The sequence below is a fragment of the Klebsiella sp. CSG-1 genome, from assembly GCF_056521145.1.
The window spans coordinates 689,576-739,053 of record NZ_JBWNLD010000002.1 but is presented as its reverse complement, the minus strand read 5'-3'; the positions used below and the strand labels follow the sequence as shown (position 1 = coordinate 739,053).

At 55.4% G+C, this 49,478-nt stretch carries 52 protein-coding genes, 1 other RNA gene and 1 other annotated feature (1 of these 54 cut by a window edge); of the genes, 26 read left to right on the top strand and 27 right to left on the bottom strand.

Features of this window, described 5'->3' with window-relative positions; translation table 11 throughout:
• Nucleotides 1-241: 241 nt before the first annotated feature.
• The 3 genes from clpB to rluD form a co-directional block, all read right to left on the bottom strand.
• On the bottom strand, nucleotides 242-2,815 hold the full coding sequence (gene clpB, locus AC007G_RS08105; RefSeq protein WP_032699009.1) for an ATP-dependent chaperone ClpB: 2,574 nt from the start codon (nucleotides 2,813-2,815) through the stop codon (nucleotides 242-244).
• Nucleotides 2,816-2,943: 128 nt separating this feature from the next.
• Nucleotides 2,944-3,675, bottom strand: a complete 732-nt coding sequence (gene yfiH, locus AC007G_RS08100) for a purine nucleoside phosphorylase YfiH (protein WP_032696869.1) — start codon at nucleotides 3,673-3,675, stop codon at nucleotides 2,944-2,946.
• A complete protein-coding gene (gene rluD / locus AC007G_RS08095) occupies nucleotides 3,672-4,652 on the bottom strand; it encodes a 23S rRNA pseudouridine(1911/1915/1917) synthase RluD (protein WP_032686452.1) in 981 nt (326 codons plus the stop codon). Before rluD ends, yfiH begins: the two co-directional genes overlap by 4 nt.
• A gap of 131 nt (nucleotides 4,653-4,783) precedes the next feature.
• On the opposite strand from rluD, the gene bamD reads away from it, so the two are divergent.
• From bamD to pheA, 4 genes are all read left to right on the top strand, one after another.
• Entirely contained in the window at nucleotides 4,784-5,521 is a 738-nt protein-coding gene (gene bamD, locus AC007G_RS08090; protein ID WP_004866513.1) for an outer membrane protein assembly factor BamD, read from the top strand.
• A gap of 269 nt (nucleotides 5,522-5,790) precedes the next feature.
• Nucleotides 5,791-6,126, top strand: coding sequence for a ribosome-associated translation inhibitor RaiA (gene raiA, locus AC007G_RS08085; RefSeq protein ID WP_004866516.1), 336 nt, complete (start codon nucleotides 5,791-5,793; stop codon nucleotides 6,124-6,126).
• Between the two features lie 106 nt (nucleotides 6,127-6,232).
• Nucleotides 6,233-6,357: a sequence feature (Phe leader region), on the top strand.
• Entirely contained in the window at nucleotides 6,234-6,281 is a 48-nt protein-coding gene (gene pheL / locus AC007G_RS08080; RefSeq protein WP_193312497.1) for a pheA operon leader peptide PheL, read from the top strand. It overlaps the preceding feature by 48 nt.
• 31 nt (nucleotides 6,358-6,388) lie before the next feature.
• Nucleotides 6,389-7,549 carry a bifunctional chorismate mutase/prephenate dehydratase gene (gene pheA, locus AC007G_RS08075; protein ID WP_004866518.1) on the top strand — a complete coding sequence of 387 codons (1,161 nt, stop codon included), beginning with the start codon at nucleotides 6,389-6,391 and terminating at the stop codon, nucleotides 7,547-7,549.
• Here pheA and AC007G_RS08070 read toward each other — a convergent pair.
• From AC007G_RS08070 to aroF, 3 genes are all read right to left on the bottom strand, one after another.
• Nucleotides 7,546-8,418 (bottom strand): SMP-30/gluconolactonase/LRE family protein, encoded by an 873-nt coding sequence (locus AC007G_RS08070; protein WP_032696881.1) that lies wholly within the window; start codon nucleotides 8,416-8,418, stop codon nucleotides 7,546-7,548. The two genes, pheA and AC007G_RS08070, sit on opposite strands and share 4 nt — an antisense overlap.
• A 66-nt stretch (nucleotides 8,419-8,484) precedes the next feature.
• Nucleotides 8,485-9,606 carry a bifunctional chorismate mutase/prephenate dehydrogenase gene (gene tyrA / locus AC007G_RS08065; protein ID WP_032696867.1) on the bottom strand — a complete coding sequence of 374 codons (1,122 nt, stop codon included), beginning with the start codon at nucleotides 9,604-9,606 and terminating at the stop codon, nucleotides 8,485-8,487.
• A gap of 9 nt (nucleotides 9,607-9,615) precedes the next feature.
• Nucleotides 9,616-10,686 (bottom strand): 3-deoxy-7-phosphoheptulonate synthase AroF, encoded by a 1,071-nt coding sequence (gene aroF, locus AC007G_RS08060; RefSeq protein WP_004866527.1) that lies wholly within the window; start codon nucleotides 10,684-10,686, stop codon nucleotides 9,616-9,618.
• Nucleotides 10,687-11,034: 348 nt separating this feature from the next.
• Here aroF and yfiR point away from each other — a divergent pair, with 348 nt between their 5' ends.
• From yfiR to AC007G_RS08045, 3 genes are read left to right on the top strand one after another with little or no spacing between them, the layout of a single operon-like run.
• Nucleotides 11,035-11,544, top strand: a complete 510-nt coding sequence (yfiR, locus tag AC007G_RS08055) for a regulatory sequestration protein YfiR (RefSeq protein ID WP_032686450.1) — start codon at nucleotides 11,035-11,037, stop codon at nucleotides 11,542-11,544.
• On the top strand, nucleotides 11,537-12,760 hold the full coding sequence (dgcN, locus tag AC007G_RS08050; protein WP_032686449.1) for a diguanylate cyclase DgcN/YfiN: 1,224 nt from the start codon (nucleotides 11,537-11,539) through the stop codon (nucleotides 12,758-12,760). Before yfiR ends, dgcN begins: the two co-directional genes overlap by 8 nt.
• A gap of 11 nt (nucleotides 12,761-12,771) precedes the next feature.
• The gene (locus AC007G_RS08045) at nucleotides 12,772-13,254 is read left to right on the top strand and encodes an OmpA family protein (protein ID WP_032686448.1); all 483 of its coding nucleotides are present in this window, start codon (nucleotides 12,772-12,774) and stop codon (nucleotides 13,252-13,254) included.
• Between the two features lie 4 nt (nucleotides 13,255-13,258).
• On the opposite strand, the gene AC007G_RS08040 is transcribed toward AC007G_RS08045, so the two are convergent.
• From AC007G_RS08040 to ffh, 7 genes are all read right to left on the bottom strand, one after another.
• Nucleotides 13,259-14,623 carry a PepSY-associated TM helix domain-containing protein gene (locus AC007G_RS08040; protein WP_131063858.1) on the bottom strand — a complete coding sequence of 455 codons (1,365 nt, stop codon included), beginning with the start codon at nucleotides 14,621-14,623 and terminating at the stop codon, nucleotides 13,259-13,261.
• A gap of 53 nt (nucleotides 14,624-14,676) precedes the next feature.
• Nucleotides 14,677-15,117, bottom strand: a complete 441-nt coding sequence (locus tag AC007G_RS08035; protein ID WP_032686446.1) for a DUF2946 domain-containing protein — start codon at nucleotides 15,115-15,117, stop codon at nucleotides 14,677-14,679.
• A gap of 121 nt (nucleotides 15,118-15,238) precedes the next feature.
• Nucleotides 15,239-15,586, bottom strand: a complete 348-nt coding sequence (gene rplS / locus AC007G_RS08030) for a 50S ribosomal protein L19 (RefSeq protein ID WP_002914145.1) — start codon at nucleotides 15,584-15,586, stop codon at nucleotides 15,239-15,241.
• 39 nt (nucleotides 15,587-15,625) lie between these two features.
• Nucleotides 15,626-16,393, bottom strand: coding sequence for a tRNA (guanosine(37)-N1)-methyltransferase TrmD (gene trmD / locus AC007G_RS08025; protein WP_004866546.1), 768 nt, complete (start codon nucleotides 16,391-16,393; stop codon nucleotides 15,626-15,628).
• A gap of 31 nt (nucleotides 16,394-16,424) precedes the next feature.
• A complete protein-coding gene (gene rimM / locus AC007G_RS08020) occupies nucleotides 16,425-16,973 on the bottom strand; it encodes a ribosome maturation factor RimM (RefSeq protein ID WP_004866548.1) in 549 nt (182 codons plus the stop codon).
• An 18-nt stretch (nucleotides 16,974-16,991) separates the two neighbouring features.
• Entirely contained in the window at nucleotides 16,992-17,240 is a 249-nt protein-coding gene (rpsP, locus tag AC007G_RS08015) for a 30S ribosomal protein S16 (protein ID WP_004866550.1), read from the bottom strand.
• 163 nt (nucleotides 17,241-17,403) lie between these two features.
• Entirely contained in the window at nucleotides 17,404-18,771 is a 1,368-nt protein-coding gene (gene ffh / locus AC007G_RS08010; protein ID WP_032686445.1) for a signal recognition particle protein, read from the bottom strand.
• A gap of 166 nt (nucleotides 18,772-18,937) precedes the next feature.
• Here ffh and AC007G_RS08005 point away from each other — a divergent pair, with 166 nt between their 5' ends.
• Both AC007G_RS08005 and AC007G_RS08000 read left to right on the top strand, forming a co-directional pair.
• Nucleotides 18,938-19,729 carry a cytochrome C assembly family protein gene (locus AC007G_RS08005; RefSeq protein ID WP_004866556.1) on the top strand — a complete coding sequence of 264 codons (792 nt, stop codon included), beginning with the start codon at nucleotides 18,938-18,940 and terminating at the stop codon, nucleotides 19,727-19,729.
• A 118-nt stretch (nucleotides 19,730-19,847) separates the two neighbouring features.
• Nucleotides 19,848-21,134, top strand: a complete 1,287-nt coding sequence (locus AC007G_RS08000; RefSeq protein ID WP_032686444.1) for an HlyC/CorC family transporter — start codon at nucleotides 19,848-19,850, stop codon at nucleotides 21,132-21,134.
• A gap of 126 nt (nucleotides 21,135-21,260) precedes the next feature.
• On the opposite strand, the gene grpE is transcribed toward AC007G_RS08000, so the two are convergent.
• Nucleotides 21,261-21,851, bottom strand: a complete 591-nt coding sequence (grpE, locus tag AC007G_RS07995) for a nucleotide exchange factor GrpE (protein ID WP_004866563.1) — start codon at nucleotides 21,849-21,851, stop codon at nucleotides 21,261-21,263.
• 124 nt (nucleotides 21,852-21,975) lie between these two features.
• Here grpE and nadK point away from each other — a divergent pair, with 124 nt between their 5' ends.
• The 3 genes from nadK (at nucleotide 21,976) to bamE (ending at nucleotide 25,091) form a co-directional block, all read left to right on the top strand.
• A complete protein-coding gene (gene nadK, locus AC007G_RS07990; protein WP_004866566.1) occupies nucleotides 21,976-22,854 on the top strand; it encodes an NAD(+) kinase in 879 nt (292 codons plus the stop codon).
• An 86-nt stretch (nucleotides 22,855-22,940) separates the two neighbouring features.
• A complete protein-coding gene (recN, locus tag AC007G_RS07985) occupies nucleotides 22,941-24,602 on the top strand; it encodes a DNA repair protein RecN (protein WP_142631011.1) in 1,662 nt (553 codons plus the stop codon).
• Between the two features lie 147 nt (nucleotides 24,603-24,749).
• Nucleotides 24,750-25,091, top strand: coding sequence for an outer membrane protein assembly factor BamE (bamE, locus tag AC007G_RS07980; RefSeq protein ID WP_004866572.1), 342 nt, complete (start codon nucleotides 24,750-24,752; stop codon nucleotides 25,089-25,091).
• A 68-nt stretch (nucleotides 25,092-25,159) separates the two neighbouring features.
• Here bamE and AC007G_RS07975 read toward each other — a convergent pair whose 3' ends face one another.
• Together AC007G_RS07975 and AC007G_RS07970 are read right to left on the bottom strand one after the other, a co-directional pair.
• Nucleotides 25,160-25,450, bottom strand: a complete 291-nt coding sequence (locus AC007G_RS07975) for an RnfH family protein (RefSeq protein WP_032686440.1) — start codon at nucleotides 25,448-25,450, stop codon at nucleotides 25,160-25,162.
• On the bottom strand, nucleotides 25,440-25,877 hold the full coding sequence (locus AC007G_RS07970) for a type II toxin-antitoxin system RatA family toxin (protein WP_004866577.1): 438 nt from the start codon (nucleotides 25,875-25,877) through the stop codon (nucleotides 25,440-25,442). The genes AC007G_RS07975 and AC007G_RS07970 overlap by 11 nt, the downstream gene beginning before the upstream one ends.
• Before the next feature lie 152 nt (nucleotides 25,878-26,029).
• Between AC007G_RS07970 and smpB the strand changes: the two genes are divergently transcribed.
• Both smpB and ssrA read left to right on the top strand, forming a co-directional pair.
• Nucleotides 26,030-26,512 carry an SsrA-binding protein SmpB gene (gene smpB / locus AC007G_RS07965; RefSeq protein ID WP_004866580.1) on the top strand — a complete coding sequence of 161 codons (483 nt, stop codon included), beginning with the start codon at nucleotides 26,030-26,032 and terminating at the stop codon, nucleotides 26,510-26,512.
• Between the two features lie 146 nt (nucleotides 26,513-26,658).
• Nucleotides 26,659-27,022: a transfer-messenger RNA gene (ssrA, locus tag AC007G_RS07960) on the top strand.
• 135 nt (nucleotides 27,023-27,157) lie between these two features.
• Here ssrA and AC007G_RS07955 read toward each other — a convergent pair.
• Nucleotides 27,158-27,511 carry a helix-turn-helix domain-containing protein gene (locus AC007G_RS07955; protein WP_032686424.1) on the bottom strand — a complete coding sequence of 118 codons (354 nt, stop codon included), beginning with the start codon at nucleotides 27,509-27,511 and terminating at the stop codon, nucleotides 27,158-27,160.
• A 333-nt stretch (nucleotides 27,512-27,844) separates the two neighbouring features.
• Between AC007G_RS07955 and oqxA the strand changes: the two genes are divergently transcribed.
• The gene (gene oqxA / locus AC007G_RS07950) at nucleotides 27,845-29,020 is read left to right on the top strand and encodes a multidrug efflux RND transporter periplasmic adaptor subunit OqxA (protein ID WP_032686423.1); all 1,176 of its coding nucleotides are present in this window, start codon (nucleotides 27,845-27,847) and stop codon (nucleotides 29,018-29,020) included.
• 23 nt (nucleotides 29,021-29,043) lie between these two features.
• Nucleotides 29,044-32,196: a multidrug efflux RND transporter permease subunit OqxB gene (oqxB, locus tag AC007G_RS07945; protein ID WP_032686422.1), complete on the top strand. Its 3,153-nt coding sequence runs from the start codon at nucleotides 29,044-29,046 to the stop codon at nucleotides 32,194-32,196.
• A gap of 758 nt (nucleotides 32,197-32,954) precedes the next feature.
• On the opposite strand, the gene oqxR is transcribed toward oqxB, so the two are convergent.
• From oqxR to AC007G_RS07930, 3 genes are all read right to left on the bottom strand, one after another.
• Nucleotides 32,955-33,431 (bottom strand): efflux pump transcriptional repressor OqxR, encoded by a 477-nt coding sequence (gene oqxR, locus AC007G_RS07940; protein WP_032686421.1) that lies wholly within the window; start codon nucleotides 33,429-33,431, stop codon nucleotides 32,955-32,957.
• Nucleotides 33,432-33,616: 185 nt separating this feature from the next.
• Complete coding sequence (locus AC007G_RS07935; RefSeq protein WP_032698991.1) at nucleotides 33,617-33,964, bottom strand: DUF6404 family protein; 348 nt, start codon at nucleotides 33,962-33,964, stop codon at nucleotides 33,617-33,619.
• Between the two features lie 131 nt (nucleotides 33,965-34,095).
• The gene (locus AC007G_RS07930) at nucleotides 34,096-35,007 is read right to left on the bottom strand and encodes a LysR family transcriptional regulator (protein ID WP_032691068.1); all 912 of its coding nucleotides are present in this window, start codon (nucleotides 35,005-35,007) and stop codon (nucleotides 34,096-34,098) included.
• A gap of 112 nt (nucleotides 35,008-35,119) precedes the next feature.
• On the opposite strand from AC007G_RS07930, the gene speB (AC007G_RS07925) reads away from it, so the two are divergent.
• The 8 genes from speB (AC007G_RS07925) to AC007G_RS07890 all read left to right on the top strand — a co-directional run bounded on the left by speB (AC007G_RS07925) (nucleotide 35,120) and on the right by AC007G_RS07890 (nucleotide 42,933).
• The gene (gene speB / locus AC007G_RS07925; protein ID WP_032696815.1) at nucleotides 35,120-36,070 is read left to right on the top strand and encodes an agmatinase; all 951 of its coding nucleotides are present in this window, start codon (nucleotides 35,120-35,122) and stop codon (nucleotides 36,068-36,070) included.
• Nucleotides 36,071-36,082: 12 nt separating this feature from the next.
• The gene (locus AC007G_RS07920) at nucleotides 36,083-36,943 is read left to right on the top strand and encodes a sugar phosphate isomerase/epimerase family protein (RefSeq protein ID WP_032691066.1); all 861 of its coding nucleotides are present in this window, start codon (nucleotides 36,083-36,085) and stop codon (nucleotides 36,941-36,943) included.
• Nucleotides 36,943-38,019 (top strand): isopenicillin N synthase family dioxygenase, encoded by a 1,077-nt coding sequence (locus AC007G_RS07915; RefSeq protein ID WP_015585910.1) that lies wholly within the window; start codon nucleotides 36,943-36,945, stop codon nucleotides 38,017-38,019. Before AC007G_RS07920 ends, AC007G_RS07915 begins: the two co-directional genes overlap by 1 nt.
• A gap of 9 nt (nucleotides 38,020-38,028) precedes the next feature.
• Nucleotides 38,029-38,832 (top strand): ABC transporter substrate-binding protein, encoded by an 804-nt coding sequence (locus tag AC007G_RS07910; protein ID WP_032696814.1) that lies wholly within the window; start codon nucleotides 38,029-38,031, stop codon nucleotides 38,830-38,832.
• A 33-nt stretch (nucleotides 38,833-38,865) separates the two neighbouring features.
• A complete protein-coding gene (locus tag AC007G_RS07905; protein WP_142631012.1) occupies nucleotides 38,866-40,386 on the top strand; it encodes an amino acid ABC transporter permease/ATP-binding protein in 1,521 nt (506 codons plus the stop codon).
• A complete protein-coding gene (locus tag AC007G_RS07900) occupies nucleotides 40,387-41,115 on the top strand; it encodes a class II aldolase/adducin family protein (RefSeq protein WP_032691063.1) in 729 nt (242 codons plus the stop codon).
• Between the two features lie 5 nt (nucleotides 41,116-41,120).
• Complete coding sequence (locus tag AC007G_RS07895) at nucleotides 41,121-42,053, top strand: 2-hydroxyacid dehydrogenase (protein WP_142631013.1); 933 nt, start codon at nucleotides 41,121-41,123, stop codon at nucleotides 42,051-42,053.
• 85 nt (nucleotides 42,054-42,138) lie between these two features.
• Nucleotides 42,139-42,933 carry an SDR family NAD(P)-dependent oxidoreductase gene (locus AC007G_RS07890; protein ID WP_032691061.1) on the top strand — a complete coding sequence of 265 codons (795 nt, stop codon included), beginning with the start codon at nucleotides 42,139-42,141 and terminating at the stop codon, nucleotides 42,931-42,933.
• Between the two features lie 22 nt (nucleotides 42,934-42,955).
• Here the strand turns inward: AC007G_RS07890 and AC007G_RS07885 are convergent, their stop codons facing one another.
• The 6 genes from AC007G_RS07885 to speB (AC007G_RS07860) all read right to left on the bottom strand — a co-directional run bounded on the left by AC007G_RS07885 (nucleotide 42,956) and on the right by speB (AC007G_RS07860) (nucleotide 47,461).
• The gene (locus AC007G_RS07885) at nucleotides 42,956-43,282 is read right to left on the bottom strand and encodes a MerR family transcriptional regulator (RefSeq protein ID WP_142631014.1); all 327 of its coding nucleotides are present in this window, start codon (nucleotides 43,280-43,282) and stop codon (nucleotides 42,956-42,958) included.
• A 50-nt stretch (nucleotides 43,283-43,332) separates the two neighbouring features.
• Nucleotides 43,333-43,788, bottom strand: a complete 456-nt coding sequence (locus tag AC007G_RS07880) for a PTS sugar transporter subunit IIA (RefSeq protein WP_142631015.1) — start codon at nucleotides 43,786-43,788, stop codon at nucleotides 43,333-43,335.
• Nucleotides 43,785-45,149, bottom strand: a complete 1,365-nt coding sequence (locus AC007G_RS07875) for a PTS galactitol transporter subunit IIC (protein WP_032691058.1) — start codon at nucleotides 45,147-45,149, stop codon at nucleotides 43,785-43,787. Before AC007G_RS07875 ends, AC007G_RS07880 begins: the two co-directional genes overlap by 4 nt.
• Before the next feature lie 3 nt (nucleotides 45,150-45,152).
• Nucleotides 45,153-45,434, bottom strand: coding sequence for a PTS sugar transporter subunit IIB (locus AC007G_RS07870; protein ID WP_004866676.1), 282 nt, complete (start codon nucleotides 45,432-45,434; stop codon nucleotides 45,153-45,155).
• Between the two features lie 223 nt (nucleotides 45,435-45,657).
• Nucleotides 45,658-46,476, bottom strand: a complete 819-nt coding sequence (locus AC007G_RS07865) for an ABC transporter substrate-binding protein (RefSeq protein WP_032691057.1) — start codon at nucleotides 46,474-46,476, stop codon at nucleotides 45,658-45,660.
• A 13-nt stretch (nucleotides 46,477-46,489) separates the two neighbouring features.
• Nucleotides 46,490-47,461, bottom strand: coding sequence for an agmatinase (speB, locus tag AC007G_RS07860; RefSeq protein WP_142631016.1), 972 nt, complete (start codon nucleotides 47,459-47,461; stop codon nucleotides 46,490-46,492).
• A 135-nt stretch (nucleotides 47,462-47,596) separates the two neighbouring features.
• Here speB (AC007G_RS07860) and AC007G_RS07855 point away from each other — a divergent pair, with 135 nt between their 5' ends.
• Nucleotides 47,597-48,499, top strand: coding sequence for a LysR family transcriptional regulator (locus tag AC007G_RS07855; RefSeq protein ID WP_142631017.1), 903 nt, complete (start codon nucleotides 47,597-47,599; stop codon nucleotides 48,497-48,499).
• Between the two features lie 27 nt (nucleotides 48,500-48,526).
• Here AC007G_RS07855 and AC007G_RS07850 read toward each other — a convergent pair whose 3' ends face one another.
• On the bottom strand, nucleotides 48,527-49,279 hold the full coding sequence (locus AC007G_RS07850; RefSeq protein WP_004866685.1) for an AraC family transcriptional regulator: 753 nt from the start codon (nucleotides 49,277-49,279) through the stop codon (nucleotides 48,527-48,529).
• A gap of 178 nt (nucleotides 49,280-49,457) precedes the next feature.
• On the opposite strand from AC007G_RS07850, the gene AC007G_RS07845 reads away from it, so the two are divergent.
• A protein-coding gene (locus AC007G_RS07845) for a TonB-dependent siderophore receptor (protein WP_032691054.1) crosses the window boundary here: on the top strand, nucleotides 49,458-49,478 show its 5' end (the start). It continues 2,115 nt past the right edge of the window; only the first 21 of its 2,136 coding nucleotides appear in the window; the start codon lies at nucleotides 49,458-49,460; its stop codon lies beyond the right edge, outside the window.

Sequence of the window (49,478 nt, the reverse complement as noted above, 5' to 3'; positions counted from 1 at the left end):
CTTTATTTTCGCTTTTCTCCGTTGGCGTTCATCTCTGAACCCCGCTGACCCGGCGGCTTGCATGCCGTTGTTCCGTGTCAGTGGAGGCGCATTATAGGGGGTAATTCTGATGTGGCAAGTTTAAATTCAAATAAATGATTCGTTCGCTCACTTATTAAACAACCCTGCATCCAGACTTTAATTCTTGCCTGGTTTTTAAACAAAAACGAGCCCAGAGGGCCCGTTTTTGTCGTTTTGTGATTTACTGCACTGCCACTATATGGTCGTCTTTCACCACCAGCTGAACTTCTTTACCGGGGATCAGCTCGCCGGAAAGAATTTGCTGCGCCAGCGGGTTTTCGATCTGCTGCTGGATAGCGCGTTTTAACGGACGAGCGCCATACACCGGATCATAACCATTCGCACTCAGCAACTTCAGCGCTTCATCGGACATGTGGACTTCGTAGCCACGTTCTTCCAGACGTTTGTACAGACGCTGCAGCTGAATCTGAGCAATCGAAGCAATGTGTTTTTCACCCAGCGGGTGGAAGACCACGACTTCATCGATACGGTTGATGAATTCCGGGCGGAAGTTCTGACTGACCACACCCAGAATCAGATCTTTCATGTGACTGTAATCCAGTTCGCCGAAACGTTCCTGAATCAGATCCGAACCAAGGTTAGAGGTCATAATCACAACCGTATTACGGAAATCGACCGTTCTCCCCTGTCCATCGGTCAGACGACCGTCGTCCAGCACCTGCAACAGGATGTTAAACACATCCGGATGAGCCTTTTCTACTTCATCCAGCAGGATGACAGAGTAAGGACGACGACGTACCGCTTCCGTCAGATACCCGCCCTCTTCATAGCCGACATATCCCGGAGGCGCACCGACCAGACGCGATACGGAGTGTTTCTCCATAAACTCAGACATATCGATACGTACCATGGCATCATCGCTATCAAACATAAAGTTCGCCAGCGTTTTGCACAGCTCCGTTTTACCGACACCGGTTGGACCAAGGAACAGGAACGACCCGATTGGACGGTTAGGATCGGACAGCCCGGCCCGGCTACGGCGAATCGCGTTGGATACTGCTTCAACCGCTTCGTTCTGACCAATCACCCGACTGTGCAACTCCTGCTCCATACGCAGCAGTTTTTCACGCTCGCCTTCCATCATTCGCGCTACCGGAATACCGGTCCAGCGTGCCAGCACTTCGGCAATTTCCGCATCCGTCACTTTATTACGCAACAGACGCATCGTTTTACCTTCAGACTGTGTAGCCGCTGCCAGCTGTTTTTCCAGCTCCGGGATTTTGCCGTACTGCAGTTCAGACATCCTGGCCAGGTCGCCAACGCGTCGCGCCTGCTCGATGGCGATTTTTGCCTGTTCCAGCTCAGCTTTAATCGTCTGGGTTCCGGAGAGCGACGCTTTTTCCGCCTTCCACTCTTCTTCTAATACGGAATACTGACGTTCTTTATCCGCCAGCTCTTCATTCAGCATATCCAGACGTTTCAGACTGGCTTCATCGGCTTCTTTCTTCAGCGCCTGCTGTTCCAGCTTGAGCTGAATAATACGTCTGTCGAGTCGGTCGAGCTCCTCCGGCTTCGAGTCAATCTGCATACGGATGCTGGATGCCGCTTCATCGATCAGGTCGATAGCTTTATCCGGCAGCTGACGGTCAGCAATATAACGATGCGACAAGGTTGCCGCTGCGACGATCGCCGGGTCAGTGATCTGTACATGGTGGTGCAGCTCATAGCGCTCTTTCAGACCACGCAGGATCGCAATGGTATCTTCAACGCTTGGCTCAGCAACAAACACTTTCTGGAAACGACGCTCCAGCGCAGCATCTTTTTCAATATACTGACGATACTCATCGAGCGTGGTTGCGCCGACGCAGTGCAGCTCACCGCGCGCCAAAGCAGGTTTCAGCATGTTGCCGGCATCCATTGCGCCGTCCGCTTTCCCCGCCCCGACCATAGTGTGCAGTTCATCAATAAACAGAATGACGTTGCCTTCCTGTTTTGCCAGATCGTTCAGCACCCCTTTCAGGCGCTCTTCGAACTCACCGCGATACTTGGCCCCGGCCACCAGCGCCCCCATATCCAGCGCCAGAACCCGACGACCCTTCAGCCCTTCCGGTACTTCACCGTTGACAATACGCTGTGCCAGTCCTTCAACGATGGCGGTTTTACCAACGCCGGGCTCACCAATTAAAACCGGGTTATTTTTAGTTCGGCGCTGCAGAACCTGGATAGTACGGCGAATCTCTTCGTCACGGCCAATGACCGGATCCAGTTTGCCCTGTTCAGCACGTTCGGTCAGATCGACCGTAAATTTTTTCAATGCCTGACGTTGGTCTTCGGCACCCTGATCGTTCACGCTTTCACCTCCGCGCATTTGTTCAATCGCCTGAGTCACATTGGCGGTTGTTGCTCCGGCGGATTTTAAAAGGTCGGTCAGCGTACCGCGTGATTCAAGCGCCGCCAGAACGAACAGTTCTGACGAAATAAAATTGTCCTTCCTCTTTTGCGCCAGCTTGTCGCAAAGGTTCAGAATACGCACTAAATCCTGAGACGGCTGTACGTCACCGCCGGTGCCTTCCACCTGCGGTAAACGGCTCAGCGCCTGAGTGATATTGGTGCTTAACTCTCCGGCGTTAATGCCCGCAGAGGTTAATAAAGGACGTACCGATCCCCCTTCCTGATTCAGCAAGGCGCTCATTAAATGAAGAGGTTCGATGAATTGGTTGTCGTGCCCGAGTGCAAGCGACTGGGCATCGGCAAGAGCAAGCTGGAATTTATTGGTAAGACGATCCAGACGCATAACTCCTCCCATAACAGGTCAAATTTGCTACTGGAGATTAAATGAGGTCATCCCTCAATTATTCAAGGTTAAAGACCTGAACTATGCGAAAAATAAATTTGCCTTCTGGACCGTCTTGATTCGCCAGGTTATCTCAACCAGATAAAACTCGCCATACGGCCCGTAGTCTTATCGCGACGATAAGAGAAAAAATCATCCTTTTCGCTTAGCGTACAGCGATCGCCGCCGAAGATCTGCGTGACGCCAACATTGGCTAAACGCTGACGAGCCAGCCGATAGATATCAGCAAAATATTTCTCGCCGACGGGGCGGAAAGCCTCTTCCGCTTTCCCGTCCTTGACTATAAACGCATCCCGCACTTCCGGACCGACTTCAAAAGCCTCGGGACCGATCGCCGGGCCAAGCCAGGCCAGAATGTTTTCCGGCTTATCGGCGAAACATGCGACCGTCGCTTCCAGCACACCGTCGCATAATCCGCGCCAGCCGGCATGAGCAGCGGCAACTTCCGTCCCTGCGCGATTACAAAAAAGAACCGGCAGGCAGTCCGCCGTCATTACCGCGCACACCGTACCCGGTGTATTACAGTATGACGCATCCGCCCGTTTTGACTCATATGGCCCGCCGTCCAGGGTGAGCACCGCGGTGCCATGAACCTGCTCCAGCCATACCGGATATGACGGCAGCCCGCCAGCGGCAAACATGCGCCGACGGTTTTCTTCCACGTGCTGCAGATTGTCTCCGCAATGGGCGCCCAGATTGAGCGAATCGTACGGAGGCAGACTGACGCCGCCAATACGCGTGGAGCTACAGGCAGCCACGCCTTCCGGCACGGCCCATTGCGGTACAATCAGTTTAGTCATAGCCAGTCAATATCGTCCTTGTGATCTTCATAATCTGCACGCATTGCCTCAATCAGATCAACCATATCCTGAGGAATTGGCGCATGCCATTCCATCTCGATACCGCTGATCGGGTGGTACAAGCGTAACATCGTCGCGTGCAGTGCCTGACGGTCAAACTTGCGCAGGGCGGTGATAAACGCTTCCGATGCACCTTTCGGCGGACGCGGGCGGCCGCCATAGACCTGATCGCCCACCAGCGGATGGGTGATGTGAGCCATATGCACACGAATCTGGTGAGTACGGCCGGTTTCCAGGCGCAGGCGCAGGCGCGTGTGAATACGGAAGTGCTCCATAATACGGTAATGCGTTACCGCCGGTTTCCCCATCGGGTGCACCGCCATATGCGTACGTTTCGTCGGGTGACGGCTGATAGGTTCTTCTACCGTACCACCCGATGTCATGTGACCAATTGCTACCGCTTCATACTCACGGGTGATTTCACGCAGCTGCAGCGACTCCACCAGACGAGTTTGTGCCGGGATGGTTTTCGCTACGACCATCAGACCGGTCGTATCTTTATCCAGACGGTGAACAATACCCGCGCGCGGTACGTCGGCAATCGGCGGATAATAGTGCAGCAGCGCATTCAGCACAGTACCGTCGGGGTTGCCCGCGCCTGGGTGAACAACCAGATCGCGCGGTTTATTGATCACGAGGATGTCATCATCTTCGTAGACGATATTGAGCGGAATATCCTGCGGTTCGAAGCGCACGTCTTCTTCGATTTCAACATCGATGGAGACGCTCTCTCCCCCTAAAACTTTTTCTTTCGGCTTGTCGCTGACAGCGCCGTTTACCAGCACTCGCTGGTCGAGGATCCATTCTTTTATGCGCGAACGCGAATAATCCGGGAACATTTCGGCCAAAGCCTGATCTAAGCGTTGACCGAGTTGATTTTCGGACACCGTTGCGGTGAGTTGTACTCGTTGTGCCATATACAGCTTCTTCGTTTAACGTTGGGTTTTACGGCTTTGCCGTTTAATATAGTGTGCTATTGTAGCTGGTCTTAATCGGGAGCAGGAACAGAGATTCTCCCGCATAAACATTTTGAGGAAGTCAAAACGTCATGACGCGCATGAAATACCTGGTGGCAGCGGCCACACTGAGCCTGGCTTTGGTGGGTTGCTCCGGCTCAAAGGAAGAGGTGCCTGATAATCCGCCGAATGAAATCTACGCGACCGCCCAGCAAAAGCTGCAGGACGGTAACTGGAAACAGGCAATAACGCAACTGGAAGCGTTGGATAACCGCTACCCGTTCGGTCCTTATTCCCAACAGGTACAGCTTGACCTGATTTATGCGTATTACAAAAATGCCGATCTGCCGCTGGCTCAGGCAGCCATCGACCGCTTCGTTCGTCTGAACCCTACGCATCCTAACATTGATTACGTCATTTATATGCGTGGTCTGACAAATATGGCGTTGGATGACAGTGCGCTGCAAGGATTCTTCGGGGTCGATCGCTCCGATCGCGACCCGCAGCACGCTCGCGATGCCTTCAACGACTTCTCCAAACTGGTACGCGGTTACCCGAACAGCCAGTATGCGACCGACGCCTACAAACGTATGGTGTTCCTGAAGGATCGCCTGGCGAAGTACGAGCTGTCAGTGGTTGATTACTACACCGACCGCGGCGCATGGGTTGCCGTCGTGAACCGTGTCGATGGTATGCTGCGCAGCTACCCGGATACTCAGGCGACTCGCGATGCGCTACCGAAAATGGAAAACGCCTACCGCCAGATGCAAATGAACGCTCAGGCAGACAAGGTGGCGAAAATTATCGCCGCTAACGGTAAAAATACCTGATCGTTTTTCAGATAAGCAAAACGGCAGCCTGAGCTGCCGTTTTTTATTGTTCAGGCGCCTGAGCTGAAGCGTTTTAGCGCCGAGTCATCCTATCAAATATGACTCCCTTTCCCCTTTCCGACAAGTAAAATCTCACCTGTTCCTGCCCTGCCTCACAAAATGAATTCGTTGACAAAAAGTGACATTAAAATGTGATATAGATCACACATCTTGACATTGGGAGAGGTATGCTGAGTTCACCAAGACGGGAAAGACAAGAGGTAAAATTTATGACAATGAACATTACCAGTAAACAAATGGAAATTACTCCGGCAATTCGCCAGCATGTCGCAGACCGTCTCGCCAAATTGGATAAATGGCAAACCCACTTAATCAACCCGCACATCATTCTCTCTAAGGAGCCGCAGGGTTTTGTCGCTGATGCAACCATCAATACGCCAAACGGGCATCTGGTCGCCAGCGGAAGAAGCGAAGATATGTACGTCGCAATCAACGAATTGATCAACAAGCTGGAACGGCAGCTGAATAAAGTGCAACACAAAGGGGAAGCCCGCCGCGCCGCAACATCGGTGAAAGAGGCAGGCTTTGTGGAAGAAGAAGAGTAATCCTTAACTTAATATTGTGTAACGCCACGCGCCTTCGGGCGCGTTTTTTATTGACAGGATGAAAACAGTACGGGTACTGTAATCTCAACTCAGCAAAGGAATTCATCGTGAAACGACTAGCGTTCTTCTTCGCATTCTTTTTTACCTTCCCCTGAACGGGAGGCGATTCGTCGTGTGATAAAGAATGCGAAGACGAACAACAAGGCCTCCCAAACGGGAGGCCTTTTTTATTGATAAATCAATAACAAGAAAGGCAACACATATGACCGAGGAAAACCCGTTACTGGCTCTGCGCGATAAGATCAGCGCACTGGATGAAAAACTGCTCGCGCTGCTGGCAGAACGCCGCGGACTGGCTGTAGAGGTCGGTAAAGCAAAGCTGGCATCGCACCGTCCGGTTCGTGATATCGACCGCGAGCGCGACCTGCTGGAGCGTCTGATAACGCTGGGGAAAAGCCACCATCTGGATGCCCACTACATCACCCGCCTGTTTCAGCTGATCATCGAGGATTCCGTTCTCACCCAGCAAACCCTGCTGCAACAGCATCTGAATAAAATCAATCCGCATTCAGCGCGCGTGGCTTTCCTGGGACCAAAAGGGTCATATTCACATCTGGCCGCCCGCCAGTACGCGGCGCGCCATTTCGAACAGTTCATTGAGAGCGGTTGCGCGAAATTTGCCGATATTTTTAACCAGGTGGAAACCGGCCAGGCCGACTACGCGGTCGTTCCTATCGAAAATACCAGCTCCGGTGGCATCAATGATGTCTACGATCTGCTGCAGCATACCAGCCTGTCGATCGTCGGTGAGCTCACGATCCCAATCGATCACTGCGTTCTGGTCTCAGCTTCAACCGATCCGCAACACATTCAGACCGTATATAGCCACCCGCAGCCGTTCCAGCAGTGCAGCCAGTATCTGAGCCGTTACCCACACTGGAAAATTGAATACACCGAAAGCACCTCTGCGGCGATGGAAAAAGTGGCTCAGGCGAACTCACCGGGCGTAGCCGCGCTGGGTAGCGAAGCCGGTGGCGCACTGTACGGCCTGCAGGTTCTTGAACATTGCCAGGCAAATCAGACACAAAACATCACCCGTTTCCTGGTGTTGGCACGTAAAGCGGTGAATGTTTCCGAACAGGTACCGGCAAAGACCACGCTGCTCATGGCAACCGGCCAGCAGGCCGGTGCGCTGGTTGAAGCGCTGCTGGTGTTGCGCAATCACAACCTGATCATGACCAAGCTGGAATCTCGTCCGATTCACGGTAATCCGTGGGAAGAGATGTTTTATCTGGATATCCAGGCCAACCTGGAATCAATGCCGATGCGTAAGGCACTAAAAGAGCTGGCCGAGATTACTCGTTCCATGAAAGTTCTGGGTTGCTACCCAGGCGAAAACGTCGTGCCGGTCGATCCTATCTAACGCTCTGCAAATACGGGTTTCTTCATCCCTGCCACCGTCACCGGCAGGGTGAAGATAGCGCCGGAGAGCGGATATTTCTGGACTTCGTCGGCAGACATATTTTCGCGCGTGGTCGTAATGTACAACGTGCGCATATCCGCGCCGCCAAAACAGACCATCGTCGGGCAGCGCACCGGTAATCGATGTTCTTCCAGCTGTTCACCGGTCGGTGAAAAACGGGCGACACGCCAGCCATCGAACATTGCGCTCCAGTAGCAACCCTCTTCATCCACGGCCGCCCCGTCCGGGATACCTTCTCCCGGCTGAAAACGACGAAAGACTTCGCGTTTGCCGGGCTCGCCCTGCTCATCCAGCGGAGTGCGGTAGATAACGGCGTTTGGCGTATCCGAGGTGTACATCCAACGCTTGTCCGCGCTAAAGGCCAGACCGTTGGCGCCATGGATATCGCACTGAATCACCCGAGGAGTGAGATCGTGGTTGATGCGCATCAGCAGCGCGCCGTTATAATCTCCCGGCCCCCAGAATGTACCGGCATAAAAGCGCCCGTCGCGATCGGTGCCGCCATCGTTAAAGCGTGCCAGCTGCGGGTTGCTCGGATTATCACAAACTTTGCGCCGCAACAGGCCATGGGCATCGGTAAGCCAGATAGCGCTGCGTAGCGCCACAATGAAGCCCCCTTTCTCGCGCAGGGCAAAGCAGCCCACTTCTTCGGGAAACTGCAGAACCTGATGTTCGCCGCTGCGGATGTCGTAACGGTGAATTTCGCACTGCAGAATATCGGCCCAGTAGAGCGCCTGCTCGGCTTCACTCCAGGTCGGACATTCCGGCAGATGTCCTGTGTAATCAAACAGCGGTTGTGGTTCAGCCATCGTTTTCATCCCTATAAAAAAAGCCAGCGGGTTTCCCCTCTGGCTTTGATTATATACGGTTTTCCGTTACTGCCGGTTATCATTCGCCTGACGCAGCAGCGTCCGACTTTCGCTCTGGAAGCGCTGGGCATAATCGCCAAACCAGTGCTCTACTTTGCGGAAGCTGTCGATAAACGCCTGTTTATCCCCCTGCTCCAGCAGGCCAATCGCTTCACCAAAGCGCTGGTAGTAGCGTTTAATCAGCGCCAGATTGTTTTCCGACGACATAATAATGTCGGCATACAGCTGCGGATCCTGCGCAAACAGGCGGCCAACCATCGCCAGCTCAAGGCGGTAGATCGGCGATGACAACGCCAGTAGCTGTTCCAGGCGAACGTTTTCTTCCGCCAGATGCAGGCCATAGGCAAAGGTAGCAAAGTGACGTAGCGCCTGAATAAAAGCCATATTCTGGTCGTGTTCAACGGCGCTGATACGGTGCAGACGGGCGCCCCAGACCTGAATTTGCTCGAGGAACCACTGATAGGCTTCCGGCTGACGACCATCGCAGTAAACCACCACCTGCTTCGCCAGGCTGCCGCTGTCCGGCCCGAACATCGGGTGCAGACCCAGTACCGGACCACGGTGCGCGGCCAGCATCGCCTGTAAAGGTTCCGCTTTCACCGACGCCAGGTCGACCAGGATACAGTCCGCCGGTAACGGCGGCAGCTGACCAATCGTATCGACCGTGGCATGGATAGGCACGCTGACGATGACCATTCCGGCATCAGCAACAATGTCCGCTGCCCGCGCCCAGTCGTCTTTCTCCAGGATGCGTACCTGGTAGCCTGAAAGCGTCAGCATTTTCTCAAACAGGCGCCCCATCTGCCCACCACCGCCGACAATCACGACCGGGCGCAGATTCGGACACAGCGTTTTGAAGCCTTTATCATTCTCGCTGGAATATGACTCGCGCATGACGCGACGCAGCACGTCCTCGATAAGATCGGGTGGAACGCCCAGCGCCGACGCCTCTTCCCGTCGGGAAGCCAGCATCGCAGCTTCTCGTTCCGGGACGTAAATCGGCAGCCCATACTGGCTTTTGACCTCTCCGACTTCCGCTACCAGCTCCAGGCGCTTAGCCAGTAGCCCCAGCAGCGCCTTATCGACTTCATCAATTTGATCGCGTAACGCGGTCAGTTCAGCAACCATACAATCCTCTTACCCCAGACGAGCCGCCAGATGACCGCGCAGATCTTGATCCAGTTCGCGGAGCAGTGCATCAGTCGTTTCCCAGCTGATGCAGGCATCGGTGACGGATACGCCGTATTTCATATCACAACGCGGCTGCTCAGAAGACTGATTACCTTCGTGGATATTACTTTCGATCATCAGGCCAATGATGGAACGATTACCATCTTTAATCTGTGCGACGACGGATTCCGCAACCGCAGGCTGGCGGCGGTAGTCTTTATTAGAATTCCCATGGCTGCAATCTACCATCAGTGACGGTTTCAGTCCCGCCTGAGCCATCTCTTTTTCGCACTTCTCGACATCTTCCGGGCCGTAGTTTGGGGCTTTACCGCCGCGCAGAATAACGTGGCCGTTCGGATTGCCCTGGGTTTGCAGCAGACAAACCTGGCCGGCCTGGTTAATCCCGACGAAACGGTGCGGCATCGCTGCGGCACGCATCGCGTTAATTGCCGTCGACAGGCTACCGTCGGTACCGTTTTTAAAGCCAACCGGCATTGACAGACCTGACGCCATTTCACGGTGAGTCTGGGATTCGGTCGTACGTGCGCCGATAGCGGACCAGCTAAACAGATCGCCGAGGTACTGCGGACTGTTTGGATCCAGCGCTTCCGTTGCCAGCGGTAACCCCATATTCACCAGCTCTACCAGCAAGCGACGCGCAATCTTCAGACCGCCTTCAACATCAAATGAGCCATCCATATGCGGATCGTTAATCAACCCTTTCCAGCCCACGGTAGTACGAGGTTTTTCAAAATAGACGCGCATGACCAGGTAGAGGCTATCGCTGACCTCTTCGGCAAGTGCTTTAAAACGATGAGCGTATTCAATTGCCGCCTCTGGATCGTGGATCGAGCAAGGTCCACACACCACCAGCAAACGCGGATCGCGGCCGGCAATAATGTCAGATATCGTCTGACGGGACTGCGCAATTTGCGCTTCTTGTTCGAGGCTCAGCGGGAATTCAGCTTTCAGCTGATCCGGCGTGATCAGAACCTGTTCGTCGGTAATATGTACGTTATTCAGCGCGTCTTTTTGCATGATTGCGATCCTGTGTAGCTCGTTTGCGATAGTGGGTTCCTCGGTGAGGAGTGACGTAACGATACCACACAAAGTAAAGATTTCAATCCATAATCCGTAAATTTTACTTTACACAGGCAAATTAAATGGCTCTTTATTCCGCCATATGTGTAAAGTTATTGGTACAATATGATATTTCACCCTGCCGACGCTCACCTTTCCCCCACCTTCGTTTACGAAAAATCCTGGGCAGAATTATCTCAAAGGAAAGGGGGCGGTTAATGACGCTCCCCACCAACAATGGTATCCTGCGCCCGGGCATCAGCGATCTGCAATTCATGCACCCCGACGAACCTGACGGATCCGTTAATGAAAGAGTCTCACCGTCTTTTTTTTATTTTTTTGTTATTTATCGTGGGCCATCCCGCTTTTGCCGCTGACGCGCCTAAAAATGTTCGGGCTATTGTTTCGGGTATTGTCACCTATACCCGCTGGCCAGCATTATCTGGCCCGCCCAGGTTGTGTATCTTTTCTACCTCGCGTTATACCTACAGCCTGGCTCAGGAACAACCTGAGGCTTTACCGTACAAACCGGTCATTGTGCGTAATACCGAAGAAGCGTTGAATACGGTCTGTGATGGATTTTATTTTGGCAGCGAATCGCCCTCTCAACAGGCGAAGCTCACCGCAGAATACCCATCACGTCCCCTGTTACTCATTGCGGAACAAAATAGCGAGTGTGCAATTGGCAGTGCTTTTTGCCTGATCATAAATGACAAAAGGGTCAGATTCTCCGTGAATCTGGATGTCCTGACACACAGCGGTGTGCGGGTTAATCCAGACGTACTGATGCTTGCCCGGAACAATGCACATGAATAAGGATTTCTCTCAGGCTCCGCGCCCCACCTTTAAACGAGCACTACGCCGTATCAGCGTGATAAGCGTGGTGATCTCTATGACCCTGGTCTGGCTATTGCTGAGTACCGCATCAGTCTTTACGTTAAAACAGTATGCGCAGAAGAATCTGGCGCTGACGGCCGCCACAATGAGCCGTAGTCTTGAAGCCGCGCTGGTTTTCGATGACAGCGCTGCGGCAGAAGAGACGCTGGCCACGCTCGGCAGGCAGGGGCAGTTTTCAGAAGCGCTGGTGCTGGATAACCAGCAAAATCACTTCGCCGTCTGGCGTAATACGGACCTGGTTCGGCAGGAGAAATTCAGCGGGATCATCAGCAAATGGCTGTTTCCTGAACCAACAACCCAGCCAATCTGGCATCTGGGGAAGGTCGTCGGCGAACTTCGGCTGACGGCGCTGGACAGCCTGATAAGCCACTTCCTCGGCATATCTATCATCGTTTTGACTGGCAGTATTCTGCTGGCCTCATTTATCGCCTTATTGCTGACGCATTCTCTGCACCACGGTATCGTCACCGCCTTACAAAGCATTACCGAAGTGGTCCATGACATCCGGGAAAACCGCCACTTCTCCCGCCGGGTCCCTGAAGAGCGCATCGAGGAGTTCCATCTGTTTGCCCAGGACTTTAATAGCCTGTTAGGTGAAATGGAGGACTGGCAGCAGCAGCTGCAGGCTAAAAATGCCCAGCTGTTACGCACGTCGTTACATGATCCCCTCACCGGGCTGGCCAATCGCGCGGCGTTTCGCAACGTCATCAGTACATTAATGAAAGATGAGGCTGCCCGACGCAGTTCGGCATTACTCTTTCTTGATGGCGATAATTTTAAGCTGATTAATGATAACTGGGGTCATGCAACGGGAGACAAGGTCCTCATCGAAGTCGCCAGCCGGCTGATGAATTTTGTCAGCAAGCACCATCAGGCCTGGCGTTTAGGCGGGGATGAATTCGCGATCTTGTTGCGTGACGTTCACTCAGAGGCGGAAGTAAAGACGCTCTGCGCATCGTTATCCAGCCAGTTTCTTGAGCCGTTTAATCTGCATAACGGCCATACTGCGACCCTGTCGCTCAGCATCGGCTATGCGCTGGCCTGGGAACACGCGTCAGCGGAGAACCTGCAGGAGTTCGCCGATCAAAATATGTATCGGATGAAACACCGGCGTATTCCGCAAGTACAAAAATAAAAGGAACCACAATGCTCAGGAAATATTTTGCTCCCGCGCTGATGGCCGCGGTTTTACTCACCGGCTGTCAGGCCCCGCAAGGGAAATTCTCTCAGGAACAGGTTGCCGCCATGAAGTCTTACGGCTTTACGGAAAGTGATGGCGACTGGTCGCTGGGTTTGTCCGACAGCATCCTGTTTGATAAAAACGACTACCATCTGCGCAGCGACAGCCAGGCGCAAATCCAGAAAATGGCCTCTCGTCTGGCTGCTACCGGGATTACGCACGCTCGGTTAGACGGACACACCGATAACTACGGTGAAGACAGCTATAACGAAATGCTGTCGCTTAAACGCGCCGATATCGTCGCGGATGACTGGGCGAAGGGAGCCAATATCCCGCGCAGCAATTTAACGACCCGTGGATTAGGTAAAAAATATCCGATCGCCAGCAACGATACGGCGAAAGGACGTGCTGAAAACCGCCGCGTTACGGTGGTCATCAGCACGCCGTAGGCACTTAGTCGACCGACTTCGCGAGCAAGACGGCCGTTGCCGCCCGCCAGCGTAGATAGTCAATGACCAGTCCTGCCGCGAGGCTGGCGCCCATTAACGGTAGCGCCAGCCCCAACATCACTGCAATCGCCAGCGTGAGCGCGCGGGCGGGCCATCCCAGGTTGAACCACGCCTGAATCAGGGTATTCGCCGGGTTAAACGCCGCATGAGCCGGCCGCCGGATCCACCACAGACGATATCCCACCACAATCATCACGCACAGCGCGATCCCAAACGCGATCAGCAGCAGCTGATTGGCAAGACCAAACAGAATCCCCATATGGAAATCCACGCCCCAGCGGGTCAGCTTCGCCATTAACGGGAAATCGGCAAAGCGGGTGCGATCAACAACCTGCATACTCTCCCCGTCAACTGCCACCGCGTCCACCTGCGTTGGCCAGCTTCGGTCAATTTCATTGACCGTCCACGCACGCCCCGCCGCTGCCGGAGGTCGGATTTCCAGCTTGCTGGCATTGAGACCCGCCGCACGCGCGATTGTCAGCACCCGATCAAACTGTTCGCCTTTCGCCGCCGGCGCCGCATCGGCCATATGCCCCATATGATGTTCGGCATGCGGATCATGCGGCATCGGCATTGCGCTATGCAGCTGCGTATTCACCTGCGGGGTCAGCCAGCCGAATGCCGCGCGCATTTTATCCACATTGCCACCGGCCCACTGCGACCAGGTCAGCCCGGTGGCGGAGAAGAGCAGCATACCTGCCAGTAGCCCCCAGCCGAGAGAAACATGCAGACGACGGCTATTCTGCATACGATTATTGATCCGCTTGCGGGGACGAGTCATCGCCCAGAGGACAATGCCACCGAGTGCCGCAACCCACATCCATGATGCAGCCAGCTCGCTATAAAGCCGGCCGCTATCCCCGAGCAGCAATGATTTATGGGCGTAATCGATCCACTGGCGCAACGGTAAAATTCCGCTGGTGCCATAGACCGTCATATCGCCCTTCACTTTCAGCGTTACCGGGTCGATAAAGATCGCCCGGGACTCAGACTCTCCCAACTGCGGATCGGCAAACATCACCCGCGTGGTCTCCCCGGCCTTAATAGCCGGGCGCACCGCCTGTAAACGAAGATTCCCCTGAGTCGTCTCTTCCGCGACCGTCAGCTGGGCGCTAAGCGGCTGACGATCGCCGTTCAGCGAACCATGAAGGGCATCCTGATAGAGCCAGTTCTCCAGCTGTGGAGTGGCCACGTACAGCGTCCCGGTAAGGGCCGCCACGAAGATAAACGGCCCGATAAACAGACCAATATAAAAATGGAGACGTCGCAGCAGGTTCAGCCATGCCGCGCGTGAGGTGCAGGTAGTCATACTTTTCCTTTCTGAAAGCAAAAAGAGAACGTAGCGCTGTGCGCATTGTTATTTTAGAAAGCAGAAAAAGCAGACCGACGCGGCGGCGCGCGGGTTTCGGGGTACAGCCAGGGGAAGAAATGCCGGCGCTTGAGCACCAGACAGGGGAAAAGCACGCGCACGCGGCGCAGGATAACGGAGATAAGCAGCGCCAGCGCAAAGAGCAGCCCCGGTACGTGAGCCAGCAGCACGCAGTAGCCACAGGCCTCCGCATGGTCGAGCGGCATCGTGTGCGTCGACTGGGGCGCAGGAGAGACCGCCGGGTGGGACATCGCCTGCTCATGCGGCATATCCGCCATCATCATCGCATGATGCATGCCGGGCATAGCGCTCATCGGATCTTTTTGCAGTGACACCGAGATCAGCGGCGCAACCACAATCAGCAGGATCGAAAACAGCGCCAGCCATGCGGCTCGCCGTATAAACGCTGATTGTAGAGAAAGTTTGCTGACCACCGCCCCTCCGAAATGAGAGCGATATTGTAAATGATTTACATCAGAATGGTTAAATTGAAGATAAAAAAAGGGCCGGCCCAACGGGCCAGCCCTTTTCATCAGGATGTCGCGAAAGCGAATCTTAGTTAAGACGCTCTTTGATACGAGCAGACTTACCGGTACGCTCACGCAGGTAGTACAGTTTAGCTTTACGTACAGCACCACGACGTTTAACAGCAATGCTGTCAACTACCGGAGAGTGAGTCTGGAAGACACGCTCAACGCCTTCGCCGTTGGAAATTTTACGAACAGTGAATGCAGAGTGCAGACCGCGGTTACGAATAGCGATAACCACGCCCTCGAATGCCTGCAGACGTTTTTTGGAACCTTCAACAACCCATACTTTCACTTCCACGGTATCACCCGGACGGAAGGAAGGTACGTCCTGCTTCATCTGTTCTTGTTCAAGTTGCTTAATAATGTTGCTCATAATTTAATCTCTTATCCTGGGTAAACTGATATTGGGGGCTTACGCCATCCCATCATGTTTATGCTGCTGTTTTGCGTGTTCAGTTTTGAACTCCGCCAGCAACTTTGCTTGCTCTTCAGTCAGAGCCAGGTTTTCCAAAAGTTCAGGTCTTCTAAGCCAGGTACGGCCCAGCGACTGTTTCAAACGCCAGCGACGAATCTCAGCATGGTTTCCCGACAGCAAAACTGGCGGTACTTCCATCTCTTCTAACACTTCAGGACGGGTATAGTGTGGACAGTCCAGCAATCCATCGGCAAAGGAATCTTCCGTTGCCGATGCCTCATGACCCAGAACCCCCGGAATAAACCGGGAAACGGAGTCAATCAGCGTCATGGCTGGTAACTCACCACCGCTGAGGACGTAATCACCGATTGACCATTCTTCGTCAATTTCGGTCTGGATTACGCGCTCATCTATGCCTTCATAGCGACCGCACACCAGAATCAGTTTCTGATTCGTTGCCAGTTCGCTGACGCCCGCTTGATCAAGCTTGCGTCCCTGAGGTGACAGATAAATCACCTTTGCGCCTTCACCTGCCGCGGCTTTTGCTGTGTGAATGGCATCCCGTAAGGGTTGCACCATCATTAGCATCCCCGGTCCGCCGCCGTAAGGACGATCGTCCACGGTACGGTGCCGGTCATGAGCAAAGTCACGAGGACTCCAGCTCTGGATGCTCAGCAGGCCATTTTTTACTGCCCGGCCAGTTACCCCGTAATCGGTAATTGCGCGGAACATTTCAGGAAACAGGCTAATTATGCCAATCCACATAGCGCCGTCTTTTACCGTTTATCCGGAGAATTTAAAAACCAGGATCCCAGTCTACTTCGATGGTACGAGTAGCGAGATCGACTTTCTTGATAACCTGCCCATCGAGGAACGGAACCAGCCGCTCCTTGATACCAAATGCATCTTTCAGGTTTGCCTTAATGACGAGAACGTCATTTGACCCGGTTTCCATCATGTCGATGACTTTACCAAGGCCATAGCCTTCTGTGGTTACTACCTGGCAGCCCATCAGGTCTTTCCAGTAATAGTCACCCTCTTCGAGCTTCGGCAGCTGCGAGGAATCCACGACAATTTCGCAATTAGTCAGCAGATTCGCAGCATCACGATCGTCAATGCCTTTCAGCTTAATAACGATGTCCTGATTATGGTGGCGCCAGCTTTCCAGCTCAACGACCTGCCACTGACCCGCCTTCTGGATTAACCAGGGCTGATAGTCAAAAATGCTTTCGGCGTCTTCGGTGGAGGAAAACACTCTGAGCCAACCACGGATACCGTAGGAAGAACCCATCTTGCCCAATACGATCGGATCAACAGGTGCTTGTGCGGTGTGTTGCTTGCTCATCATGACCACCGTGACAGATTAAGCTGCTTTGTTTGCTGCTTTGATCAGCGCTGCAACGCGATCGGAAACGGTAGCGCCCTGGCCAACCCAGTGAGCGATACGATCCAGATCCAGACGCGTTTCTTCTTCGTTCGCAGAAGCGATCGGGTTGAAGAAACCAACGCGCTCGATGAAGCGACCGTTGCGTGCATTACGGCTGTCGGTGACAACAACCTGGTAGAACGGACGCTTTTTAGCGCCGTGACGAGCTAAACGAATAGTTACCATAACATCCTCTTGTGTGAATAGAACACCCGGGCCCCATCGAGGAACGGAGCCCGGGTGTCATATTAAAAGCCCGAAAATTTTACTGATTTCTGGGGAAATTGCAATCAGCATATGCTGCGTATAGGCTAAATAGGGCAAATAGGGCAAATAAGCTCGCCAGATATCATCGACCGCCCGGGAACCCTGGCGGCATCATCCCTTTCATCCCACGCATCATCTTCATCATGCCGCCTTTCGACTTCATCTTCTTCATCATGCGCTGCATATCGTCAAACTGCTTGAGCAGACGGTTCACGTCCTGCACCTGCATCCCGCAGCCGGCGGCGATACGACGCTTACGTGAACCTTTAATGATTTCCGGCTTAGCGCGCTCTTTCAGGGTCATCGAGTTGATGATCGCTTCCATCCGCACCAGCACTTTGTCGTCCATCTGCGATTTAACGTTATCCGGGATCTGCCCCATACCCGGCAGTTTGCCCATCAGGCTGGCCATGCCGCCCATGTTCTTCATCTGCCGCAGCTGCTCGAGGAAGTCGGTCAGGTCAAAGCCATCGCCCTTCTTCAGCTTGGAGGCCAGTTTCTCAGCCTGCGCGCGGTCAACCTTGCTCTCGATATCTTCGATCAGCGACAGCACGTCGCCCATGCCGAGAATACGGGAAGCGATACGATCCGGGTGGAATGGCTCCAGCGCTTCGGTCTTTTCGCCGACGCCGAGGAACTTAATCGGCTTACCGGTGATGTGACGAATCGACAGCGCGGCACCGCCGCGGGCGTCGCCGTCCACTTTGGTCAACACCACGCCGGTCAGCGGCAGCGCTTCGTTAAACGCCTTGGCGGTATTTGCGGCATCCTGACCGGTCATCGCATCAACGACGAACAGCGTTTCTACCGGATTAAGAGAAGCGTGGACCTGTTTGATTTCGTCCATCATCGCTTCATCAACGTGCAGACGACCGGCGGTATCCACCAGCAGCACGTCGTAGAACTTCAGCTTCGCTTCTTTCAGCGCGGCGTTAACGATATCGATCGGCTTCTGGCCCACATCGGACGGGAAGAAATCAACGTTAACCTGCTCAGCCAGCGTTTCCAGCTGTTTAATCGCCGCCGGGCGATAAACGTCCGCGGAGACCACCAGCACTTTCTTCTTGTGCTTCTCACGCAGGAATTTACCCAGCTTGGCGACGCTGGTAGTTTTACCCGCCCCCTGCAGACCCGCCATCAGCACGACGGCCGGCGGCTGAGCGGCTAAATCCAGCGCCTGGTTCTCTTCGCCCATCGCCGCAACCAGCTCGTTACGTACGATTTTGACAAACTCCTGACCCGGGGTCAGGCTTTTGTTCACTTCATGACCCACCGCGCTCTCTTTGACGCGGCTGATGAAGTCACGAACGACCGGCAGCGCGACGTCCGCCTCCAGCAGCGCCATGCGGACTTCACGCAGGGTGTCTTTAATATTGTCTTCGGTAAGGCGTCCGCGGCCGCTAATGTTGCGCAGCGAACGCGACAAACGATCGGTTAAATTATCAAACATTGTCTCTCGCCTGAGGTGGAAACTGTCGGTCGCAGCAGCGACACGAAAACACGGATTTGGCGCAGTATAACACGACATGAAGCGCGATGTGATGCAACGGTTGGAGCAGACGTCGCGTGACGCTATACTGCTTCTCTTTCTTATTTAGTCAACAGTCGACACCCATATGCCTGTTTTTGCTCTGCTCGCGCTTGTCGCCTATTCCATCAGCCTTGCGCTGATCATCCCTGGCCTGTTGCAAAAAAACAGCAGCTGGCGGCGGATGGCGATTCTTTCCGCAACTATTGCGTTGATTTGTCATGCTTTTGCGCTGGAGTCACGTATTTTCCCCGGCGGCGAGAGCGGACAGAATCTCAGTTTATTAAACGTCGGTTCGCTGGTCAGTCTGATGATCTGTACCGTGATGACTATCGTCGCGTCGCGTAACCGCGGCTGGCTGCTGCTGCCTATCGTCTACGCATTTGCGTTGATAAACCTGGCTTTCGCCACTTTCGTGCCGAACGAATACATCACCCACCTGGAAACCACCCCGGGAATGCTGGTGCACATCGGCCTGTCGCTCTTCTCTTACGCAACGCTGATTATTGCCGCGCTGTATGCGCTCCAGCTGGCATGGATCGATTATCAGCTGAAGAACAAAAAGCTGGCCTTCAGCCATGAAATGCCGCCGCTGATGAGTATCGAGCGTAAAATGTTTCATATTACGCAGGTCGGCGTGGTCCTGCTGACGCTGACGCTGTGCACCGGTTTGTTTTATATGCATAACCTGTTTAGCACGGAAAATATCGATAAGGCCGTGCTGTCGATCGTTGCGTGGTTCGTCTATATCGTTCTGTTATGGGGCCACTATCATGAAGGATGGCGCGGTCGTCGGGTCGTCTGGTTTAACGTCACCGGCGCCGGCCTGCTGACGCTGGCTTACTTTGGCAGCCGCGTGCTTCAACAGTTTATTAGTTAACCCCGAACACCCGCCTGTCCCGGTAGGTGCCATCATTGCAGAAAGCCTGAAGACTGGCGCGATCAGCGCCAGCAGGCTCATAAAATAGCCTACCGGGCCAGGCGTTAAGGAGTCCCCCCTGGAACACATATCTACCACCACGCTGATCGTGACGCTGATTATCATGGTGATTATCTCTGCCTATTTCTCCGGTTCTGAAACCGGGATGATGACCCTGAACCGCTATCGACTGCGGCATATGGCGAAACAAGGCAACCGCCAGGCAAAGCGCGTAGAGAAGCTGCTGCGCAAACCCGACCGCTTAATCAGCCTGGTGCTGATTGGCAATAACCTCGTCAACATTCTCGCCTCCGCGCTGGGGACGATTGTCGGTATGCGTCTGTATGGCGATGCCGGGGTGGCCATTGCCACCGGCGTGCTGACCTTCGTGGTCCTGGTTTTTGCCGAGGTCCTGCCTAAAACCATCGCGGCGCTGTATCCGGAAAAGGTCGCCTACCCAAGCAGCTTCTTACTGGCGCCACTGCAGGTGCTGATGATGCCGCTGGTCTGGCTGCTGAACACCATCACCCGCCTCCTGATGCGCATGATGGGCATCAAAACCGATATCATCGTCAGCGGCGCGCTGAGCAAAGATGAGCTGCGCACCATCGTGAACGAGTCACGCACCCAAATCTCCCGCCGTAACCAGGACATGCTGCTGTCGGTGTTGGATCTCGAAAAGGTCAGCGTCGATGACATCATGGTCCCGCGCAATGAAATTATCGGTATTGATATTAACGACGACTGGAAATCGATCGTTCGCCAGCTGACCCACTCTCCTCACGGACGCATCGTGCTGTATCGCGGCTCGCTGGACGACGCCATCAGCATGCTGCGCGTACGTGAAGCCTATCGCCTGATGACCGAGAAAAAAGAGTTCACTAAAGAGGTGATGCTGCGCGCCGCCGACGAAATTTACTTCGTGCCGGAAGGAACGCCGCTCAGCACGCAGCTGGTGAAGTTCCAGCGCAATAAGAAGAAAGTAGGCCTGGTGGTCGATGAGTACGGTGATATCCAGGGGCTGGTGACGGTAGAAGATATTCTCGAAGAGATTGTCGGTGACTTCACCACCTCAATGTCGCCGACGCTGGCTGAAGAGGTCACGCCGTTAACTGACGGAACCGTCATCATCGATGGCAGCGCCAACGTGCGTGAAATCAATAAAGCGTTTAACTGGCATCTGCCGGAAGATGAGGCCCGAACGGTTAACGGGATTATTCTGGAGGCACTGGAAGAGATCCCGGTTCCCGGCACGCGCGTGCGCATCGAGCAATATGATATCGATATTCTCGACGTCCAGGACAACATGATTAAGCAGGTGAAGGTCAAGCCGGTGAAGCCCCTTCGTGAAAGCGCCGCCGAGTAATCGGCAGGCCTGAGGCAGAGACGGTGGACCCTGGGTTCGCCGTTTTTTTTTGCCCACCACTCTCCAGGCAACAAAACCGCGGGGCGATAAAAAAACGGCCGCCCTCAGGCGGCCGTTGGAGGCGAATTATTTCGCTTTCGCCACGGTGACCATCGCTGCGCGAATGGTACGACCGTTCAGGGTATAACCCTTTTGCATCACGCCCAGCACGTTGCCAGCCGCCACATCGTCAGACTCAACCATGGCGATGGCCTGGTGCACGTTAGGATCCAGCGGCACATTGGTATCGGCAATCACTTCCACACCGAATTTGCGTACGACATCCAGCATCGACTTCAGCGTCAGCTCGATACCTTCAACCATGGAAGCCATGTCCGGATTGGCTTTATCGGCCACTTCCAGCGCGCGGTCCAGGCTGTCGATTACCGGCAGCAGTTCGTTAACGAACTTCTCCAGAGCAAATTTGTGCGCTTTTTCCACGTCCAGCTCGGTACGACGACGCAGGTTTTCCATTTCCGCTTTTATGCGCAGGACACCATCGCGTTCACGAGTCTGAGCTTCAGCCAGCTGCGCTTCCAGATTCGCAATTTTTTCATCGCGCGGATCCACCTGCTCAGCAGAAACTTCAGGCTCAACCGCCTCAACGTTCTCGTGCTGTTCCGTGATAATTTCTTCCGGGGCTTGCCCGTCAGGCGTTTTCTGTTCTTTACTACTCATGAATTTCTCCGCGTTTTTTTTCGCATTCATCTCGCTAACTTCGCTTATTATGGGGATCCGTTTCCGGGTTTCAAGGGAAGCTGTCAGATTGTCATCATTCATTTAACGCAAGGACATCCAGAACATGAAGAACCATTTCAAGTGTATAGGCATTGTGGGACACCCTCGTCACCCAACCGCGCTGACCACACATGAAATGCTCTGGCGCTGGCTCTCCGGCAAAGGCTACGAGGTTCTGGTCGAACAACAGATTGCCCATGAGCTCCAGCTTAGCAACGTCAAAACGGGCACACTGGCGGAAATTGGTCAGCAGGCGGATCTGGCGGTAGTGGTGGGCGGCGACGGCAACATGCTCGGCGCAGCGCGAACGCTGGCACGTTACGATATCAACGTTATCGGCATTAACCGCGGCAACCTCGGTTTTCTGACCGATCTTGACCCGGATAACGCCCTACAGCAGCTCGCCGACGTACTGGAAGGCCACTACATTTCGGAAAAACGTTTTTTGCTGGAAGCCCAGGTCTGCCAGCAAGATTGCCAAAAGCGCATCAGTACCGCGATTAATGAAGTGGTCCTGCATCCGGGCAAAGTTGCGCATATGATTGAGTTCGAAGTGTATATCGATGAGGTATTTGCCTTCTCCCAGCGTTCTGACGGCCTGATTATCTCCACGCCGACGGGTTCCACCGCCTATTCATTATCCGCCGGCGGCCCCATCCTGACCCCCTCCCTGGATGCCATTACCCTGGTTCCTATGTTCCCGCATACCCTCTCGGCGCGTCCGCTGGTGATTAACGGTGACAGCACCATTCGCCTGCGTTTTTCCCAGCGCTGCAGCGATCTGGAGATCAGCTGCGATAGCCAGATAGCGCTGCCGATTCAGGATGGCGAGGATGTCCTTATCCACCGCTGCGATTATCATCTGAACCTCATTCATCCAAAAGATTACAGCTATTTCAATACATTGAGCACCAAACTCGGCTGGTCGAAAAAATTGTTCTGATTTTAGCAGCTGCCTCTTTACTGGATAAAAAACCAGTCTATACTGTACGAAAACACAGTAATGGTTTTTCATACAGGAAGGCAGCTATGCTGGCGCAACTCACCATCAGTAACTTTGCTATCGTTCGTGAACTGGAAATCGATTTTCACAGCGGAATGACCGCGATCACCGGGGAAACCGGTGCAGGGAAATCTATTGCCATTGATGCGCTAGGGCTGTGCCTTGGCGGAAGAGCCGAAGCAGACATGGTGCGAAGAGGCGCCAGCCGCGCAGACCTGTGCGCCCGCTTCGCCTTAAAAGATACCCCGGCGGCGCAGCGCTGGCTGGAGGAGAACCAGCTGGAAAGCGGACGTGAGTGTTTACTTCGCCGCGTCATCAGTACCGACGGGCGCTCCCGCGGTTTTATTAACGGTACCGCCGTCCCGCTTTCTCAGCTTCGTGAGCTCGGCCAGCTGCTTATCCAGATTCACGGCCAGCATGCGCACCAGCTGCTGACCCGGCCTGAACATCAAAAAACCCTGCTCGATGGCTACACCGGTGAGTATGCGCTTACTCAGCGTATGGCTGAACACTATCGTCAGTGGCATCAAAGCTGCCGCGAGCTGGCTCAGCATCAGCAGCAGAGCCAGGAACGCGCTGCCCGCGCCGATCTGCTGCAATATCAGCTGAAAGAATTAAATGAGTTCAATCCACAGCCGGGCGAGTTCGAACAAATCGATGAAGAGTACAAACGCCTGGCCAACAGCGGCCAGCTGCTGACCACCTGTCAGCACGCGCTGACGGTGCTCGCAGACGGCGAAGAAGCCAACCTGCAAAGCCAGCTCTACACCGCCAGGCAACTGGTGACTGAGCTCGTCGGGATGGACAGCAAACTCTCGGGGGTGCTGGATATGCTTGAAGAGGCGGCGATTCAGCTCAGCGAAGCCAGCGACGAACTGCGTCACTATAGCGACCGTCTGGATCTCGACCCGAATCGTCTGTTCGAGCTGGAGCAGCGCATCTCTCGTCAGATAGCCCTGGCGCGTAAGCATCAGATCACCCCGGAAGAGCTCCCCGCATTTTATCAGTGCCTGCTGGAAGAGCAGCGGCTGCTCGACGACAGCGCGGGCTCGCTGGAATCCCTTAGCCAGACCGTGGTAGAACACCATCAGCTGGCGCTAGAGACTGCTCAGCAGCTGCACGCTCTGCGGCAAAGCAGCGCGGCAGAGCTGGCGCAGTTAATCACCGAGAGTATGCGCTCACTTTCCATGCCTCACGGGGTATTTGCCATCGAGGTTGCCTTTGATGAGCGTCATCTCACCGCCGAAGGGGCCGACCGTATCGAGTTTCGCGTCACGACCAACCCGGGGCAGCCGCTTCAGCCCATTGCTAAAGTCGCCTCCGGTGGCGAACTGTCGCGTATTGCGTTGGCCATTCAGGTCATTACTGCGCGGAAGATGGAAACGCCGGCCCTGATTTTCGATGAGGTAGATGTCGGTATCAGCGGCCCGACGGCGGCAGTCGTAGGCAAACTGCTGCGTCAGCTGGGCGAATCTACTCAGGTCATGTGCGTCACTCACCTGCCGCAGGTTGCCGGCTGTGGCCATCATCATTTCTTCGTCTGCAAAGAGACCGACGGCGAGATGACGGAAACCCATATGCACCCGCTCGACAAACGGGCGCGACTGCAGGAACTGGCCCGTCTGCTGGGCGGTAGCGAAGTCACCCGTAACACGCTGGCAAACGCGAAAGAGTTGCTCGCGGCGTAAACTTTTTGATTTTCGCAGAGTCATAGTGAACAGCAAATTGCCGTAAGACCTGCAGTCGAAGGTTTCCAACTGGGCAAAGGTCTATTATTATCGGCATATTACAGATGAGCCACGTACTGCTCGGGCCCGAAAAGGAATAAAATCACTATGCGCTGTAAAACGCTGACTGCTGCCGCAGCGGTTCTTCTCATGTTGACCGCAGGCTGTTCCACTCTGGAACGAGTGGTTTACCGTCCTGATATCAACCAGGGTAACTATCTGGCACCCAACGATGTAGCAAAAATTCGTGTCGGCATGACGCAACAGCAGGTTGCTTATGCGCTGGGTACCCCAATGATGTCGGATCCGTTTGGTACCAACACCTGGTTCTATGTTTTCCGTCAGCAGCCTGGGCATGAAAAAATCACCCAGCAGACGCTAACGCTGACCTTCAACAGTAGCGGCGTGTTAACCAACATTGATAACAAACCGGCTCTGACCAACGAGTAATGCGGTAAGCACCTTGCTGCAAAAAGACAAAAAGCGCTCACTGAGCGCTTTTTTTATCCCGTTCGCCGCTATTTCCCGGCGTTTTTCTCCGCGCGCTGACGACGCAGCTCTTTCGGATCGGCAATCAGCGGACGGTAGATTTCCACCCGATCGCCATCATGCACCACATCATGCAGCTTAACCGGGCGACTGTATATTCCGACCTTGTTCTTCGCCAGATCGATATCGCCGCGCAGCGCCAGCAGGCCACTGGCAATAATCGCCTGTTCGACCGTGGCGCCCTCTTCAAGCTTTACGCTTTGCAGGTATTGCTTCTCCGGCAGAGCATAGGCAACTTCCACCACGATGTTAGCCGACACGATAAACCTCTTTGGCCCTGGCCGTGAAAGCCTGCACCATATTTAACGCCAGCTCTTTGAAGATGCGACCAAACGCCATCTCAATCAGCATGTTGGTGAATTCAAAATCAAGATGAAACTCAATTTTGCAGGCATCCGAGCTCAGCGGGATAAACTTCCAGCCGCCAATCAGCTTTTTAAACGGGCCATCGACCAGACTCATTAAAATGCTCTGGTTACTGGTAAGGGTATTGCGTGTCGTAAAGGTCTTACTGATGCCTGCTTTGGACACATCAACCGCCGCCATCATCTGCGTCGGCCCAGACTCCAGCACACGGCTCCCGGTGCAGCCAGGCAAAAAATCAGGATAGGACTTCACGTCATTTACGAGTTGATACATCTGTTCCACACTGAAGGGCACCAGCGCAGTACGGCTAATCTGAGGCATAGCAAGTTCCACATTTATACACGTCGCAAATAATATCATTTATCTGCCGCTAAAAAAAACGCTGTGCCGCAACTCGTGCTAAGATAGCGCATTACACCTCGCAGGATGGATTGAGGTACTGTGTTCCCGTTTAGCAATGACTTCAGGACATTATGACCAAGAAAAAAGCCCACAAACCTGGATCAGCCACCATTGCGCTGAATAAACGCGCCCGCCATGAATACTTTATCGAAGATGAATACGAGGCTGGTCTTGCCCTGCAAGGGTGGGAAGTCAAATCTCTGCGCGCCGGCAAAGCCAACATCAGCGACAGCTATGTCATCCTGAAGGATGGCGAAGCCTATCTCTTCGGTGCCAACTTTACGCCGATGGCCGTGGCATCGACCCACTACGTCTGCGACCCGACTCGTACCCGTAAGCTGCTGCTTAATCAGCGCGAGCTGGATGCCCTGTACGGCCGCATCAACCGTGAAGGTTACACCGTCGTCGCCCTGTCGCTGTACTGGAAGAACGCCTGGTGCAAAGTGAAAATCGGCGTCGCCAAAGGTAAGAAGCAGCATGACAAGCGTACCGATCTCAAAGATCGCGAGTGGGCGCTGGATAAAGCCCGCATTATGAAACACGCTGGCCGCTAATACTCTCTTTTTAAGGGCCGGCTCAGCTGGCCCTTATGCGCTATATCGTTGTTGATGCTGATTTTTCACCCACCCCGCCCCCATAAACGTGCGAACGAGTGCTGGTAACTCCATTCACAAATCTGTTATACTCGCCTTAACACATTGGGGCTGATTCTGGATTCGACGGGATTCGCGAAACCCAAGGTGCATGCCGAGGGGCGGTTGGCCTCGTAAAAAGCCGCAAAAAATAGTCGCAAACGACGAAAACTACGCTTTAGCAGCTTAATAACCTGCTAAGAGCCCTCTCTCCCTAGCTTCCGCTCTTAAGACGGGGAATAAAGAGAGGTCAAACCCAAAAGAGATCGCGTGGAAGCCCTGCCTGGGGTTGAAGCGTTAAAACTAATCAGGCTAGTTTGTCAGTGGCGTGTCCGTCCGCAGCTGGCCAGCGAATGTAAAGACTGGACTAAGCATGTAGTGCCGAGGATGTAGGAATTTCGGACGCGGGTTCAACTCCCGCCAGCTCCACCAAAATTCTCCATCGGTGATTACCAGAGTCATCCGATGAAGTCCTAAGAGCCCGCACGGCGCAAGCCCTGCGGGCTTTTTTGTGCCCTTAATTCGTCCCGTTAAACCTGAACCTCCTGATGAAATCCCGCCCCACCATCAGCCTGGACGCTGGCACGATGGCGCCGTTCCCATGCTGCGGCGCCAGACCCCCGGTGCCTGGCCATACTGGCGCTTGAAGCTGCGATTGAAGGATTGCTGGGAGTCAAAGCCCAGCGCGATGGCCACGTTCAGAATCGGCTCGTCGCTGCGGGTTAAGCGCTCAAGCGATTTTTGCAGCTTCCGGGCGCGGATGTATTCGCCGATGGGATGACCGGTATGCTCTTTGAAGATCCGCTGAAGATGCCATTTTGAATAACCTGCCCGCCTGGAGACCGTATCAATATCGAGGCGGCTTTCAAGGTTATTATCAATCCAGTCAAGTAAATCATGTATAAAAGCGCCAGTGTTCATGCCGGGTTCCCCTGGGCTGTTAATAAAAGTATCTTTATCTAATACATTTAAAAGTGACCTGCTTTTGCATAAATTGCAAGTTTTATTGTTACATTAAAATCCCTGCCTGAAATGTGCCTTTCCCGCGCAACGGAAACAGCACATAAAGTGCAACAATTATTCTTGCACTTAGTTAAGCGCCTTCCTACAATCGCCGCGATAGTGTATTCGCAACTGTTACAGTTTTGTGGCGATGAACGACACAAATGGCCTTAAGCCTGCCCGGACATAGGAAGTCGCGCCGCGTCCTTCGCTGCGTCTTGCCCGGCGGCAACAATTACCGGAATAAAAATAATGAGCCTGCAAAAAACCTGGGTTAACTTTTATCTGCGCGGACTGGGGAGCGCAGTCATCGCCATGCTACTTGCCAGCTGCGATAACAGCGCTGCGCAAAACGCCGCTCCGCAAGCCCCTGCCGTCAGCGCCGCTGACGTAGTGGTGAAATCCATTAGCCAGTGGGACAGCTTTAACGGCCGAATTGAAGCGGTAGAAAGCGTTCAGCTCCGTCCACGCGTCTCCGGCTACATTGAAAAAGTGAACTACACCGACGGCCAGGAAGTGAAAAAGGGCGAGGTGCTATTCACTATCGATGACAGAACCTATCGCGCCGCCCTCGAGCAGGCGCAGGCAACGCTGGCAAGAGCCAAAACACAGGCCAGCCTGGCGCGCAGCGAGGCCAGTCGTACCGACAAATTAATCAACACCAACGTGGTATCCCGCGAGGAGTGGGAGCAGCGCCGTTCGGCCGCTACCCAGGCGCAGGCCGACATCCAGGCCGCACAGGCAGCCGTTGATGCCGCTCAACTTAACCTTGATTTTACCAAAGTGACCGCCCCTATCGATGGCCGCGCCAGCCGCGCGCTGATCACCAGCGGTAACCTCGTAACCGCTGGTGACAGCGCCAGCGTGCTGACGACAGTGGTCTCGCAGAAGACGGTCTACGTCTATTTTGATGTCGACGAATCAACCTACCTTCACTATCAAAACCTCGCCCGCAGTGGCCAGGGGGCTGCCAGCAATCACCTTGCGCTCCCGGTTGAGATTGGTCTTGTCGGAGAGGACGGCTACCCCCATCAGGGGAAAGTGGATTTCCTCGATAATCAGCTAACCCCGAGCACCGGCACTATCCGGATGCGCGCGCTGCTGGATAACACCCAGCGTCAGTTCATACCGGGCCTGTTTGCCCGCGTGCGCCTGCCGGGCAGCGCTGAATTCCAGGCCACGCTGATCGACGACAAAGCGGTCCTGACCGATCAGGATCGGAAATACGTCTATATCGTTGATAAAGACGGTAAAGCGCAGCGCCGTGATATCAAACCGGGTCGCCTGGCCGCCGGTTTACGCATCGTCCAGCAGGGGCTGAATCCTGGCGATAAAGTCATCGTCGAGGGTTTGCAAAAAGTGTTTATGCCCGGGATGCCGGTTAACGCGAAAACCGTGGCGATGACCACCAGCACCGCCCTCAACTGATCCCTTACCAGAGAATCCGACGCATGGACTTTTCCCGCTTTTTTATCGACAGGCCGATTTTCGCCGCGGTGCTGTCGATTTTGATTTTTATTACCGGGCTCATCGCCATCCCGCTGCTACCGGTCAGCGAATACCCTGACGTCGTACCGCCGAGTGTGCAGGTACGCGCGGAGTATCCGGGCGCCAACCCGAAAGTGATCGCCGAGACCGTGGCGACGCCGCTGGAAGAAGCGATCAACGGCGTCGAAAACATGATGTACATGAAGTCCGTCGCCGGCTCCGACGGCGTACTGGTCACCACCGTCACCTTCCGCCCAGGCACCGATCCGGATCAGGCGCAGGTTCAGGTACAAAACCGGGTATCGCAGGCCGAAGCGCGTCTGCCGGAAGACGTACGCCGTCTGGGGATTACCACCCAGAAACAGTCACCGACGCTCACCCTGGTGGTGCATCTGTTTTCGCCCAACGGTAAATACGATTCGCTATATATGCGTAACTACGCCACCTTAAAAGTGAAGGACGAACTGGCGCGCCTGCCCGGCGTCGGCCAAATCCAGATTTTTGGTGCCGGCGAATACGCCATGCGAATCTGGCTGGATCCGAATAAGGTGGCCGCACGTGGGTTGACCGCCTCCGATGTGGTGACGGCGATGCAGGAGCAAAACGTGCAGGTGTCCGCCGGGCAGCTTGGCGCCGAGCCATTGCCGAAAGAGAGCGACTTCCTGATCTCGATTAACGCCCAGGGTCGTCTGCACACGGAGGAAGAGTTCGGTAATATCATTCTCAAAACGGCCCAGGATGGTTCGCTGGTACGCCTGCGCGACGTTGCACGCATCGAAATGGGGTCGGGCAGCTATGCGCTACGTTCCCAGCTTAACAATAAAGATGCGGTCGGGATCGGTATCTTCCAGTCGCCGGGGGCCAACGCCATTGATTTGTCAAATGCGGTACGCGCCAAAATGGACGAACTGTCCACGCGTTTCCCGGAAGATATGAAGTGGGCCGCCCCTTACGACCCCACCGTTTTTGTGCGCGACTCCATTCGTGCGGTGGTGCAAACCCTGCTCGAAGCGGTGGTGCTGGTGGTACTGGTGGTGATCCTGTTCCTGCAAACCTGGCGCGCATCGATTATTCCATTGATTGCCGTACCGGTCTCGGTGGTGGGGACGTTCGGTATTCTCTATCTGCTTGGCTTCTCGCTTAATACCCTGAGCCTGTTCGGTCTGGTTCTCGCCATTGGGATCGTGGTGGACGACGCGATTGTGGTGGTGGAAAACGTCGAGCGCAATATCGAAGAGGGGCTCGCCCCTCTGCAGGCGGCACACCAGGCGATGCGTGAAGTTTCCGGGCCGATTATCGCCATCGCCCTGGTGCTGTGCGCGGTGTTCGTGCCGATGGCCTTCCTCTCTGGTGTAACCGGGCAGTTCTATAAACAGTTTGCGGTGACGATCGCGATTTCGACGGTGATCTCGGCCATCAACTCGCTGACTCTCTCCCCGGCGCTGGCGGCCCTGCTACTGAAGCCGCACGGCGCGCCGAGAGACCTCCCAACCCGGCTTATCGATCGCCTGTTCGGCTGGCTGTTCCGCCCGTTTAACCGCTTTTTCCATCGTAGCTCACATGGTTACCAGGGGCTGGTTGGCAAAACGCTCGGACGACGTGGCGCCGTGTTTATTGTTTACCTGCTGCTGCTCGGCGCCGCCGGCGTGATGTTTAAAGCCGTGCCGGGCGGGTTTATTCCCACCCAGGACAAGCTCTACCTGATTGGCGGCGTGAAAATGCCGGAAGGTTCTTCGCTGGCCCGCACCGACGCGGTCATCCGTAAAATGAGCGAAATCGGGATGAACACGGAAGGCGTGGATTATGCGGTGGCGTTTCCAGGGCTTAACGCGCTGCAATTCACCAATACGCCGAACACCGGCACGGTATTTTTTGGCCTGAAGCCATTCGATCAGCGTAAACATTCTGCGGCGGAAATTAACGCCGAGATCAATGCCAAAATCGCGCAAATCCAGGAAGGCTTTGGCTTCTCAATCCTGCCGCCGCCGATTCTCGGCCTCGGCCAGGGTTCCGGTTACTCGCTGTATATTCAGGATCGAGGGGGCTTAGGTTACGGCGCGCTACAAACGGCGGTGAATACTCTGTCCGGGGCAATCATGCAAACGCCGGGAATGCATTTCCCTATTTCAACCTACCAGGCAAACGTACCGCAGCTGGATGTGCAGGTCGATCGCGACAAGGCGAAAGCGCAGGGGGTATCGCTGACCGATCTGTTCGGTACGCTGCAAACCTACCTGGGATCATCTTATGTGAACGACTTTAACCAGTTCGGCCGAACCTGGCGCGTCATGGCGCAGGCCGACGGGCCATTCCGCGACAGCGTGGAGGATATTGCTAATCTGCGCACCCGCAATAACCAGGGTGAAATGGTGCCGATCGGCAGTATGGTTAACATCAGCACCACCTACGGGCCAGATCCGGTGATCCGCTACAACGGTTATCCGGCGGCGGATCTGATCGGCGACGCCGATCCTCGGGTGCTCTCTTCCGCTCAGGCGATGACCAAACTGGCCGCGATGTCCGGCCAGCTGCTGCCGAATGGTATGAACATCGAATGGACGGATCTCAGCTTCCAGCAGGCCACCCAGGGCAACACGGCGCTGATTGTCTTCCCGGTGGCGGTACTTCTGGCGTTCCTGGTGCTGGCGGCGCTGTATGAAAGCTGGACGCTGCCGCTGGCGGTGATCCTCATCGTTCCGATGACTCTGCTCTCCGCCCTGTTCGGCGTCTGGCTCACCGGCGGCGATAATAACGTCTTCGTGCAGGTTGGACTGGTGGTGTTAATGGGGCTGGCTTGTAAAAATGCGATCCTGATCGTTGAGTTTGCTCGCGAGCTGGAAATTCAGGGGAAAGGGATCATGGAAGCAGCGCTGGAAGCCTGTCGCCTGCGTCTGCGTCCGATCGTGATGACCTCCATCGCCTTTATTGCCGGGACGATACCGCTGATCCTCGGCCACGGAGCGGGTGCGGAAGTGCGCGGCGTCACCGGGATTACGGTGTTCTCCGGGATGCTCGGGGTAACGCTGTTTGGTCTGTTCCTGACGCCGGTGTTCTACGTCACGCTGCGTAAGCTGGTCACGCGCGGTAAACCGACGCTGGAAACGCTGCCTGAATAGATGACAACAAAAAACCGCCTTCTGAATGAAGGCGGATACGGATGACAAACCGGTTTTGAACATTATGCCCACGAGTTGCCGGGTGGCGGCTGACGCCTGACCCGGCCTACCAAACCCGAACTATCAAGCAATGGCACACTCTGCGTAAACCTACAAAACCCGTACTATCAAACGATGGCACAATCTGTGTAGGCCCGCGCAAGCGAAGCGCCGCCGGGCAATGTAATAAGCTCGCTCTTTATCAGCAATCTACGCCTTCGGTGTGAAGGCGATACTGATGACAAACCGGTTTTGAACATTATGCCCACGAGTTGCCGGGTGGCGGCTGACCCGGCCTACAAACCCCGTACTATCAAGCAATGACACAATCTGTGTAGGCCTACAAAACCCATAATATCAAACGATGGCACAATCTCTGTAGGCCCGCGCAAGCGAAGCGCCGCCGGGCAATGTAATAAGCTCGCTCTTTATCAGCAATCTACGCCTTCTGTGTGAAGGCGTAGATTGCTGATAAACCGGTTTTGAACATTATGCCCACGAGTTGCCGGGTGGCGGCTGACGCCTGACCCGGCCTACCAAACCCGAACTATCAAGCAATGGCACAATCTGCGTAAACCTACAAAACCCGTACTATCAAACGATGGCACAATCTCTGTAGGCCCGCGCAAGCGAAGCGCCGCCGGGCAATGTAAGAAGTTCGCTCTTTGTCAGCAATCTACGCCTTCGGTGTGAAGGCATTTTTTGCGCGGACGGCAGGATTAATGCGCTTTTTTCAGGATATCCAGTTCTGGTAACAGCTCGCAGCCGCTGGTATCGCCTTTTTTGACCTTTTCCAGCGCGCTTGCCACGGTATGACGGGCCAGCACATCCAGGGAGGCCTGCTCTGCTTCGTCGGCGATAGACTTGAAGTACCAGCAGGCGTTGGCGCTGACCACACAGCGGGCCGGCACATCGGGCCGCGACGCCCACAGCTTTTTATCTTCGATCACTGATACGTAGATATCGCGCAAGGTGATGCTCTCCGCCGGGCGACCAAGATGGATGGAACCGTTGCGTCCCAGCGTGGAGACAATAATACCGTCACGGGTGAGCGGCACCATTAATTTGCGGATAAAGCTCGGATTGGCTTCCAGGCCATAGGCCAGAATCGCACTTGTCGAGCGTTGACCCAACTGCTCCGCCATCGCTACGCTGAGAACCATCTGCAAAGCTGTCGGGAAGCGATAATCTAACATTTTATCTTCCTGGGTTGCGGCGAATCTTATTCTTTTTGGCGCCGCAGAGGTGAATAAGCAATGAACAACAATATAACAAATACGGTCATTTTTTTGAAGCAATCTACGCGCCACCCGTGGCGTAAAAGACACTTTCCGCACCACGGATATCGCCATCCAGGGTATTTAACCCCCCACGTTCATCGCTAAAGACGATCCCAGTCCGGCAGGTTGTTGGCACGCTTACGCCAGACATGAAATAGCGCCATCAAAAAGCCGAATAAGCCCCCGGCGGTCACGCTGGCGAACAGCGCGCCAGAGACGCTATAGCCTTCACTTTGCCAGGTGCTAAACCACATCATAAGCCCCCACAGCGGGCCAAACCAGGCGGCGAAGAACAGCGTATTCAGCCAGAATGGAGCAAACGGCGGCGGCGGCATTTTGCCTCCGACTTTCCAGAAAAGACGCAGCAGCGGAGGCGCATAGTTGCTCCGCCACATCTTTTTCTCCTCCATTAGCGCAAGCGCTTTTTTCTTCTTCTGTTCAAATGCCATCGTTCCGCTCCTTCCTCTGGAGATAAATAAAGCCCGTTAAGAGTGGTCAATATTCAGCCACAGGCCCGGAAAAACAGCAATACTCAACATTTGCCGTGCTGCTCCCCAGGGGAGCCAGACTGCCACCGCCCTCAATAATTCCACTTCGGCCTGGCCACCGTATTCTTCTTCAGCAAATTGCGAAACTCTTTCAGATACGGCTCATTGCTGCGCCCGCGTTTGCAGATCGCCGAGAACGGCGACTGGAAGCCAAATTCGTTAGGCAGCAGCACCCTCAGCCGGTTCTCCTTGATCCACGGCCAGGCATAATGCTCAGGGAGATAGCCGATATATTTTCCTGAGAGAATCAGCAGCAGCTGCGCATCGACGGTTTCCACGGTGGCACTGCCTTTACTGAAACCGCGCCGCCGCAGGTCGCTGGTATTCCAGTAGCTGCGGGTCACCAGCGGACACTGGCTGATGTGGTCTTTATCAAGCTGACGGCTGAAAAACATCGGATGAAGATCGCTGCAGTAGAGCCAGTGCTGCTCGCGATAGAGCGGCTCGCTGATAATGTTATGCACCTGGGAGTTATAGCTGCCGATCGCCAAATCGATATGGTTGTTCAGCACGCCGTTAAGCTGCTCCGCCGGAGTGCGGATAATCAGCTTGATATGCACATGGGGAAACTTATCGCTGAAGCTACGCAGGACCACCGGCAGCGACAGCGCGGTTTCGGTTTCAATCGAGTCCAGCGTTGAGATGCAGATCGTGCCGCTGTGCTCGCCTTTCAGCAGCGCCGACTGGCGCTCCAGCTCGTTCAGCTCGCTCAGCACCCGAATCGCCTGCTGTAAAAACTGCTGCCCTTTCTCAGTCAGGGCAAAACCGCCGCGCCCGCGCTGGCACAAGCTGAACCCCAGCTGCCCTTCCAACTGAGACATCGCGTTACTGATCGCCGACACGGAAATCCCCAGCTCCTGCTGGGCCCTGCTATAGCTTTCCAGGCGCGCCACCGCCTCAAAAACCTGCAGCTGTCGAATATTGAGATTGCCGTCGTTGAGCATGTTTAGTTCACCAATAAATGAACTAAGTATTTACGGCAGACGATGTAAAGTCCAGCCCATCTTTCGCACTATCTCCCTGTCGAGTATTTGTGTGTCAGATTCAGGAGCTGAAATGGATAACGTCTTTCATCAACCGCAGGGTGGCAACGAGATGCCACGTTTTGGCGGCCGCGCAACGATGATGCGCCTGCCGTTTATCGAAGATTTACAGGGACTTGATGCGGCATTCGTCGGTATCCCGTTAGACATCGGTACCTCTCAGCGCTCCGGTACCCGCTACGGGCCGCGCTATATCCGCACCGAATCGGTGATGATTCGCCCCTATAACATGGCAACCGGCGCAGCGCCTTTTGAATCGCTGTCGGTGGCCGACATTGGCGACGTACCGATCAACACCTACAGCCTGCTCAAATCGGTGCAGATCATCGAGGATTACTACACCGGTTTAAATAGTTTCCCCCTCATCCCGCTGACTCTCGGGGGAGACCACACCATCACCCTGCCGATTCTGCGCGCCCTGAGCAAAAAACATGGCCCGGTTGGCCTGATTCATGTCGATGCGCATACCGACACCAACGACGAGATGTTCGGCGAGAAAATCGCCCACGGCACCACTTTCCGCCGCGCCGTTGAAGAGGGTCTGCTAGACCTCAAACGGGTGGTGCAGATTGGCCAGCGTGCCCAGGGTTACGCCGCCGGCGACTTTCAGTGGGGCGTCGACCAGGGCTTCCGTCTGGTACAGGCGGAACAGTGCTGGCACAAATCCCTCGCCCCGCTGATGGCTGAAGTCCGCCAGCAGATGGGCGATGGCCCGGTCTATCTCAGCTTCGATATCGACAGCCTCGATCCCATCTGGGCGCCCGGTACCGGCACGCCGGAAGTCGGCGGCCTGACATCGATTCAGGCGCTGGAAATCGTTCGCGGCTGCCGCGGTCTGAACCTGATTGGCTGCGATCTGGTCGAGGTCTCTCCACCCTACGACGTGAGCGGCAACACCTCCCAGCTGGCGGCAAACCTGCTGTACGAAATGCTCTGCGTCCTGCCCGGCGTGAAATACCCATAGAGGATTCGGCTCATGCAACTCACGGTTTTTCGTACGCTTTGGGGTGTCACCACCCCATGGCAGCAAACGGTCAACGAGCTGAAAAGCGTCGGCTGCGCTGGCATCGAAGCACGCGTACCGCTGACCCCGGAAGAGCAGCAGACGCTGGCCCGACGCCTGCAGGAATCGGCGCTGGAGTATATCGCTATCGTCTTCAGCGGCGGCGGCGTGATTCCGGCGCAGGCCGACACGCCGCAGCAGCATCTTGAACGTCTGAAAGGTCGTTTCGCTGACGCCAAAGCGCTGAACCCGCGCTTCGTTAATCTGCTGGCCGGCAACGACCGCTGGCCGCTGGCGCAGCAGGTGGATTTTCTCGGCCAGGCCCACGAGCTGGCGGCAGCGTATGAGCTGACCTGCAGCTTTGAAACCCATCGCGCCACCTCGCTGTATAGCCCGTGGCTGACTCTCGAGATTATCCAGCAGTTGCCTCAGCTGCGGTTTACCGCCGATATCAGCCACTGGATTGTGGTGAGTGAACGGCTGCTGGATGACCCCTGCGATGATTTCAGCGCCTTTATCGACCGCGTGCACCACATTCAGGCCCGCGCCGGTTATGACCAGGGGCCGCAGGTGCCCCATCCGGCCGCGCCGGAATATCGGGCTGCGCTGCAGTTTCAGCAGCGCTTCTGGCAACAAATCTGGCGCTCGCAGCGCCGGCGTGGGTATCAGCACACCACGCTGACGCCCGAGTTTGGCCCCGACGGCTATCTGCATCACCTGCCGTTCACCAACGTCCCGGTGGCCGATCTGTGGTCGCTGAATGCATGGATGGCGAAACATGAACAGCAGCATTTCGCCGAGTTTTTATCGCTAACCGAAAAGGATCTGTCGTAATGAGCGTCGCAAAAAGTTCTTTCACTGAGTTACCGACCATCGATATCAGCGATCTGGCCAGCGACAGTCTGGCAAAGCGCCAGGCCGTCGCCGACACCATCGGCAAAGCGGCGCGGGAAGTCGGCTTTTTCTACATCACCGGTCACGGTATCGCCCCTGAGCTGATCGCCGGCATCCGCGCGGCGGCAAAAGCGCTCTTCGCCCTGCCGATGGAGCAAAAGATGCAGTACTACATCGGCCACTCCCGCAGCCATAAAGGCTATGTCCCGGAAGGCGAAGAGATTTACGGCTCCGGCAAACCGGACCATAAAGAGGCGTTCGATATTGGCTTCCAGGCGGCGGACGACCATCCGTTTGTGCTGGCCGGCACGCCGCTGATTGGCGCCAACGAGTGGCCGGAACTCGCGGAATTTCAATCCCGGGTGCTGGCCTACTATGACGCGGTTTTCGCCCTTGGCCATCGCCTGTTTGACGCCTTTGCCCTCGCCCTTGGTCTGCCGGAAGGATATTTCAAGGCGATGGTGACCTGCCCGCCGTCGAAGCTGCGTCTGATTCACTACCCCTTTGATGCCAGCGCCGAGGATGTTCCCGGTATTGGTGCACACACCGATTACGAGTGCTTCACCCTGCTGCTCGCCGACCAGCCGGGTCTGGAAGTGTTGAACGAAGAAAGCGTCTGGATCGATGCGCCGCCGGCGAAGAGCGCCGCCGGAGAAGAGGCTTTCGTGATCAATATCGGCGACATGCTGGAAGTATTAAGCGCTGGCACATTTGTTGCTACAGCTCACCGTGTTCGCAAGGTGCCGCAGGAACGCTACTCCTTCCCGCTGTTTTTCGCCTGCGATTACCACACGCTGATCCGGCCGCTGCCCAATTTTTTAGCCGCCGGAGAAGCCAGCGACTACCAGGAATTAAGCATTGGCGAGCATATGTGGAGCCAGGCGCTGCAAACCTATCGCTACCTGCGTGAGAAAGTCACCCGCGGCGAACTGCAGCTTCCGGAGCGCGCCCGCGGCACCAACACCTTTGGTCACCTGAAGAAACAAGCACAGCAAAAAACCGTTAATAACCCGTGAGGATACATGATGAAAAAAACGCTTAAGTCGCTCTCGCGCCGTGTGGCTTTGGGCATCGCCGTCGCCGCTTGCTTTTCTCCGCTGACCCAGGCCGCAGAACTGCTGACCGATGGTGTCTTTAAAGTCGGTATGGAGGTCACCTATCCGCCGTTTGAATCCTATGACAGCAACAATAATATCGTTGGCCTCGATCCGGAGTTTGCCGCGCTGATTGCCGAACAGCTAAAAGCGAAGCCGCAGCTGATCGACACCAAATTCACCAGCCTGATTTTAGGCATCGGCAAGAAATACGACGCGGTGATCTCCGGCATGTACGTCACGCCGGAGCGCCTGAAACAGGCCGATGCGATCCCTTACGCCCTGTCCGGCGCGTCGATCATTGCCCTGAAGAGCAGCGCGATACAGCCCAAAACGGAAGACGAGCTCTGCGGCGTCAAGGTGGGCCTGCAGCAGGGCACCACCTGGGTCACCAGCCTGAAGAATCACTCCGACGAGTATTGCCTGAAGAACGGTAAACCGGCCATCAGCATCCAGGAGTTCCCGACCGCGCCGGAAGCTTCGCAGGCCCTGCTGTCGAAAAACATTAACGCGCAGTTAGAAATCGCTCCGGCGGCGCAAATCATTGTCGATAAAAGTCGTGGGCGGCTGGCTATCAGCTCCACGCGGCTGGTCTACCCGCTGCCTCTGGGGATTTACGTTGCGAAGGGAAATAGCGAACTGGTGACCGCTATTAAATCAACATTAACCACCTTAAAAGCCAACGGAAAATATGACGCCATTATCAAGAAATACAATTTAGAGCGCATCGATTAAATACAATAAAGCACACGAGCAACAGGAGTCGGTATGGAGTTCGATTGGGGATACTTTTTCTCATTATTTAGCGTTGGGGCATTCTGGCAGGCGTGTATCACCGTCATCGTCGTCAGCTCATTGTCCTGGTTTATTGGCCTGGTATTAGGATTTTTATTAGCCTGCGCGAAGCTCTCCGGCCCGCGCTGGCTAAAGGTTCCCGTCGAACTCTATATTTGGTTTTTCCGCAGCGTGCCGTTAATGGTGCTGCTGGTCTTTGTCTATAACCTGCCGCAGCTCTTCCCGGTCACCCAGCCGCTGCTCGGTATTCCGTTTATTGCCGGATTAGTATCGATGACCGTTACCGAAGCAGCCTATATGGCGGAAATCCATCGCGGCGGATTAATGTCGGTGGCGAAAGGACAAAGCGAAGCCGGTCACGCATTAAGTTTCAGCTTTATTGGTATTCAGCGCTTAATTATTATTCCGCAGGCGTTTCGTATTTCGTTACCCACCCTGATTAATGAATACATCACGATTATTAAGCTCAGCTCAATATTATCGGTTATTTCACTTCCGGAGCTGCTGCTCACCGGCCAGCGCCTGTATGCGCAAAACTTCCTCGTCATGGAGACGCTGCTGGCAGTCGCGGTCTACTACGTCATGGTGGTGACGGTCTTCACCTGGCTGTTCCGGGCGCTGGAAAATGTACTGGATATTCAGCAAAAGCGCCCGCAGACCTTCAATGACGCCGAGTGTGAAGCCCTGCGTCAGTCGCTGAAGGCGCCGCAGCATACGGCGAAGGCCGAACCCACCAGCGGCAATCCGCCGGCGCTCGATCTGCGCGCGATCGAGAAATCCTGGGGCCAGCATCAGGTCCTGAAAGGTATCGATCTGAAAGTCGAAAACGGGCAGGTCATCAGCATCATCGGGCCGTCGGGGTCCGGCAAAACCACCCTTATCCGCACCATTAACGCGCTGGAAAGCATCGATGCCGGGGAGATTGTGCTCTATGGCGAAGATTACCTTAAGGGGGCGGCTATCGTGGATAAACCGCAGATGCGCGCCGGCGTGCGGCGTATCGGCATGGTTTTCCAGAGTTTCAACCTGTTCCCTCACCGCACGGTGCTCGATAACGTCATGCTCGCCCCGCTGTATCACAAGCTGGTTGAACAGCGGGTGGCCAGAGAGCAGGCCCTCTATCTGCTGGATCGCGTCGGCCTGCTGGCCCATGCCGAAAAATATCCCTGGCAGCTCTCCGGCGGCCAGCAGCAGCGCGTCGCCATCGCCAGGGCGCTGGCTTTAAAACCGGACATCATGCTGTTTGACGAACCCACCTCAGCGCTGGACCCAGAACTGGTGGGGGAAGTGCTGAAGGTGATTCAGTCTCTTGCCCGTGAAGGGATGACGATGCTGATCGTCACCCATGAGATGGACTTCGCTTTATCCATCTCTGACCGGGTGGTGATGATGGAAAACGGCGTCGTGGCAAGCGATGTGCCTCCACAGCGCATCCGCAACGGCGCGGGAGATCCGACGCTGAGCCGCATACGTGAATTTATGGGAGTGCAATAAATGACGACTGAACGTGAACTACGCCAGGACCTGGCTGCCGCCTACCGTCTGGCGGCGCTGTTTGGCTGGGAAGATACGCTGTATACCCACTTTTCCGTCCGCCTGCCGGGCGACGGCGAACCGCGGTTTCTGATAAACCCGTTCGGCATGATGTTCGATGAGGTGACGGCCAGTAATCTCATCGTCGTCGATATGCAGGGAAAGGTCGTGGAAGGCCACGCTCCGGCCAACTCAGCCGGTTTTACCATCCACAGCGCGGTGCATATGGCGCGGGAAGATGCGCATTGCGTCATCCATACCCATACGCTGCCGGGCATGGCGGTCGCCGCCTGCCAGCAGGGATTGTTACAGCTTAACCAGATCAGCACCGAGTTTTACCAGCGCGTCGGCTACCACCCGTATGAGGGCGTCGCCTTTGACCTCGACGAGCGCGAGCGAATCCAGCGTTCGCTCGGGAACAATATCGCCATGATTTTACAAAGCCACGGACTGCTGTCGGTCGGGCGTACCGTTGCCGATGCGTTTTACATCATGTACTACCTCAACCGCGCCTGCGAAATTCAAATGGCCAGCGCACAGCTCGCTCCGCTCAGCGCCATCCACACCATTCCTGCACACCTGAGCCAACACGCCTGCGAACAGCTGATGGGCGTGGAACATGAACGCCAGCTGGTCTGGCAGGCGTGGTTGCGCCGCCTGAACCGTCTCGACACTTCTTACAAAGACTAACGCCTATGCCAAACCTGACTATCGTTGTCGATTGCAATGACCAGAACTATGCCCGCGAGATTTGCGAGGCGCTGCAGCTGTTTCCGGAGGTGACCGCGGTCTTACCCGAACATCCGGCGGCACGCACCGCGGAATATGCCAGCTGCTGGTTTCCCGATGCCAGCCTGCTGACGCGTTCGCCGGCGTTAAAATTAATCCAGGCCGCGTCGGCCGGGGTGGACCATCTTCCCGATAGCCTGTTCGCCAGCCCTGTTCCGCTCTGCCGGGTGGTGGATGAGGATTTCCGTCATGGGATGTTCGAGTACGCCCTGTGGGGCGTGCTATGGTTTCAGCGCAATTTCGATCGCGCGCTGGCGCACCAGAGTCAGCGCGTCTGGAAGATTTACCCGCAGCGGGCCGCCGCCGATTTTCGCATTGGCGTGATGGGGCTTGGCGAAATCGGCGGCTACATCGCCACCCGCCTCGCCGGGCTGGGGTATCACGTTTCCGGCTGGGCGCGCAGTGAGAAGCAGCTCCCCGGCGTCCGGTGTTATCACGGCGACGCGCAGGCCGGTGAATTTTTTGCTGAGCTGGATGCGCTGATCAACGTGCTGCCGCTCACCGAACAGACCCGCGGTATTCTCGCCCGTCCGCTGCTCGACAGGCTTCCCACAGGCGCGGTACTCATCAACTGCGGACGCGGCGAACATATGGTGAATCACGATATTCTGCAGGCGCTGGATAGCGGCCGGCTGGCGGGCGCGGTACTGGATGTCTTCCCCGTTGAGCCCCTGCCGCAGGATGACCCGCTGTGGCTGCATCCGCAGGTGGTCATCACCCCACATATGGCTTCGATCGCGCCGGCGGAGGTGGTTGCTCGCCAGCTGCTGGAAAACATTCACCGCCAGCAACGCGCGCTACCGCTGAACAATCTGGTGGATAAACAGCGGGGCTATTGACCCTTTGCGCAGGCGATCCCCCGACCTGCGCCCTCATCAGCTGCTACGCTTAATGGTCTGTCTGACAACACATAAGGCCGGAGTTATGAAGATTGATCTTTCGGGGAAAGTTGCGCTGGTGACCGCATCCACGGCCGGGATTGGCTTTGCTATCGCCAAAGGGCTGGCGGCCAGCGGCGCGGAGGTGGTGGTGAACGGGCGCAGCGAGCGTAGCGTCAACGAGGCCATCGCCCGCCTGCAAAATGAGGTGCCCGGCGCCAGGCCGCGCGCCGCCGTTGCCGACCTGAGCAGTGGCGAAGGGGTCGCTCAGCTCCTGCAAGCGGTAACCGGCGTCGATATTCTGGTTAATAACGCCGGGATTTATGGCCCGCTGGACTTCTACGACACTGACGATGCCATCTGGGAAAACTACTGGCAGACCAACGTTATGTCCGGCGTCCGGCTGTCGCGTGCGCTGCTGCCGGCGATGGTGCAAAAAGGCTGGGGGCGGGTGGTGTTTATCTCCTCGGAGTCGGCGCGCAACATTCCGCCGGACATGATCCACTACGGGGTGACCAAAACCGCTCAGCTGTCGCTGGCGCGTGGGCTGGCGAAATTCGTGGCCGGTAGCGGCGTGACGGTAAACAGCGTGTTGCCCGGCCCGACGATTTCCGATGGCTTTGCCGAAATGATGAAAGACGAAGTGGCGAAAACCGGTAAACCGCTGGACCAGCTCGCCAAAGAGTTTGTGATGACCCATCGCCCCAGCTCGGTTATCCAGCGGGCGGCATCGGTTGATGAAGTGGCCAATATGGTGGTGTACGTCTGCTCAACTCAGGCCTCCGCCACCTCCGGCGCGGCGCTGCGCGTCGATGGCGGCGTGGTAGATGATATTGTCTGACCGCTTAGCGCCCGCCCGCTGACTAGCGGCCGGGCTTTTTGGCCGGATCGTTAGCCGACGTCATTTCGAACTGACTTTCAGGATCCATGGCGTTGACCGCCTTTTGCAGTTCCGCGAGGGCAAACTTGAGGGAAGCCACCTCCTCCCGTAGCGCCTGCATCTCCTGCTCTTGCGTGGTGCTGCGGCTGGATTTTGGAAAGGCTTCAAACACATCCTCTTCAAGGAACATACGAACCTGGCGGTTATCAACATTCACCAGCTGATACTTCAGCCGGCCGCTGTTGATCGCGTTATAGATAGTCTTGCGACTGACCATCGCTAGCTCTATGACGTCGCTGATGCGTAACATCTTGCCCCTCTCCGCTTCCGGCCTCACCGTCTGGCGCCCATCATTTTATCTTACTGCGTGACGACGGCATCGGTGAACACTTTTGCAATCTCCTCTGGCGTCATTTTAACGATATCGTTAACGCGATCGCGATCGGCTAATAATGCGAATAAGGATTGAATAATTGCCACTTTTTCGCAAGTTTTATCAATGGCCATCATCACCACGATCTCCGGCACCACCGCCTCTTCCGGCTCATCGGTACGGTGAAACGCTACGCCGGCCCGATTGATACCGATAGCAAACCCGGTGTGGTTAACATGCTCAAACTCGGTATGCGGAATGGCAACGCTGTGGGTCTCCATAAAGATCCCCGTCGGGTAGACCTCCTCACGAGCGAGCACGCCGTCGGTGAAACTCGGTTTTACCAGACCATCCGCCAGCAGACTTTGGGCAAGGCGGGTCAGTAAGGCCGTCCGACTCACGGCCTCGTTAAACGTCACGACTCGCTGAGCGCTAAACATCATTTTCCTGCCTCCGTCGCCGTCTCTGTCGGCCGTTCATTTTCCTGTGCCAGTTTGCGGCGATTCCACAACACCAGCGCGAGGGTACAGAGGGTCAGAATCCCGACGCCAATCTCTTTGAGGTGGAAACTCTGGATAATCGCCCATGGCAACATCGCCCCGGCATAATCCACGCTACTGATACTGGTGGTGCCCTGCGGCAGCGAGAAGCCGGTACTGACTGCGGTACTGGTGACAATCGGCGCCAGGTTGGTACCAATCAGCAGCGCCAGGCTCAAGGTTAACAGCCCGGTCAGCAGCGTGCGGAACATATCGCCGCGGCATACCGCCGTCACCAGAACAAAGGCGAAGGGTAAACCGGTTAATGACGCAAAAGGCAGGAACTGGTTGCCGGGAATGATTGCCGCGAGGACCAGCATCACCGGAATCATCAGCATCGAAACGGACAGCGTCACCGGATGGCCGACGCTGACGGCAGAGTCCAGACCAATGGCGATTTTACCAAACGATCCGGCCCGCGACTGAGCAATTTCCTGAATACGTTCGCTGATCGGATAGACCCCTTCCATCAGCATCTTCGCCATCCGTGGAATAATGGTCATCACCGCCGCCATGGTAATCGCCGTTTGCAAAATAGCCTTTACTTCAATTCCGGCAATAATGCCGAGCAGCGCGCCGATAATGGCCCCGAGAGAAGCCGGGTCGCCGAGAATAGATAATCTCCGCTGAATCACTTCGGTATCAATTTTAATATCACGCACCACCGGAATACGGTCGACAATAGCATTCACCAGCCATGCCGCCGGAACAAATGAGGCGGAAAAACCATGTGGCACCGAAATAGACGGGAGATTTAAATATTTTTCGACATCGCCGCTGGTGCGGTCGGCAATCACCATCGTAATAATGCAGTTAATCCCGGCGGCAAATATCCCCAGCCACAGGCTATCGGTAATAATCGTCACCAGCGAGCCGGTAAACGCGTGATGCCACAGGTTCCAGATATCAACGTTCAACACCCGGGTGGTTTTGGTGTACAGCATCAGCACGTTAATCGCCACGCACACCGGAATCACCAGCGCTCCGACGCGCGTTCCCATCGCCACCGCCGCCGCTGCGGGCCAGCCCACATCCAGCACGTTCAGATTCAGACCGAAACGCTCTACCAGCGCGTGGCTGACGGGCGTAAGAGAATCGATCATCAGATTCACGGTAATGCTTAAGCCGATAAACCCGATCCCCACCATTAAGCCCGCTTTCAGGGCTTTACTGAGGGACAGTCGTAATAATAAACCGAGGAGCATAAATATCAGCGGCATCATTACCGACGCGCCTAACCCCACGATGTAGTCAACAATAAACATGGCTTAACCCTCGGCGAGAATTAATTCTTTCACGCTGCTGAACACTTTATCGGTACCCATGCCGGTTAATAGCGGCAGAGCGTTGATGACCGGAACGGACAGCGCAACGGGCGACGTCGAGACGATAAAATCGACATCGTCACGGGTTTTAGCTTCCGCGACGGTACCTTGTGAAATACGAACCTTATCGAGGATATTTTCTTTTTTCAGGAAGTCCTGCAGTTTATTTAAAGCTACGGTGCTGGTGGCTACGCCAGCGCCGCAGCAAATCATCATGTGTTTCATATGAATTCCTCTCTGTTTTGGTGAGGGGAATTAAAACATGCGGACGGGAGAGGAATTGTGATCAGTGTGTAATTTTACACACTAAATACACAAAGGATGGCAAAAACACACTAATCAATTGATAACTATGAGAATTAAGTTTCATTCGAGAGATAATCAGCCATAAAACGTGACGTACATCTCATTAAATGGCTCGTTTATCGCAACATTTCCGCTTTTCATCTCAGGGCTGCGGCGCGTTATCGGTAATACCGTAGACGGCATATTTCTGCAGCAAAGCATGATATTCCCCGTTGTCACGCAGCGTTTTCAATGCCGAAGTCAGCTGTTGCGCCAGCGCCGTATTCCCTCTGCGAACGTAAATCCCCAGCGTTTGCGGATAAATCGTCTGCGGGGAACTCACCTTCAGGCGGCCTTTGCTACGCTGGGTAAACAGGCTGACCACGCCAGCGATATCTACCTGCGCCTGAATATTTCCGGAGAGCAGCGCCTGCAGCGTCTCCGGCGAGGTCGGGAACTCTTTTATCTCGATAGCCCCTTTGCCCTGCTGCTGGCATTCGCCCGCCGACAGCGCCTGCAGCTTTTTCACCCATGAGGTCCCCTGCTGTAGTCCGACGGTGAGCCCACAGAGATCGTGTTCCGTTTGCGGCGCAACGGGACTGTCGCTGCGCACCATAATATAGGCCCCGGTGTTGGCGTACGGGATAGCATCCGCCTGACGGGTACGTTCCTCAGTGATATACAGCGCCGAGATCACCGCATCCTGACGCCCGCCGCTCAGGCCAAGGATCAGGCTGCTGAATTTCGTATCCACCAGCTGGAGCGTTAAGCCTGTTTTCTGGCTAAGCAGCGCCGCCAGTTCGGCATCGAAACCCACGATGGCGTCATCCTGCCAGGATTCAAATGGCGGATAGGCCACCTCCATGGCTATTTTTATTTTTCCCGGCGAGAGAGTGGTATCGGCCGCCTGGGCCGCCGATGCCAGCCCCAACGCCAGTCCCAGCGAGGTCGCAAGATAACGTAATGAGAGAGATTTTTTCATCAGTTGGCTCCGGTTAAGCTGAAATGCGCCGATGATGAGCATCGGCAAGCTGGCAAAGCAGTTCGAACATCAGGGTCGCGCCGGTCAGGCTGGTGAGATTGCCATGGTCAAACGGCGGCGACACCTCCACCAGGTCGGCACCAATCAGGTTCAACCCGGCAAGCTGGCGGAGACAATGCTGCGCCTGCAAGGTGGTCATACCGCCAATTTCCGGCGTTCCGGTGCCGGGGGCATAGACCGGATCCAGCACGTCGATATCAAAGCTGATGTAGGTGGACTGGTCGCCGACAATCTCCCGCGCCCGCTGCATCACCCGTTCGATGCCCTGCTCATTGACCTGCTCCATACGGATAATCGTGATGCCGTTTTCCTCCGCCCAGCGGTGTTCATCCGCGGAGAATAGCGCGCCGCGAATACCGATTTGCACCGTGCGTTTCGGGTCGAGAACCCCCTCTTCCACGGCGCGGCGAAACGGGGTGCCGTGGGTAAAGCGCTCACCGCCAAAATAGCTGTCGTTGGTGTCCGAATGGGCATCAAAATGGATCATGCCCAGCGGCTTATTCCGTCCCAGCGCCCGCAAAATCGGCAAGGTGGTGAGATGGTCGCCCCCCGCGGTTAACGGCATCACCTGCTGCCGATCAAGGGCGTGATACCAGGCCTCAATGCGCGCCAGGCTATCCTGCAGATCCACGGGATTAATCCGCACATCGCCCAGATCGCCTACCCGCGCATAATCGTAGGGAGAGCGGCGGGTCACCGGGTGAATCCGGCGCACCAGGCTGGAGGCATTACGCAGCTCGCGCGGCCCGTGGCGCGTGCCGGCACGGTTAGTGGTTCCACCATCCCACGGCACCCCCACCACGCTGATATCCAGTTCTGTGGCCTGCGGGGCAAAAGGAAGACGGAAAAAGGTCGGTAATCCGCTAAAGCGCGGAATTTCACCATCCTGCGGCTGCGGGAACTCATGTTCAGTTGCGGATGTCATTGCAGTTTCTCCATGGCTTATCGGGGCGATAAAGAGATACTGCGGAAGGTAGTACAGAGAAAAAATAGTCAAAGCCAAAAAATTAGTTTAGAAAAATAAAAACAAAACCCGGGACTTACAGTGGAGTATTCCCCTATGTCAGTGGGCAAATTTCCCAATCTGCGCCTGTTACACGTTTTTATCACCGTCGCCAAATATCAGGGCTACGCCAACGCCCAGCAGGAGCTTAACCTGACGGTTTCGGCCATCAGCAACTACATGAGTGAGCTCGAAGAGAAGCTGGGAATCATTCTGTGCCGCCGTGGCAGAGGCGGATTTTCGCTGACGGAAAAAGGGGAGACCGTCCTTCAGCAAAGCATCGATTTGCTGAATTCGCTGGAGGATTTCGAACGCAATACGGCCTCCCTGCGGGGTGAACAAACCGGAATCTTTAATCTTGGCGTCATCGATTCCACGATTACCGATCCGATGCTGCCCATGAGCGATATTATTGCGACCTTCAGCGAACGCTTCCCGCGGGTACAGATAAACCTGCAGGTCAGAAGTCCGAATGCGCTTTTACAGGGCGTATTGAATAACGAACTGGATCTCACCGTCGGGACCTTCTCACTTCAGGCCAACAGCGTGATTTCTCATCCGCTCTATCGCGAACAAAACTGGCTCTACTGCGGTGATAAGCACCCGCTCTTTACCGTTAAACATCTGACGGAAGCGCTGATTTCGCCGATGCGGATGGTCACCCGCAGCTACTGGAGCAGCAGTGATTTGGGGCGTAAAGGCTTTAAGCAGAGCGAAGCCAGCGCCGAAAGTATGGAGGCCCAGCTGATGCTCATCTTGTCCGGCAAATATATCGGCTATCTGCCGGAGCACTATGCGCTGCCGTGGGTACAAGCGCAAAAGCTGCGCGCCCTGCTGCCGACAGAATATGGTTACCAGGCCCCCTTCTCACTGATTTTTCGTCGCGGACGCAGCAAAGAGACCTTAATTCGCGCGATGCGGGATACCATCCGCACTCGTGCAAAGGGGCGAAAAGGCTAAAGGCCGCAGGGCGGAAAAATCTGACGCTTACTCCCGGCCGCCGGTGGCCAGAATGTAGCGCTGCGGCGACACGCCAAGCTTTTTACGGAACATCGCGATAAACGCGCTGGCGCTAGCGTACCCCAGTTCATGAGCCAGTTTGCTCACCGTCACGCCGCGCGCGAGATTGCATACCGCCTCCAGCAGACGAATCTGCTGACGCCATTCTGAGAAACTGAGATGGGTCTCTTCGCGGAACAACCGCGCCAGCGTGCGCTCGCTGGCCCCCACTTTTTGCCCCCACCACGCCAGCGTGGCCGCATGGTCCAGCTCGCGGCAAAGAGTATCGCACACCTGGCGCACGCGCCGGTCGCTGGGGAGAATGACATGGCACAGCATGCTGGCAGGCAAGCGGGCCAGCTCGTCGCTCAACAACGCCAGAATCAGCGCCTGACGTTCCGTCGACACGGTCTCTTCCAGACCTGCTGCAATCAGGGTATGCAGTAGCGGGGTAGCGGCCAGTCCACGGCACTGGAGGCCAAACTGACGCGAGGCCTGAGGGGTTAAATAGAGATTTTGCGTCACGACGTGATCAATCGCCTGCAGGCCGTGCGACAAACCGCCGGGCAGCCAGATGGCACGACCGGGCGACAGCAGCCAGATATGCTGCGGAGTCACAATTTTTGCCACACCGCGCAGCGGGTAGATCAGTTGCCCTTGTTCATGCTGATGAACCGGCTCTTCGCTGCCGGGGGTATATTTCAGCTGGCGTAGCCCTTCAATAGCGTGCGGGATTGTCATCTTCACCTGCCCTTTGTCCGATTCTCACCATTTATCCGTACTGCTGCGTTTAGAGACAACTTTTGTCCGAATGGCGACATCCAGGTGACCAGTCGCGCCATTCTGCCATGGACAGGCTTCTCTTTTGAAGTTGAATAATTATCATTTCCATCCAATTCTAATAACAGTCGGAAATGCTATGAGACAGATTGGCAAGTTT

What these genes read in the sequence shown, in the direction of transcription:
- clpB (WP_032699009.1), bottom strand. Translation starts at nt 2,815, where the DNA reads ATGCGTCTGGATCGTCTTACCAATAAATTCCAGCTTGCTCTTGCCGAT.
- yfiH (WP_032696869.1), bottom strand. Translation starts at nt 3,675, where the DNA reads ATGACTAAACTGATTGTACCGCAATGGGCCGTGCCGGAAGGCGTGGCT.
- rluD (WP_032686452.1), bottom strand. Translation starts at nt 4,652, where the DNA reads ATGGCACAACGAGTACAACTCACCGCAACGGTGTCCGAAAATCAACTC.
- bamD (WP_004866513.1), top strand. Translation starts at nt 4,784, where the DNA reads ATGACGCGCATGAAATACCTGGTGGCAGCGGCCACACTGAGCCTGGCT.
- raiA (WP_004866516.1), top strand. Translation starts at nt 5,791, where the DNA reads ATGACAATGAACATTACCAGTAAACAAATGGAAATTACTCCGGCAATT.
- pheA (WP_004866518.1), top strand. Translation starts at nt 6,389, where the DNA reads ATGACCGAGGAAAACCCGTTACTGGCTCTGCGCGATAAGATCAGCGCA.
- AC007G_RS08070 (WP_032696881.1), bottom strand. Translation starts at nt 8,418, where the DNA reads ATGGCTGAACCACAACCGCTGTTTGATTACACAGGACATCTGCCGGAA.
- tyrA (WP_032696867.1), bottom strand. Translation starts at nt 9,606, where the DNA reads ATGGTTGCTGAACTGACCGCGTTACGCGATCAAATTGATGAAGTCGAT.
- aroF (WP_004866527.1), bottom strand. Translation starts at nt 10,686, where the DNA reads ATGCAAAAAGACGCGCTGAATAACGTACATATTACCGACGAACAGGTT.
- yfiR (WP_032686450.1), top strand. Translation starts at nt 11,035, where the DNA reads ATGAAAGAGTCTCACCGTCTTTTTTTTATTTTTTTGTTATTTATCGTG.
- dgcN (WP_032686449.1), top strand. Translation starts at nt 11,537, where the DNA reads ATGAATAAGGATTTCTCTCAGGCTCCGCGCCCCACCTTTAAACGAGCA.
- AC007G_RS08045 (WP_032686448.1), top strand. Translation starts at nt 12,772, where the DNA reads ATGCTCAGGAAATATTTTGCTCCCGCGCTGATGGCCGCGGTTTTACTC.
- AC007G_RS08040 (WP_131063858.1), bottom strand. Translation starts at nt 14,623, where the DNA reads ATGACTACCTGCACCTCACGCGCGGCATGGCTGAACCTGCTGCGACGT.
- rplS (WP_002914145.1), bottom strand. Translation starts at nt 15,586, where the DNA reads ATGAGCAACATTATTAAGCAACTTGAACAAGAACAGATGAAGCAGGAC.
- trmD (WP_004866546.1), bottom strand. Translation starts at nt 16,393, where the DNA reads ATGTGGATTGGCATAATTAGCCTGTTTCCTGAAATGTTCCGCGCAATT.
- rimM (WP_004866548.1), bottom strand. Translation starts at nt 16,973, where the DNA reads ATGAGCAAGCAACACACCGCACAAGCACCTGTTGATCCGATCGTATTG.
- rpsP (WP_004866550.1), bottom strand. Translation starts at nt 17,240, where the DNA reads ATGGTAACTATTCGTTTAGCTCGTCACGGCGCTAAAAAGCGTCCGTTC.
- ffh (WP_032686445.1), bottom strand. Translation starts at nt 18,771, where the DNA reads ATGTTTGATAATTTAACCGATCGTTTGTCGCGTTCGCTGCGCAACATT.
- AC007G_RS08005 (WP_004866556.1), top strand. Translation starts at nt 18,938, where the DNA reads ATGCCTGTTTTTGCTCTGCTCGCGCTTGTCGCCTATTCCATCAGCCTT.
- grpE (WP_004866563.1), bottom strand. Translation starts at nt 21,851, where the DNA reads ATGAGTAGTAAAGAACAGAAAACGCCTGACGGGCAAGCCCCGGAAGAA.
- nadK (WP_004866566.1), top strand. Translation starts at nt 21,976, where the DNA reads ATGAAGAACCATTTCAAGTGTATAGGCATTGTGGGACACCCTCGTCAC.
- recN (WP_142631011.1), top strand. Translation starts at nt 22,941, where the DNA reads ATGCTGGCGCAACTCACCATCAGTAACTTTGCTATCGTTCGTGAACTG.
- bamE (WP_004866572.1), top strand. Translation starts at nt 24,750, where the DNA reads ATGCGCTGTAAAACGCTGACTGCTGCCGCAGCGGTTCTTCTCATGTTG.
- AC007G_RS07970 (WP_004866577.1), bottom strand. Translation starts at nt 25,877, where the DNA reads ATGCCTCAGATTAGCCGTACTGCGCTGGTGCCCTTCAGTGTGGAACAG.
- smpB (WP_004866580.1), top strand. Translation starts at nt 26,030, where the DNA reads ATGACCAAGAAAAAAGCCCACAAACCTGGATCAGCCACCATTGCGCTG.
- AC007G_RS07955 (WP_032686424.1), bottom strand. Translation starts at nt 27,511, where the DNA reads ATGAACACTGGCGCTTTTATACATGATTTACTTGACTGGATTGATAAT.
- oqxA (WP_032686423.1), top strand. Translation starts at nt 27,845, where the DNA reads ATGAGCCTGCAAAAAACCTGGGTTAACTTTTATCTGCGCGGACTGGGG.
- oqxB (WP_032686422.1), top strand. Translation starts at nt 29,044, where the DNA reads ATGGACTTTTCCCGCTTTTTTATCGACAGGCCGATTTTCGCCGCGGTG.
- oqxR (WP_032686421.1), bottom strand. Translation starts at nt 33,431, where the DNA reads ATGTTAGATTATCGCTTCCCGACAGCTTTGCAGATGGTTCTCAGCGTA.
- AC007G_RS07935 (WP_032698991.1), bottom strand. Translation starts at nt 33,964, where the DNA reads ATGGCATTTGAACAGAAGAAGAAAAAAGCGCTTGCGCTAATGGAGGAG.
- AC007G_RS07930 (WP_032691068.1), bottom strand. Translation starts at nt 35,007, where the DNA reads ATGCTCAACGACGGCAATCTCAATATTCGACAGCTGCAGGTTTTTGAG.
- speB (WP_032696815.1), top strand. Translation starts at nt 35,120, where the DNA reads ATGGATAACGTCTTTCATCAACCGCAGGGTGGCAACGAGATGCCACGT.
- AC007G_RS07920 (WP_032691066.1), top strand. Translation starts at nt 36,083, where the DNA reads ATGCAACTCACGGTTTTTCGTACGCTTTGGGGTGTCACCACCCCATGG.
- AC007G_RS07915 (WP_015585910.1), top strand. Translation starts at nt 36,943, where the DNA reads ATGAGCGTCGCAAAAAGTTCTTTCACTGAGTTACCGACCATCGATATC.
- AC007G_RS07910 (WP_032696814.1), top strand. Translation starts at nt 38,029, where the DNA reads ATGAAAAAAACGCTTAAGTCGCTCTCGCGCCGTGTGGCTTTGGGCATC.
- AC007G_RS07905 (WP_142631012.1), top strand. Translation starts at nt 38,866, where the DNA reads ATGGAGTTCGATTGGGGATACTTTTTCTCATTATTTAGCGTTGGGGCA.
- AC007G_RS07900 (WP_032691063.1), top strand. Translation starts at nt 40,387, where the DNA reads ATGACGACTGAACGTGAACTACGCCAGGACCTGGCTGCCGCCTACCGT.
- AC007G_RS07895 (WP_142631013.1), top strand. Translation starts at nt 41,121, where the DNA reads ATGCCAAACCTGACTATCGTTGTCGATTGCAATGACCAGAACTATGCC.
- AC007G_RS07890 (WP_032691061.1), top strand. Translation starts at nt 42,139, where the DNA reads ATGAAGATTGATCTTTCGGGGAAAGTTGCGCTGGTGACCGCATCCACG.
- AC007G_RS07885 (WP_142631014.1), bottom strand. Translation starts at nt 43,282, where the DNA reads ATGTTACGCATCAGCGACGTCATAGAGCTAGCGATGGTCAGTCGCAAG.
- AC007G_RS07880 (WP_142631015.1), bottom strand. Translation starts at nt 43,788, where the DNA reads ATGATGTTTAGCGCTCAGCGAGTCGTGACGTTTAACGAGGCCGTGAGT.
- AC007G_RS07875 (WP_032691058.1), bottom strand. Translation starts at nt 45,149, where the DNA reads ATGTTTATTGTTGACTACATCGTGGGGTTAGGCGCGTCGGTAATGATG.
- AC007G_RS07870 (WP_004866676.1), bottom strand. Translation starts at nt 45,434, where the DNA reads ATGAAACACATGATGATTTGCTGCGGCGCTGGCGTAGCCACCAGCACC.
- AC007G_RS07865 (WP_032691057.1), bottom strand. Translation starts at nt 46,476, where the DNA reads ATGAAAAAATCTCTCTCATTACGTTATCTTGCGACCTCGCTGGGACTG.
- speB (WP_142631016.1), bottom strand. Translation starts at nt 47,461, where the DNA reads ATGACATCCGCAACTGAACATGAGTTCCCGCAGCCGCAGGATGGTGAA.
- AC007G_RS07855 (WP_142631017.1), top strand. Translation starts at nt 47,597, where the DNA reads ATGTCAGTGGGCAAATTTCCCAATCTGCGCCTGTTACACGTTTTTATC.
- AC007G_RS07850 (WP_004866685.1), bottom strand. Translation starts at nt 49,279, where the DNA reads ATGACAATCCCGCACGCTATTGAAGGGCTACGCCAGCTGAAATATACC.